Source organism: Streptomyces rhizoryzae (assembly GCF_023155275.1).
Lineage (GTDB): Bacteria > Actinomycetota > Actinomycetes > Streptomycetales > Streptomycetaceae > Streptomyces > Streptomyces rhizoryzae.
In genome coordinates, this window is the sequence record NZ_JALMUV010000008.1 from 1 (window position 1) to 56916 (window position 56916).

Below are 56916 nucleotides of genomic sequence, written 5' to 3' on the forward strand. Positions count from 1 at the left end.
CCCGGGTCGCCCGCGAGGTCGGCACCGAGGGCCGGCTCGGCGGCCGCGCCCAGGTGCACGGCGTCCTGGGCGTGTGGAAGAACCTCACCGACAACGTCAACTCGATGGCGGACAACCTCACCTCGCAGGTCCGCAACATCGCGCAGGTGGCGACGGCGGTGGCCCGCGGCGACCTGTCCAAGAAGATCGACGTGGACGCGCGCGGTGAGATCCTGGAGCTCAAGACCACCATCAACACCATGGTCGACACCCTCTCGTCGTTCGCCTCCGAGGTGACCCGGGTGGCCCGCGAGGTCGGCAGCGAGGGGCAGCTCGGCGGCCAGGCGCGGGTCGAGGGCGTCTACGGCACCTGGAAGCAGCTCACCACCAGCGTCAACGAGCTGGCGCTCAACCTCACCACCCAGGTCCGCGCGATCGCCGAGGTCACCAGCGCGGTCACCCAGGGCGACATGTCCGGCTCGATCACCGTGGCCGCCCGCGGCGAGGTCGCCGCGCTGAAGAACAACATCAACCTCATGGTGGCCAACCTCCGCGAGACCACCCGCGCCAAGGACTGGCTGGAGTCCAACCTGACCCGCATCGCCGGGCTGATGCAGGGCCACCGCGATCTGGTCGAGGTCGCCGACCTGATCCTGCGCGAGCTGACGCCGCTGGTGAACGCCCAGTTCGGCGCGTTCTTCCTGGCCGAGGCCGGCGCCCGGCCCGGCGAGGGCCTGGAGCTGATCGCCGGCTACGGCACCGACCGCCCGGACAGCCGCGACTCGCTGCCCCGGCTGCGGATGGGCACCCCCGGCTGGGGCCTGATCACCCAGGCCGCGACCGAGAAGAAGCGCATCCTCGTCGAGGCCGTCCCGGCCGACTACCTCACCATCAGCTCCGGCCTCGGCGCGGCCGCCCCGGCCAGCGTCGTCATCCTGCCGATCCTCTTCGAGGACCAGGTGCTCGGCGTGATCGAACTCGCGTCGTTCAGCCGCTTCAGCGACGTCCACCTGGCGTTCATCGACCAGTTCGTCAACACCATCGGCGTCTCCATCAACACCATCATCGCCAACTCCCGCACCGAGTCGCTGCTGTCGGAATCCCAGCGGCTGACCGCCGAGCTCCGCCAGCGCTCCGACGAGCTGCAACTGACCAACGCCGAGCTGGAGGAGAAGGCCGCCCTGCTCGCCACCTCCTCGCAGTACAAGTCCGAGTTCCTCGCGAACATGTCGCACGAGCTGCGCACCCCGCTCAACTCCCTGCTGGTGCTCTCCCGCCTCCTCGCCGACAACCCCGAGGGCCATCTCAGCCCGCAGGAGGTGGAGTTCGCGGTCACCATCCACCGGGCCGGCTCCGACCTGCTCCAGCTCATCAACGACATCCTCGACCTCTCGAAGATCGAGGCCGGCCGCATGGACGTCCACCCCAAGGCGCTGCCGCTGAAGAAGCTGCTGGACTACGTGCGGGCCACCTTCCGCCCGCTCACCGTCGACCGCGGCCTGAGCTTCGACGTCCGGGTCGGCGACGGCGTCCCCGCGGAGCTGTACTCCGACGAGCAGCGCCTCCAGCAGATCCTGCGCAACCTGCTCTCCAACGCGGTGAAATTCACCTCGGCCGGCGGTGTGGAACTCCTCGTCGAACGCGTCCCCGCCGACCGGCTCGGCCAGTTCGAGGAGGAATCCCTGCGCACCGCCGACACGGTCCTGGCCCTCTCCGTCAAGGACACCGGCATCGGCATCCCGCCGGAGAAGCTCGACGGGATCTTCGAGGCGTTCCAGCAGTCCGACGGCACCACCAACCGCAAATACGGCGGCACCGGCCTGGGCCTGTCGATCAGCCGGGACATGGCCGCGCTCCTCGGCGGCCGCATCAAGGCCGTCAGCGAGGTGGACGCCGGCTCCACCTTCACCCTCTACGTCCCCGCGCACTACACCGGGCCCGCCACCGGACCCGCCACGGCCACCGCCTCCGCGGCCGCGGCCACCGCCCCCAACGGCACGCCGGCCCCGGCCGCCCCGGCTCCCCCGGCGCCCGCCGCGCTCACCGCACCGCCCCCGCCCGCCGCCGCGCCCCCGCCCGCGCCCCCCGGCCTCTTCCCGGGCCACGAGGGCCCCGGCGGGCGGGCGACGCGCACCGGTGACGGCGGCGAGGTCGCCTGGCCGGAGGCGACCCGACTCAAGGACTGGCTCAGCGGCCGCCCCGGGCACGTCCTCGCGCACCGCCGGATCCTGATCGTCGACGACGACATCCGCAACGTCTTCGCCCTCACGCACGTCCTGGGCCGGGTCGGCATCAGCGTGAAGTACGCGGAGAACGGCCGCGAGGGCATGGAGGTCCTCGACCGGACCCCCGACATCTCGCTCGTCCTGATGGACATCATGATGCCCGAGATGGACGGTTACGAGATGATCCGGACCATCCGCCGGACCCCCCGCTTCACCGGCCTGCCGATCATCGCGCTCACCGCCAAGGCGATGCCCGGCGACCGCGAGAAGGCCATCGACAGCGGCGCCGACGACTACATCCCCAAGCCGGTGGACGTGGACCGCCTGCTCGCCGTCATCTGCGACCTGCTGGACCCGGCCCCCGGGGCCGCCGCCGACCGCCCCGGCGCCCCGCCCGCCACCACCCCCGACGAGGGAACGGAGGCGCCGCCGCCATGACCTCTCCCCCGCCCGACACCGCGCCCATCCTGATCGTCGACGACATGGAGGAGAACCTCGTCGCCCTGGAAGCCGTCCTGGGCTCCCTGACCACCAAGGTCGTCCGCGCCCGCTCCGGCGAGGAGGCGCTCAAGGCGATGCTCCGCGAGGAGTTCGCGGTGGTCCTCATCGACGTCCTGATGCCCGGGATGAACGGCTTCGAGACCGCCGCCAACATCAAGGGCCTGGACCAGACCAAGGACGTCCCGGTCATCCTCCTCACCGGCGCGTCCGTGGACCCCAACTACGCCTACCGCGGCTACACCGTCGGCGCCGCCGACTTCCTCATCAAGCCCTTCGACCCCTGGCTGCTGCGCACCAAGGTCAACGTCTTCCTCGACCTCTACCGCAAGAACCGCCAACTGGCCGCGCAGGCCGAGCAGTTGAAGCGCCTGCTGACCTCCGGGGGCCAGCCGCCCGACCACACCCCCGGCCCGTCCGCCCGCCGCCTCGCGGGCGCCCCGGACCGGCCGCGGGAACCGGCCGGCGACGAGGACCGGCTCTCCGACATCGCCGGCAGCCTCGTCCAGATCGAACTCCTCCTCCGGGACGCCCGGGACGCCTCCGCCGCCGACCTCGCCGACCGCATCGCCGCGCTGGAGGAGTCGGTGGAGCGCCTGAGGGCGGACCGGCTGGCGTGAGACCGCCGCCGCGCCCCGGCTCCCGCCGTCAGGCGGCGGCCCGGCTCAGGCCGAGCACGGCCAGCTCCGGGTCCTCCCTGAGCTTGGCCAGGGCGCGCGAGACGGCGCTCTTGACCGTGCCGACCGAGACCTCCATGACCTCGGCGGTCCGGGCCTCGCTGAGGTCCTCGTAGTACCGCAGGACGACCATCGCGCGCTGCCGGGCGGGCAGCCGCATGATCGCGCGCCACATCGCGTCGCGCAGCCCCTGGAGCTCCGCCGGGTCCGGCGCGGGCACCGGGTCCGGCTCGGGCAGCTCGTCGCAGGCGAATTCCTCGACCCGGCGCTTGCGCCACTGGGAGGTGCGGGTGTTGATCAGCGCGCGGCGGACGTAGCCGTCCAGCGCGCGGTGGTCCTCGATGCGCTCCCAGGCCACGTACGTCTTGGTGAGTGCGGTCTGGAGGAGGTCCTCGGCGTCGTTCGGGTTCGAGGACAGGGACCGCGCGGCGCGCAGCAGGACCGGCCCCCGGGCCCGTACGTAGGACGCGAACGACGGGAACGCCGCGGGCGTCGAGGCGCTTGTGCACACTGACGTGGTCATGCGCTCCACGCTAGAAGCGGCCCGGCCCGCGGGCGTCGGCCCAGGGTGCCGAAGCGGCGTCCCCCTCAAGTTGTACGGGTCCGGCCTTCCCCACCTCCTCAGGGGGGAGCGCGCGGGGCCGTCCCCTAGGGGCAGGCCCCGGCCGGCCGCTGCCCCGGCTACCCCGCCCGCCCCAGCACCACTCCCGAGGTGGGGACGCCGGTGCCCGCGGTGACGAGGACGTGGGCGGGGCCGGGGACCTGGTTGGGGCTGGTGCCGCGGAGCTGGCGGACGGCCTCGGCCAGGCCGTTCATCCCGTGCAGGTACGCCTCGCCGAGCTGGCCGCCGTGGGTGTTCAGGGGCAGCGTGCCGGCGGCGACGAGGTCGGCGGCCTCGCCGCGGCCGCAGAAGCCGAACTCCTCCAGCTGCATCAGCACGAAGGGGGTGAAGTGGTCGTAGAGGATGGCGACGTCGATGTCGGCGGGGGCCAGGCCCGAGGTGCGCCAGAGCTGGCGGGCGACCACGCCCATCTCGGGCAGGCCGGTGAGGTCGTCGCGGTAGAAGCTGGTCATCTGCTCCTGGGCGCGGCCGGCGCCCTGGGCCGCGGCGGTGATCAGCGCGGGCGGGTGCGGCAGGTCGCGGGCCCGTTCGGCGGAGGTCACCACGAGCGCCTGGGCGCCGTCGGTCTCCTGGCAGCAGTCCAGCAGCCGCAGCGGTTCGGCGATCCAGCGGGACGCGGCGTGGTCGGCGAGGGTGATCGGCTTGCCGTGGAAGTACGCGGCCGGGTTGGTGGCGGCGTACCGGCGGTCGGTGACCGCGACGTGCCCGAAGACCTCCGGGGCCAGCCCGTAGGTGTGGAGGTAGCGGCGGGCGGCCATGGCGACCCAGGAGGCGGGGGTGAGCAGGCCGAACGGGAGGTTCCAGCCGAGCGCGGTGCCCTCGGCGGACGGTTCGCGCCGCTGGACGCCGGCGCCGAAGCGGCGGCCGGAGCGCTCGTTGAAGGCGCGGTAGCAGACCACCACGTCCGCCAGGCCGGCGGTGACCGCGAGGGCCGCCTGCTGGACGGTGGCGCAGGCCGCGCCGCCGCCGTAGTGGACGCGGGAGAAGAACGTCAGCTCGCCCATCCCGGCCGCCTGGGCGACGGTGATCTCGGGGTTGGTGTCCATGGTGAAGGTGACCAGGCCGTCGGCGTCGGCGGGGGTCAGCCCGGCGTCGGCCAGCGCGGCCTGCACCGCTTCGACGGCGAGGGTGAGTTCGCTGCGGCCGGAGTCCTTGGAGAACTCGGTGGCGCCGATGCCGACGATCGCGGCCCGGCCGCCGAGGGTGTCGGCGCGGTGGCGGGTCACCGGTCCGCCGCCGGCCGCTCGGCGGGCACGGTGACGGTGACCGTTCCGGTGACGTGGTGGCCCAGGCCGTTGGTGCCGGTGATCCGCACCTCGGCGGTGTCGCCGTCGGCGGCGGTGACCGTGCCGCGCAACACCATGGTGTCGCCCGGGTAGTTGGGCGCGCCGAGCCGGATGGCGACCTTGCGCAGCACGGCGCGGGGGCCGAAGTGGTCGGTGACGTAGCGGCCGACCAGGCCGTTGGTGGTCAGGATGTTCATGAAGATGTCCGGGGAGCCCTTCTCCCGGGCCGCCTCGGCGTCGTGGTGCACGTCCTGGTAGTCGCGGGAGGCCAGGGCCCCGGCGACGATCAGGGTGCGGGTGACGGGGACGGTCAGCGGCGGGAGGTCGGTCCCCGGGGCGGGCGGGGCGGACCGCTCCCCGGGTGTCCCGGTCCCGGTCGGCCCGCCCAGGGCGGCTTCGGTGCTCATGCCTCGGGCTCCTTCGTCAGCAGTGCGCCCAGTTCCTCCAGGAGTTCGGCGCCCGCGCCCAGGTACGCGTCGAGCTGCCGCCCCCACAGGAAGTGCCGGTGCACGGGGTGGTCGAGGTCCGCGCCGAGGCCGCCGTGCAGGTGCTGGCCGGTGTGCACCACCCGCTTGCCGGCCTCGGAGGCCCACCAGGCCGCGGTCAGCGCGTGCGGGCCGGCGGCCAGGCCCGCGTCCCGGCGCCAGGCGGCCTCGTAGGCGGTGACGCGGATCGCCTCGGTGTCCATGTACGCCTCCGCCGCGCGGAGCTGGACGCCCTGGTTGGCGGCGAGCGGGCGGCCGAACTGCTCGCGGGTGGTGGTGTGCGCCACCGCGCGGGCCAGCGCGCCCGCGCAGACCCCGGCCTGGAGCCCGGCGAAGGCGGTGCGGGCGGCCCCCAGGACGTCGTCGTGGGCCGCCGGGCCGTCGCCCAGCGGCTCGGCCGGTGCGTCGTCCAGGGTCAGCCGCCCCGCCGACCAGGGGGCGGTGGTGGCCACCGGCTCGACGCCGACGCCGGGGTCGCCGGTCCGGACCAGCCACAGCCGCCGCCCGGCGTCCGGGACCAGCACCAGCGTCGCCGCGCACAGCCAGGGCACGACGGGGACGGCCCCGGTCAGCCGGGTCCGGTCGGCCGGCCGCGCGCGGCCGGTGTCCGGACCGGCGGCGGGGCGGGCGGCGACCCGGGGTGCCCCGCCCCGGGGGAACGCCCCGGTGGCCACCTCCGTGCCGTCCCGCAGCCCGGGCAGCAGCCGGGCCCGCTGCTCCGCGGTGCCGTGCGCGCGGACGGCCAGCAGCCCGTAGGCGCAGCTGGCCGCGAACGGCACCTGGGCGGTCGTCCGGCCCTGCTCCTCCAGCATCAGCACCAGGCCCAGCAGCCCGGTCTCCTCCGCCGCGCCCGGCAGTCCGGCCGCGCACAGCGCCTTCCACAGCGCGTCGTCGGTGGCCGTCCCGAGCGCGGCCAGCCGCTCCGGCGTGGCGAGGTCGCCGAAGACCTCCGCCGCCAGGGCGCGCGCGGCCCGCTGCTCCTCCGTGGGCGTGAAGTCCACCTCAGCCCTCCCCGCCCGGGAGCGCCGCGTCCGGTGCCCCGCCGGACGTCGCGCCGCCCCGGAAGACCGGGAGCACCACCTCCTCGTCGACCCGCAGGAACTCCAGCCGCACCGGCATCCCGATCCGCACCTCGTCGTACCGCACACCGGTGACGTTGCTGACCATCCGCACCCCTTCCGCCAGCTCGATCAGCCCGACCGCGTAGGGCGGGTCGAAGGCCGGGAAGGGCGGGTGGTGCAGCACCACGTACGAGTAGACGGTGCCCGCGCCGCTCGCCTCGACGGTGTCCCACCGCGTGCCGCCGCACCGGTTGCAGCCGGGCAGCCAGGGGAACCGCAGGGCGCCGCAGCCGCCGCAGCGCTGGAGGAGCAGCTTGTGCTCGGCGACGCCCGCCCAGAACCCGGCGTTGTCGCGGTTGACGACGGGCCGCGGCCGCTCCCCGCGGGGGCGCGCGGCACCGTCCCGCTCCCGGGGAGCGGGGCGGGCGGCCGGGGCGTACTTGAGGATCCGGAAGCGGTGCGTCCCGGCCGGTTCGCCGTTGGCCCGGACGTCCATCCGGGTCGTGATGAAGTGGCCGGTGCCCAGTTTGGTGGTCTTGCGCGGGGAGACCGACTCGATCACCGCGTCGAAGGTGATCGCGTCGCCGGGCCGCAGGGGCCGCAGGTACTCCTGCTCGCAGTCGGTGGCGACGACCGAGGTGTAGCCCGCGCCGTCGAGCAGCGCGAACAGCTCGTCGTGCGCGGGGCTGCGGCGCTGGTGGCCGGAGAGGCCGCCCATCGTCCACGCCTGGAGCATGGTGGGCGGGGCGACCGCGCCGGGGCCGCGGTAGGCCGGGTGGGCGTCGCCCATCGCCTCGCACCAGTGGCGGATCATCGCCGCGTTGACCGGGTCCTTGCCCACGCCCTCGGTGGCGGCCGGCCGCCCCGCGTACGCCGTGAGCGCTGCCTCGAACGCGGCGTCGCCGCCGGGGAGCCCCTCCCCGTCCCGCCCCTGCCCCGTCACCGCCGCCGCCCCTTCCGCATCCCGAGCCGCATCGTGGCCACGATCTCCCGCTGGACCTCGCTCACACCGCCCCCGAAGGTGTTGATCTGGGCGGCGCGGTTCATCCGCTCCAGCTCGCCGTCCCCGTAGGCGCCCGGGGACCCGGCCCGCAGGAGCGCGGTGTCGCCGACCACCTCCTGGCACATCCGGTAGACCTCGACCGTGCTCTCGGTACCGGCGAACTTGACCCCGCTGGCGTCCCCCGGGCTCAGCGTCCCGGCGCCGACATCGCCGACCAGCCGCCAGTTCAGCAGCCGGGTGGCGGCCAGCCGGGCGTGCGCCTCGGCCAGCCGGGACCGCACCCAGGGGCGGTCGGCCGGCCGCTGCCCGGTGGCCGGGTCCGGCGTCCGGGCGTGCGCCAGCGCGGCCTCGTAGGCGTCCTCGGCCTGCATGCCGAGGGCGGCCAGCGCGACGCGTTCGTGGTTGAGCTGGTTGGTGATCAGCGGCCAGCCGCCGTTCTCCTCGCCGACGAGGTTCCCGTAGGGGACGCGCACCCCGTCGTAGTAGGTGGCGGTCGTCCGCAGCCCGCCGACCGTCTCGATCGGCGTCCAGGAGAAGCCGGGCACGTCGGTCGGTACGAGGAGGATCGAGATGCCGCGGTGCTTGGGGGCGCCGGGGTCGGTGCGGCAGGCGAGCCAGATCCAGTCGGCCTGGTGGGCGTTGCTGGTGAAGCTCTTGCTGCCGTCGATCAGCCAGTGGTGCCCGGTGCCGGCCGCGCCGCCCGGCCCCCGCGCCGCCCCCTCTTCCGGCAGCGCCCCCGCCGCCTTCACCGCGCGGGTCCGCAGCGACGCCAGGTCGGTGCCGGCCTCCGGTTCCGTGTAGCCGATCGCGAAGACCAGTTCGCCCCGGAGGATGCGCGGCAGGAAGAAGTCCTTCTGGTGCGGGGTCCCGTACTTCATCAGGGTCGGCCCGACGGTGTTCAGGGTGACCATCGAGACCGGCGCGCCCGCCCGGTACGCCTCGTCGAAGAAGACGAACTGCTCGTCGGGGCCGCGCCCCCGGCCGCCGTACGCGGTCGGCCAGCCCAGGCCCAGCAGGCCGTCGGCGCCGATCCGGCGGAGCACCGCGCGCTGCGCCGCCGGCTCGGCGGCCGGGCCGTCGGGCATCAGCGCGCGGAAGTAGTCGCGGAGTTCGGCGCGCAGCCGCTGCTGGCGGGGGGTGGGGGCGAGGTGCACGTCGGCGGGCCTTCCTTCGGGTGACGGCCGTACGAACGAGCGAGCGGGTTCCTGACTGTCCGTCAGAAACCCGCTCGCTGTCAAGGTCCGCGCGGGGAACCCCAGAGCGGTCCACTTCCGTCCCCCGCGCGCGACCCCGCCTCACCCGCCGGTCAGCCGCCGCACGCGCGCACGGCGGACCGGCTCACCAGAGCCGGTGGAAGTCGACGTTGGCGTTGTCCTGGTCGATGACCGTGAAGCCGTGGCCGTTCACGCTGGCGGTGCTGTTCTGGTTGGACGCGCCGGGACCGTTGGCCACCTGCTGGCCGGTCGTGGAATTGCCGTGGTTGGCGTGGCCGACGCCGGTGCCCACCTGGCTGGTGGCGGCCGAGCTCGACCCGTTGCTCGCGAAGCCGCCGTTGTCGGCCTGTGCCACGCCGGTGCACAGCGCCGCTGCGAACGGCAGGGCGAGGGCGAGGGCGAGGACGCGGGCGGTACGGGTGCTTGCCATGTCGTTCCTCCTACGGAAACAGCTGCCAGCTGCTGGACTGCGGAATCGGATAAGCGGAGCGGGCCCTCCGGGCGCCGCCGGAGGAGAACCGGGCATCCGGTCCCGCTCCCGACGGCCGGCCCCGGCCGGTCCGTTGCAGCACTAACTCCATTGATTCACCGGGTAGTTGGCCGACCACCGCGGTACCTGCCTCGACGTCGCGACGACAGGATTGCCCACCGGGTCCCCGGCGAACCCGCCGTCCCGGGCCGATTCCCCCGCAAGCATGAGAAACCCCCGGTAAACCCCTACGCCCCCACTCGCGCCCCCGCGCCGCCCCGGTGATCCGCCACGGCCCGCCCGCCCCGGGGAAAGATCACCCCCGGCCCCCGCCGCACCCACCCGGCGCACAGCCGATCTTGACCCCGCGCCCACCCTCCCCCTCTTCCCTTTGTCGAACATTCGTACGAAAATGAAGCCATGGCCACGCCCCGACGCCATACCGCACCGCCCCCCGCACCCCCGGCGGCCGAGGCCCCCGGCCGGCTCCGCCCCGACCGCCGCCGCGTCCCCGCCCCGCCCGCTCCCCCGCCCCCGCTCCTCGCCCCGGCCGACGCCCACCGCACCGCGCTCGCCCACGCCCTGCGCGCCGCCGAGCACGGCTTCCCCGTCATCCCCCTGACCCGCGGCAAGCTCCCGGCCCTGCCCTCCCCGCACCACGGCGCCGCACCGCCCTGCCGCGGCGCCTGCGGCCGGCTCGGGCACGGCGTCCACGACGCCGCCACCGACCCGTTCACCGTCCGCCGGATGTTCGCCGCCGCGCCCTGGGCCACCGGCTACGGCATCGCCTGCGGCCGCGCCCCGCACCACCTCATCGGCCTCGACCTGGACGCCAAGCACGGCGCCGACGGCCGCACCGCGTTCCGCCTCCTCGCCGCGGCGCACGGCGTCCCGGTCCCGGCGACCGTCACCGTCCTGACCCCCAGCGGCGGCCGCCACCTGTGGTTCACCGGCCCGCCCGCACCGCCCGTCCCGAACTCCGCCGGGCGGCTCGCCCCCGGCATCGACGTCCGCGGCGCGGGCGGCTATCTGGTCGGCCCCGGCTCGCTGACCGCGCACGGCCGGTACGTCCTCGCCCCGGACACCCCGCGCCGCCCCGCCCCGGTCCCGCCCGCGCTGCTGGCGCTCCTGGTGCCGCCGCTCGGCACCCCGCCGCCCCGGCCCCCCGCCGCAGGCCCGCACCCCGGCTCCCGGCAGTCCGCCGCCGCCCTGGTCCGCTTCGTCCGCGCCTCCCCCCGGGGCCAGCGCAACGCCCGCCTCTTCTGGGCCGCATGCCGCGCGTACGAGTCCGGGCTCGGCGCGGAGCTCGCCGAGCGGCTGGCGGCGGCCGCCCGCCACACCGGCCTCCCGGAGGCCGAGACCCGCGCCACGCTCGCCTCGGCGGCCCGCCGCTGACCACCGGCGGGCCGCCGCACCGGCACCGCCCCGTTACGCCGCCGGCTTCCGCGCCTCGATCAGAAAGCGGGTGGTGTGCGCCACGAAAGCCCCGTCCCGCCGGATGACGCCGTCCAACTCCCGCAATTTCTCGCGGTATTGCCCGACGGTGAAACCCGGCACCATCCACACCACCTTGCGCAGGAAATAGACCACCGCCCCGATATCGAAGAACGCGGTGCGCAGCTTCTCGAAGCGCAGATCGGCGACCTCCAGCCCGGCCGCCTCCGCGGCCCGCCGCGCGTCCTCGGGGTGCCGGGCCCGCCGGACCTCCTCCGGCTGCGGCCCCAGGAAGAACTCCACCAGCTCGAACACGCTGGCCGGCCCGACCTGCTGGGAGAAGTACGTACCGCCCGGCCGCAGCACCCGCGCGATCTCCGCCCACCACACCGTCACCGGATGGCGGCTGGTGACCAGGTCGAACGCGCCGTCCGCGAACGGCAGCGGGGGTTCGTCCTCGTCCGCCACCACCACCGCGCCCAACGGGTGCAGCAGTGCGGTGGCCTTGGCGACGTTCGGCGGCCAGGACTCCGTGGCGACCATGACCGGCGGGAACGCCCCCGCGCCGGCCAGCACCTCACCGCCCCCGGTCTGGATGTCCAGCGCCGCCGACGCCCGCGCCAGCCGCTCGCCCATCAGCCGCTGATATCCCCAGGAAGGCCGCTGCTCGGTCGCCCGCCCCTCCAGCCAGGAGAAATCCCAGCCCGCCACGGAAACCTCGTCGGCCTCCGCCACCAATTCCTCGAAAGAACGCTCCATACCCCCACCCTCACCGCGGCCCGCCCCCCACGCCAGCCATTTCCCCTCAGCCCCCGCACACCCCGGCCCGCGCCTCGCCCTTCGCCTTCTCCCCCGCGCTCCTCCCGCCGCGCCCGCGGAACCGGGCCGCCGGCCGTCCGGCGCCCGCCGAGGGCCGCCCGAGCACCACCCCGCCCAGCACCAGCAGCAGCCCGCACCCCTCCCGCATGCCGAGCGCCTCCCCGGACAGCGCCGTCCCCAGCACCACCCCGGTCACCGGGTTGAGCAGCCCGACCAGCCCCACCGTCGCCGCCGGCAGCCGCCGCAGCCCCGCGAACCAGGCGGCGAACGCCACCGCCGTCGCCACCACCGCCACGTACCCGAACCCCAGCACCGCCCGCCCGTCCAGCACCGGCGGCGCGCCCTCCACCGCGACCGCGCACGGCACCAGCAGCAGCCCGCCGGCCGTCAACTGCCAGGCGGTGGCGGACAGCACGTCCACCCCGCCGCCCGGGCGCCCGCCCCCGCCGCTCCACCGCTTGGCCAGCACATAGCCGAACGAGGACATCGCCATCGCACCGGCGGAGGCCAGCACCCCGATCCCGTCCACCGCCACCGACGCGGTCAGCAGCATCAGCCCGACCCCGGCGGCGCCCACCGCCGCCCCGGCCAGATGCGCCACGCGCGGCCGCTCCCCCACCAGCGCCCACGCGAACACCGCCATGACCAGCGGCGACAGCGCCATCACCACCGACGCCAGACTCGTCGGCAGCCGCTGCGCCGCCACGTAGACCAGCGCGAAGAAGCCGCCCATGTTGAGCACGCCGAGGACCACCGACCGCCACCACCACACCCCGCGCGGCAGCTTCCGGCACACCGCCAGCAGCAGCACCCCGGCGGGCAGCGCCCGGATCGCCGCCCCGTAGAGCGGATGGCCCTCCGGCAGGAACGCGCGCGTCACGAAGTAGTTGGTCCCCCACGCCACCGGCGCCACGGCCGTCACCAGTACCCACCGCCACATACCTTCCATGGAAACCAAAATACCTTCCCGGGAAGCTATACGCTCTCCCCATGACCCCGAACCCGCCCGAAGCGCCCCGCACCCCCGACCGCGTCGCCCGCATCCAGGCGGCCTGGGCCCGCGAGCGCCCCGACCTCGACGTCACCCCGCTGGCCGTCATCGGCCGCCTGCACCGCGTCGGCGCGCTCCTCACCGACCGCCTCTGCGTCGTCTACCGCCGATACGGCCTGAGCGAGGGCGAGTTCGACGTGCTGGCCGCCCTGCGCCGGGCCGGCGAGCCCTACGAGCGGGCCCCCGGCGAACTCGCCGCGCACACCATGGTCACCACCGGCGCCATGACCAAGCGGATCGACCGGCTCGAACGCGACGGCCTGGTCACCCGCCGCCGCTCGGCCACCGACGGGCGCGGCCGGGTCGTCGCCCTGACCGAGGCCGGCCGCGCGCTCATCGACCGCGCCTTCACCGACCACATGCGCAACGAGCGCACCCTCCTCGACGCCCTCACCCCCGACCAGGCCGCCCAGATGGAAACCCTCCTCACCGCCTGGCTCGCCCACCTCGAACCCCCGCACCCCGCCCCCTGACCCGCCCTCCCCCACCCGAGTGAATCCCCCCACACCACCCACACCTCCCATACCACCCTCCCCAGAATCGAACGGGTGAGCGGTATCCTTCGGTCGTGGCTGACAAGCAGAAGACCTACGACTTCCCCCAGGACCTGCGGGAAGCGCAGCTGGAGCTGCACCGGGTCCGGTCCGCCCTCGCGGCCCTCTACCAGCGCCTCCCGTGGTCGGTCGAACCGCAGCCCGGCTGGACCCACACCAAGGAGAACGGTCACTTCCACGAGACCGAGCGCCCCGACTCCCCCGGCTGGACCGACGAGGAGAAGGCCGAGGTCGCCGCCCTCCGCGCCCGCCAACTCGACCTCGGCGCCCGCGTCGTCACCCACCCGTTCTGGTCCACCTGCGACGACGCCCCCACCGCCCGCTCCGCCCTCAAACACCTCCACGACACCCCCGACGACACGGCAGAACGCGAGGCGTTGGGCGAATAGCGAGCCGACCGCCCCCGCCGGCGGGCAGGACTGCATCCCCCTCAGCCGCCCCCGGCCACCCGGCCCGCAGGAACACCAAAGGCCCCCGACCGGTACCTCCCCGGTCAGGGGCCTTCTGGGAGCGGAGGCTGTGGGATTTGAACCCACGGTGGCGTTGCCGCCACGTCAGTTTTCAAGACTGATCCCTTAGGCCGCTCGGGCAAGCCTCCCCGCGGCACCGGGGTGCGGTGTCGCGGGGATCAGACTAGCGCGTCACTTGTCGCCCGTGCGCTGTCCCAGGGTGACCTGGGCGGTGTGCTCCTTGCCGCCGCGCTTGAAGGTGAGGGTCACCTGGTCACCGGGCTTGTGCTGCCAGATCTCGCTGATCAGCGTCGGTCCGCTGTCGATGACCGTGTCGTCGAGCTTGGTGATGGTGTCGCCGGGCTTGAGGCCCGCCTTGTCGGCCGGGCCGCCCGGGGTGACCGCGTCCGAGCCGTTGTTGCCGGTCTGGGCGATGGTCGCGCCGTCACCCGTCTCCCGCATGCCGACCTGGACCCCTATCTGCGGGTAGATCGGCTGGCCGGTCTTGATCAGATCCTGCGCCACCCGCTTGGCCTGGTCGATCGGGATCGCGAAGCCCAGGCCGATGCTGCCGGACTGCGACTCGCCGCCCATCCCGCCGCCGTTGCCGGCCGACTGGATCGCGGAGTTGATGCCGATGACGTTGCCGCCCGCGTCCAGCAGCGGGCCGCCGGAGTTGCCCGGGTTTATCGACGCGTCCGTCTGTAGCGCGCTCATGTACGAGGCGCTGCTGCCGCCGCCGTCGCTGGAGGCCACCGGCCGGTCCTTGGCGCTGATGATGCCGGTGGTGACCGTGCCGGACAGGCCGAAGGGCGCGCCGATCGCGATGGTGGCGTCGCCGACCTGGACGTTGGCGGACTTGCCGAGCGGGAGCGGGGTGAGCTTGGCGCCCGCGGCGTTCTTCAGCTTGATGACGGCGACGTCGTAGCCCTGGGCGTGCCCGATGACCTCGGCGTCGTACTTCTTGCCGTTGGAGAACGTCGCGGTGAGCCGGCCGCCATCGGCGGCGCTGGCGACCACGTGGTTGTTGGTGAGGATGTGGCCCTGGGTGTCGTAGACGAAGCCGGTGCCGGTGCCGCCGTCGCCGCTCGCGCCCTGCGCCTCGATCGTGACGACGCTGGGCAGCGCCCGCTGCGCTATCCCGGAGACCGAGGTGGGCTTGCGGTTGAGCGCCCCGGGGTCGCCGGGGGCGGAGACCGTGGTGGAGGCGTTGTCGTTGCGGCCCGCGGCCCAATAGCCGATCCCGCCGCCGACACCGCCCGCGACCAGCGCGGCGACCAGCACCGCGGCGATCAGCCCGCCGCCGCGCCGGGGCGGGGCCGGGTGCGGACCGGGCGCGGCCCAGGGGTCACCGCCGCCGGCCGGGGGAGCGCCCCAGCCGCCGGCCGGACCGTGCCCCGCCGCCGCGAACGGGGCGGCCGGCGGGGACGGCGGGAGCTCGCCGTGCGGGGCCTGCGGGGCGGGCGGGGCCGGGGGCAGCTGCTGGGTGTGCTCCGGGCCGGCCGGCGTCTCGGGGCGGGCGGCGCCCGGCTCACCGGCGCGCGGCGCGTAGTCCGGCGGCGGGGGCGCGGCCGGGGCGGGCGGGGTGTGCTGAGTGCGGTCGCCGGAGGCGGGCGCGGGGGCGCTGTCCGGCTGCGGTCCGGTCGGCGGCTCGGCCTCCGACGGAACGCCGGGTCCCTCGTTCTCGGTGCTCACAGCTCTCTCCTCAGTCAGCTCGCGTCGCGGCGGTGCCGGCCCGGAGACCGGACTCCCGGTATTCCAGCATCCGGGATCCCGCGGTACTCCAGCATCCGCGATGCCGCCGCTCCGGGCGAGTCCCGGCACGGCCCGGGGTGCGTCCCGTCCCGGTCGGCCGCCGCCCGCGCGCCGGGAGCCGGCCCCGGGCGCCCTCCGGACGATCACCGCTCAGCCTTCCCCAGCTTTCCCCATGGCCTGTCAGAGCACCGTAAGCCGAACCTGTGACCGGTGGCCCGCGGTCCGGCCGGCCGGCCGCGGACGCGTCCCGCACCCGGTGCGGGCCGGGGACGGCGGTGCCCGCTTTTCCCCGGCGTGGCGGGGCCGCCGGATGGCACGATAACGCGGTGAGCTCTCCACGCCCCGCCCAGGAAGGCCGTCCGGACCGTCCCGCCGTCGTGGCCCACCGCGGCGCCTCCGAGGACGCCCCCGAACACACCCTGGCCGCCTACCGCAAGGCGATCGAGGACGGCGCGGACGCCCTGGAGTGCGACGTCCGGCTGACCGCGGACGGGCACCTGGTCTGCGTCCACGACCGCCGGGTCAACCGCACCTCCAACGGGCGCGGCGCGGTCTCGGCCCTGGAACTGGCCGACCTCGCCGAGCTGGACTTCGGCTCCTGGAAGGACGTCCTCGCCGGGCAGGGCGTCCTGGAGGGCGTGGCGCGGGCCACCGGCCGGACCGTGGACGCGGACGAGGAGCCGGACTGGCAGCAGGAGAACGCCGACCGCACCTCCGTCCTGACCCTGGAGCGGCTGCTGGAGCTGGTCGCGGACGCGGACCGCCGGGTCGAGCTGGCCATCGAGACCAAGCACCCCACGCGCTGGGCCGGCCAGGTGGAGCAGCGGCTGGTCGAACTCCTCACCCGCTTCGGCCACACCCGGGCGGCCGGCTGCGACGGCCCGCCGCCGGTGCGCGTGATGAGCTTCTCGGCCCGCTCGCTGCACCGCGTACGGGCCGCCGCGCCGGAGATCCCCGGCGTCTACCTGATGCAGTTCCTCACCCCCCGCCACCGGGACGGCCGGCTGCCGCCCGGCGTGCGGATCGCGGGCCCGGGGGTACGGATCCTGCGCGCGCACCCGGAGTACGTCGCCAGGGCGCACCGGGCGGGCCACCAGGTCCACGTCTGGACCGTCAACGACCCGGCGGACGTGGACATGTGCCGCGAGCTGGGCGTGGACGCCATCATCACGAACCGCCCCAAAGAGGTGCGAACCCAACTCGGCCTCGACTAGAGCCACTCACGGGGCGTGCCCCGGCGCATTCGATCCGTACGCATCGGTGTCGAGTGCGTCACTGCGTGCCGATTGGCCGGTTTCCGGTCCAGTCCATTGGGGCATCCATCCCGTGGCGTGGGGCAAAGGAGGTCTCGGGGGTGGCGTTGGTGGTGGCACAAGAGGTGCCGACGTCGTCGATCATGGCCGTACCCCATGGTCCAGCGGGTGTCGGCATGGCCAGGCGGCGCATGCGGGAAGAGCTGCTGACAAGTGGAGTTCAGGACACGGTCGTCGATGACGCGGTCCTGGTCCTTTCGGAACTACTGAGCAACGCGTGTCGCCACGCGCGGCCGATCCACGGCGACGGCCTGCCGGGGGCCCCCGAGGCGTCCGTGCGGGCGGCCTGGCGCATCGACGGCGAGGGACGGCTGATCATCGCGGTCACCGACGGCGGCGGCCCGACCCGCCCGGCCCCCGCCACGCCCTCGGTCACCGCCCGCGGCGGCCGCGGTCTGGCGATCATCCGCTCGCTCGCCAAGGACTGGGGCGTCCGCGACAGCGCGCCCGGCGAGGTCACGGTCTGGGCCGCACTCTCCCTCCAGGGCGCTTTCGCTACGCGCGTGGACCTGGCCGCGGACCTCACCGCCGACCTGGTCACCGACCCGCCCGCCGGCCTGCCGCCGGTCCCCCGCAAGCCCCCGCGCGCCACCGCGGTGCGCCGCCCGCGCGGCGGCCCCGGACGGCCCCGGGGCGCGGCCGGAAGCCTGGCCCTCGCGGAGCTGGGCGAGATGTCCTAGCTGGGGGGTGTCCGCAAAGTCCCGCCTGCCCCCCGGGCGAACGACGCGACTTCACGGCCCCCCAGCTCCTGCGCCCCCGGTGGTGTACGAGCGGCCCGTACGGCGTTGTTGACGGCGCCTCGGGCCCCGGTCTCCTTTAGGCTCGCGCGGAACGCGTCCGCACCCCAGGAACGACCAGGAGACCCCGCCGCCATGGCCAAGAAGCGCCGTCCCCAGCCCCGGGCCGCAGCAGTACAGATCAAGGACGGTGAGGTGCCGGTCGTCGGCGCCCGCGAGCCGTGCCCGTGCGGTTCCGGCCGCCGGTACAAGGCATGCCACGGCCGGCAGGCGGCGCACGCCGCCACCGAGCTGGTGCGGCGCCCCTTCGAGGGGCTGCCCGGCGAGTGCGACTGGGTGGCGCTGCGCGAGCTGGTGCCCGCCGCCACCGCCCCGCTGACCCTCAAGGACGGCCTGCCCGAGGGCGTTCCGTCGGTGACCCTGGCGACCGTGCTCCCGATGGCCTGGCCCGCGCTGCGTCGGGACAACGGCGCGGTGCTGCTCGGCCTCCAGAACGACACCTCCTCCGGCGACATCAGCCGGGACCTCGCCGACACCCTCCGGCGCGCGCTGACCACCGAGCCCGGCCACCCGGTCGCCGCCGGCCGGGCGCCCGCCGACGGCCCCCGGCTCCAGGACCTGCTGGACCCGGGCGCGCCTTTTGAGCCGACCGTCCACACCGGCTTCGAGTTCTGGGTGGAGAACGCCGAGAACGCCACCGGCGAGGTCGCCGCCTCCCTGGAGCGGGCCAACGCCGCGGCCATCCCCACCGCCCGCATCCCGGGCCTTACGGGGGCGTACTGGTGCGAGGCCCCCGAGAAGAACCACCTGCGGTGGGTCACCCCGCACCCCGAGGAGCAGCTGCTCGACGCGCTCGCCCGGCTGGCCGCCGCGGGCACCGCCGGACTGGGCGACGGCACCCGCCTGGTCGGCTCGTTCCGGGCCCACGGGCTGGTCGTCCCGGTGTGGGACCTGCCGTCCTCGATGAGCGCCGACGACGTGGCCGGGCCGGCCGCCGCCTTCGAGGAGCGGCTGGCCAAGGCGCTCGCCTCGGACGCGCCGCTGACCGCCGAGGAGCGCCGGGCCCGGGGCGGGCTCACCAACCGTCAGGTCACGCTGAGCTGACCGCCGCGACAGCCCCGATCATGGACGTGACTCCTGTCACAGCGGGCCCGGGACCTTCCGGTACCTGCCGGTAAATCCGCGTCCGGAATTCCACGATCGAATTTGCGAACCGCCGATCTCTTGTTACGGTTCTAAAAGCCCGGTCGCTGGTGCATCCCCCGTCGCCAGCGACCGGGCGCTTCCATATCCCGGCGCCGCCGTCCGGCGCCGCCCCGCCGCCTCCGGCGCGGCCGGGCCCGCGAAGCCCCCAACTCCCGCCGTACGGCGCCCCGTTGCCCCTGCGCCGACGCTGCGCGGCCGCACCCGCGCAGGGCGCGGCGGACCGCCCCGCGAGCTCCCCGACGAGGCCGCGTACCCTCCCTACGGCCGCGGCCCGGCCGCTGGACCGGGCCGGGTGCCGACTCCGACGCCCCGCCGGTGGCACCGGGTGCCCGGGCGGCCGCCGCCCCCGCGCACCGGGCCGCTCACCGCCGAACGGGTGAACCGGCGCGACACGTTTCCGGCCAGCCGCGGCCGGGGCGTGCGGCGGCTCAGTACGCGAGCCGGCTGCCGCCGTCGGGCGTGGCGGTGCTCGCCCGGACGAGGGCGTCGACAATGGTGGAGACCTTCGGCAGCCAGGGCGCGGTCCGGCCGGGACCCGGCGGGCGCTCCCAGCGCACCTTGCCGGCGCCCGTCGGCGACGGCGGCAGCACGAGATAGCCGCCCTCGCCGTGGAACCGCAGCGAACTGGGCACCCAGTCCTGCTCGCTGAGCAACTCGCCCAACTCCGGGAGCCCGTACGGCGTCACCAGCAGCGACCAGCGGGTCGGGCCGGCGACCACCGGGCCGGTGCGGACGCCGAAGTGGTCCAGCGCGGCCAGCGCGCGGGACGCGGCGACGGCCGGCAGGCTCACCGCGCACGGCGCCCGCCCGCCGGTGGCCAGGACGACCGGCGCGTCCGGGCGGTTGGTCCACCACCAGCGCACCATCCGGGTGTCGGTGGTGGCCGCGAGCAGCCCGGGGTCGAAGGGGTGCGCGCCGGGCACCGCGCAGTCGGGATCGGGGCAGTTGCAGCGGCGCGGCGCCCGTTCGCCGAGGCCGAGCCGGCTGCCGGCCGGCAGCCGGCCCGCGGGCCGCAGTCCGACGCCGGGGAGGACCGGCCACTCCCACTCGGTGGCGCAGTGGAGCGCCGCACCGAGCAGCGCCGACCTCCCGCCGCGCCGGAACAGGGGCTTGCGTCGCCTTCCGAGGATCTCGCGCATGAGCGCTCGTTCCTTTCCGTTACGCCGAGGGCTGGTCCGTCGCCTTGCGTGCCGGTGCCAGGACACCGTTGGTGCATACCGTGCGCACCTGCCGTGGTGCTGCTCCGGGCCGGGCCGGGGTGGTACGTCGGCCCGGTCCTGCGGTGCGGCCGGCCTGGTGGTGCGACCCGGGGGTCGTTCGCGCTCGATCACCACACGTGGTGATCCGGTCACCGCGTGTACGAGGCAGCGCATCACGCCGTACACCGGGCGTGGAACGTGGCGGAGGGTGGCGCGCGCATGGCGCTTGCGCTTCCGGTGTGCCATCCCGCCACTCGGGAGTGCGTCGCGGTGGTCGCCGTATAGGACGCCGGTGCCCGCCGGAGAGTTCCGGTGCGACCCCAACTACCCCCGCACCTCTCCGAGTACGTACCCGCCACGGTGGAGATGACGCGCTGCTGATCGCCGCCAGGAGACCTCAAATTGACGCTCGGGGGGCTGTTTTCAGGCCAATCTACAGACCTCGCTGACACCACAAACCCCACGGGGACAGTGCTGGACATCACATCGCCGGTGCGTGTACATGTGGAGGCATTGATAGCGGAGCAGCATGACATGGGGGTTTGCGATGCTATTGAGGAACGTGAGCGGCCCGCAGTGCCGCACCACATCACTCGACTCAACGCCGCACTCCCTGCCACATCGCGGCCTGACCTGGGGCTTTGCCGGTCGCGACGTGGGTCGTCGGCCATGAGCGCCCCGCACGTACCGAAAGTGGCTGGAATCGAACCAGCACTACCCGCTCCCGCGCACACTAACGACCCTTGTGTGACGCCCGCTTCCGCCGGCCCCGCCGCCGGCACCCCTCCTGACGGCCCGTCCACCACCGGCGCTCCCCAGGACCCCGCCGCCGACCTCTCCCCCGTGGACCGTCTCGCCGCCGTGCAGGACCGGCTGGCCGGCTGGATCTCCGATCTGAGCACCCTGCACGACCTCACCGAACAGCTCGCCCGCACCCGCACCGTGGAGAACGCCCTCCGCGAACTCCTGCGGGCCGGCGCCTTCCTCGTCGGCGCCCGCCGCGGCCTGGTCGTCCTCTCCCCACAGGACGGGCTCGGCCCCGAGACCACCGTCGGACTGGGCCTGGGCCACGCCGAGATCGGCCACCTGGAGACCGTGCCGCGCCGGGCCCTGTCGTACGCGCGGATACTGGACGGCCTCCCCGAGCCCGGCGCGGGCGACGACGCCGCGGCCGAGGCCCGTACCGAGATCGCCGAACCGGACATCCCCGGGGAGAAGGACCTCGACCCGCGGCTGCGCGAGGTCGCCGCCGGGCTCGGTTACGCCGCCAGCTACGCGGTACCGCTCGCCGCCGGTCCGGTCGGCCGGATCGGTGCCGCGGTCTGGCTCTACGACGAACCGGCCGAGCCCGGCGACCGCCGGCGCCACCTCGTCGGCCTCTACCGCGCACACGCCGCCGAGCACCTGGCCGGGCTGCTGGAGCTCCACCGCAGCCGGCAGACCGCCCGGACCCTGCGGGAGGAGCTGCTGCCGAGCCGGCTGCCGCGCATCCCCGGCGTCCGGCTCGCGGTGCGGCACGCCACCGGACCGCGCGGCGGCGGCGACTGGTACGACGCGCTGCCGCTGCCGGACGGGGCGCTGGGCCTGGCCGTGGGCTCGGTCACCGGCTCCGGGCCGAGCGCGGTGGCCGCCATGGGGCGGCTGCGGGCCTCGTTGCGGGCCTATGCCGTGATGGAGGGCGAGGACCCGGTCGCGGTCCTCTCCGACCTGGAGCTGCTGATGCGGCTGACCGAGCCGGCGCGCAGCGCGACCGCGCTGTTCGCCTTCACCGAGCCGCCGCCGGGCGCGCCGGGCGGTCCGCCGTCCGATGGGGCCGCCGGTCCGGCGCCGCGCAAGATGGTGCTGGCCGGGGCCGGGCACTGCCCGCCGCTGGTGCTGGGCGATCTGCGGGCGGAGTTCGTGGAGACCTCGCTCTCCGCGCCGCTGGGCATGCTGGCCTGCTGGGAGGCGCCGAGCGTGGAGATCGAACCGGGCCCCGGTGAAACCGTCCTGCTGTACAGCGACGGGTTGCTGCACCGCACCGGTGAGCCGATGGACCGGGCCTTCGCCCGGCTGCACTCCGCGGCCGCCGCGGTCCCCCGGGCGAGCCGCCGCGATCCGGAGGCCGTGGTGGACCACATCGTGCGGACGCTGCTGCCGCAGGGCCTGGAGGACGCCGCGGCGGAGGAGGACGTGGTCCTGCTGGCGGCACACTTCGAGGCGTGAGCCGGGAAGCACTGCGGCGTGCGCCGGGAAGCACTGCGGCGTGCGCCGGGAAGCACTGCGGCGTAGCCGGGAAGCACTGCGGCGTAGCCGGGCGGCATCGCTGCGTAGCCGCCGGCCTCAGGTGGATATCCGCAGGTCACGGCGGTGGGCGGGACGGCGCGGGCGGCCGGTGCGCGCGCTGTCCGGCAGGTCACGCCTTCCGGCCCCTGGACCGTTTTCCGTACGCACTTACGATGGGATCCGGTTCAGTCTGAAAAGCCTTAAAAGGAGGCACGGTGACCGACGAGCTCACTCCGGAGACCCCGGAAGAGGAAGAGCAGCCGATCAAGCAGCGCAAGAACGGCCTGTACCCGGGCGTATCGGATGAGCTCGCCGAGAACATGAAGAGCGGCTGGGCCGACACCGAGCTGCGCGGTCTGGAGCCGGTCGAGCAGGCGCCGCACGCCGCCCGCCGCCGCGCCGCGCTCTCCGCGCGCTTCCCCGGCGAGCGCCTGGTGATCCCCGCGGGCGTCCTGAAGACCCGTTCCAACGACACCGAGTACCCCTTCCGGGCCGCGACCGAGTACGTCTACCTCACCGGTGACCAGACCGACGGCAGCGTGCTCGTGCTGGAGCCGCGCCCGGACGGCGCCGAGGGCCACGACGCGACGCTCTACCGCCTGCCGCGCTCGGACCGCGAGAACGGCGAGTTCTGGCTGAACGGCATGGGTGAGCTGTGGGTCGGCCGCCGGCACAGCCTGGAGGAGTCCGCGGCGCTGCTCGGCGTCCCCTGCGAGGACGTCCGCGAGCTGCCGGGCCTGCTCAAGGAGGCCACCGGCCCGGTCCGGGTCGTGCGCGGGCACGACGCCGCCATCGAGGAGGCGCTGCACGACAAGGTCACCGCCGAGCGGGACGAAGAGCTGCGGGTGTACCTCTCCGAGGCCCGGCTGGTGAAGGACGCGTTCGAGGTCGGCGAGTTGCAGAAGGCGGTCGACTCGACCGTGCGCGGCTTCGAGGACGTCGTGAAGGTGCTGGACAAGGCCGAGGCGACCAGCGAGCGCTACATCGAAGGAACCTTCTTCCTGCGCGCCCGGGTCGAGGGCAACGACGTCGGCTACGGCTCCATCTGCGCCGCCGGCCCGCACGCCACCACCCTGCACTGGGTCCGCAACGACGGCGCGGTGCGCTCCGGCGAGCTGCTGCTGCTGGACGCGGGCGTGGAGACCACCACCCTCTACACCGCCGACGTCACCCGCACCCTGCCGGTCAACGGCCGGTACACCGACCTCCAGCGCACGATCTACGACGCGGTGTACGAGGCCCAGGAGGCCGGGATCGCGGCGGTGAAGCCGGGCGCCGCCTACCGCGACTTCCACGACGCCGCGCAGCGGGTGCTCACCGAGAAGCTGGTGGAGTGGGGCCTGGTCGAGGGCCCGGTGGAGCGCGTCCTGGAGCTGGGCCTCCAGCGCCGCTGGACCCTGCACGGCACCGGCCACATGCTCGGCCTGGACGTCCACGACTGCGCCGCGGCCCGCACCGAGACGTACGTCAACGGCACGCTGGAGCCCGGCATGGTGCTGACCGTCGAGCCGGGTCTGTACTTCCAGGCGGACGACCTCACGGTGCCCGAGGAGTACCGCGGCATCGGCGTCCGGATCGAGGACGACATCCTGGTGACCGAGGACGGCTGCCGCAACCTCTCGGCGGCGCTGCCGCGCCGGTCGGACGAGGTCGAGGCGTGGATGGCGGGGCTGCTCGGGAAGTAGTCCGGCGACGCCGCAGCGGCGCGCCGGGACGGTGGTCAGTCCGCCCGTCCCGGCGCGCCGCCGTCTGCGGCTCCCCCGCCGGTCCCGGCCGCCCCGGTGGTGTACGCGCCGGCCTCGGCCGCGGCCAGGACGGCGGTGGCGGTGGATTCGGCGAGGCCGGGGTCCACCGGGCGGCGGGCGATCAGGATCCGGTAGGAGAAGGGCGCGCCGAGGGCGGACAGCACGGCCTTGGGGTCGGTGTCGGCGGGCAGTTCGCCGCGGGCGACGGCGCGCCGGACCAGCGCGCCGGCCAGCTCCAGCCGCTCGTCGAAGAAGTCCCGCAGCGCGGTGGCCGCCTGCGGGTCGCGGGCCGCGGCGGCGACCACCGCCTCGATCAGGCCGCGGGTCCGGGCGTCCCCGTAGAAGCGCCCTATCGCGCGGGCCAGGGCGCGCAGGTCGCCGGGGAGGGTGCCGGTGTCGGGCAGCGGCACGTCGCCGCTCAGCTCGGTCAGCAGCTCGCAGACCAGCTTGTCCGTGCTGCGCCAGCGCCGGTAGAGGGTGGCGAGGTGGACGCCGGAGCGCTGGGCGACGCGTTCCATGGTGAGGGCGGCGAACCCGTGCTCGGCCAACTCCGCGGAGAGGGCGGCGAGTACGGCGCGGCGGGTGCGGGCGGTCCGTCCTCCGGGGCGGGTCTCGCCCGGGGCCTGGTGCGCGGTCGTCACGGCGGCTCCGTCGCGGGGGTCGGGGGCGTAGCGCAGCGCGGATTGCAGTGCAGGTTCTGGCCAAGTATTGTCCAGGACAGATTAACGCGAGCAACTTCGCGTTAGTTGTGGTGCCGCGCTGGTCTCGCTGGAAAGGGGACGCCGCGGGGGAGGTCCTCCCACCCCGGGACCGCGCTGGCCACCACCTTTCAACGGCGATTTCCAGCCATCTCCCGTGTTGTCCGGCTTGCCGGATCCGGCCCGCCGGCCCTCAGTGCAGCCCGTGCTTCCGGGCCACCATCCGCTCCACCGCCGACGCCGGCAGCAACCGCCGCAGCAGGAAGACCGCGGGGGCGTTGCTGCCGACCGCGTAGTGCGCCCGGGGCCGGGCGGCCGCCACCGCCGCGAGGACCGTGGCGGCGACCTTCTCCGGCGGGATGCCGCGCGCCTCGTTGGCGTCCAGCGCGGCCGCCATCGTCCGGTAGCCGCCGGCGAACGGCGAGCCGCCGGCCAGATAGTGGGTGCGGCGGGCGCTGATCCCGGTGGCGACCGACCCCGGCTCGACGGTGCTGAGCGCCACCCCGTACGGGGCGACCTCGCGCCGGGCGGCGTCCGCGAAGCCCTTCAGGGCGGCCTTGGAGGCCACGTAGGAGGAGCGGTAGGCGAGCGGGAAGCTGGCCAGCATGGAGCCGATCATCACCACCCGGCCGTGGCCGCGCTCCCGCATGCCGGGCAGCAGCAGCTGGGTGAGCCGCACGGCGCCGAAGACGTTCAGCTGGAACAGGCGGCGGACGGCCTCCAGGGGCAGCTCCTCGAACGGGCCGCTCTGGCTCTCGCCGGCGTTGTTGACCAGCACGTCGACCGGGCCGGCGGCGGCCGCGCACGCCTCGATGGCGGCGTCGTCGGCGAGGTCGAGGGGGAGGTAGCGGACGCCGGGCAGCGGGTCGGCGACCGCTGCGGGGTCGCGGCTGGTGCCCAGGACGCGGTAGCCGCGGTCCGCCAGCGCCGCGGCGACCGCCGCGCCGATCCCGGACGAGGCGCCGGTCACCAGCGCGGTGCGCCCCCGCCCGCCGCCGCGCGCGGCCCCCGCGCCCGCGCTCACGCCAGGTCCCGGGCCAGCGCCCGGCCCGCCGCCCGGCCGGAGAAGATGCAGCCGCCCAGGAAGGTGCCCTCCAGGGCGTTGTAGCCGTGCACCCCGCCGCCGCCGAAGCCGGCCACCTCGCCGGCCGCGTACAGCCCGTCGATGACCGTGCCGTCCGGGCGGACCACCTGCGAGTCGAGCGTGGTCTCCAGTCCGCCCAGCGTCTTGCGGGTCAGCAGGTGCAGCCGGACCGCGATCAGCGGGCCGTGCGCCGGGTCGAGCAGGCGGTGCGGCCGGGCGACCCGGGTCAGCTTGTCCGGCCAGTACTCCCGGGCGTTGCGCACCGCCATCAGCTGGAGGTCCTTGGAGTACGGGTGGGCCACCGCCCGGTCCCGGGCCAGCACCTCGCGCTCGACCCGCGCGTAGTCCAGCGGGACCGAGGGCTCCAGGGCGTTCATCCCGGCGACCAGCTCGCGCAGGGTGCGCCGGACGACGAAGTCCTCACCGCGGTCCAGGAACGCCTGGACCGGGCCGGGCGCGCCCCTCTTCACCCGCGACAGCGCCAGTTTGAGGTCCTTGCCGGTGATGTCCGGGTTCTGTTCGGACCCGGAGAGCGCGAACTCCTTCTCCACGATGGAGCGGGTCAGCAGGAACCAGGTGTGGTCGTGGCCGGTGTGCGCGATGTGGCGCAGGGTGCCGAGGGTGTCGTGCCCGGGGAAGAGCGGGGCGGGCAGCCGCCGGCCGGTCGCGTCCAGCCACAGCGACGACGGGCCGGGGATGATCCGGATCGCGTGGTCGGGCCAGACCGGGTCCCAGTTCTTGATGCCCTCGGTGTAGTGCCACATCCGGTCGCGGTTGACCAGGGAGCCGCCGGCCCGTTCGGTGATCTCCAGCATCCGCCCGTCCACGTAGGCGGGCACGCCGGTGATCATCGACTTCGGGGCCGGGCCGAGCCGTTCGGCCGGCCAGTTCCGGCGGACCAGCTCGTGGTTGCCGCCGATGCCGCCGGAGGTCACCACCACGGCCTGCGCGCGGAGTTCGAACGCGCCGTCGGTCTCCCGCGGCGAGGCCACACCGCGCGGCAGGTCCGAGGGCACCAGCGTGCGGCCGCGCACCCCGGTCACCGCCCCGTCCGCCACGATGAGTTCGTCCACCCGGTGCCGGTGCCGGAACTCCACCAGCCCGCGCGCGGCCGCGGCCCGTACCGGCTCGGCGAAGACCCGCACCACCTCGGGGCCGGTGCCCCACGTCAGGTGGAAGCGCGGGACGGAGTTGCCGTGCCCGCCCGCCAGGCCCGCACCGCGCTCGGCCCAGCCGACGGTCGGGGTGAGCCGCAGCCCCAGCCCGTGCAGGTAGCTGCGCTTCTCGCCCGCGGCGAAGTCCACGTAGGCCCGCGCCCACTGCCGCGGCCAGTGGTCCTCCCGCTCGCGGTCGAAGCCCGCCGAGTCCAGCCAGTCGGACAGCGCCAGGTCGGCCGAGTCCCTGATGCCGGCCCGCCGTTGTTCGGGGCTGTTCACCAGGAACAGCCCGCCCAGCGACCAGAACGCCTGGCCGCCGAGGTTGGCCGCGCTCTCCTGGTCGACGACGATCACCCGCCGCCCGGCGCGGGCGAGTTCATAGGTGGCGACCAGGCCGGCCAGCCCGGCACCGACGACGATGACATCGGCGTCGTCACTCATGGGGAACTCCTTCGCGGTTGCGGGGTGGTCGGCGGCCCCCCGGCCGGCGGCCCGCCGGGGGCGCTCGGGGCGGGGACGGGGGCCGGGGTGCGGTACGCGTCTTCCGGGGCGGTGAGGGGGGCGGGGGTGCTGTGCACGACTCCCGGGGCGGTGGCGGGGACCGGGGTGCTGTACGCATCCAGCACCCGCGTGAAAAGCTCCGCCCGGCGCCGCCGCACCGCCTCCGCCGCCGGTTCCAGCAGGACCTGGACGGCGGTGCCGTCGTGCACGGCGACCAGCGCCTGCCCCAGCGCGGCCGGGTCGGGGACGGTCCGCCCGGCCCGCTCCAGCGCGGCCACCACGACCGGCAGCACGGTGTCCTGGACAGCCTGCTCACGCGCGGCCACGACATGGCGGAGCGAGGGATTACGCAGCGCGTGCGCGGTGAACTCCGCGGTGATCCGGTACCAGGCGTCCTCGACCGGGACCGCCGCCAGCGCGGCCTGCACCGCCTCCCGCGGCGAGGCGTCCGGCACCTCGGCCAGCGCCGCCCGCAGATCGTCCAGCATCCGCGCCGAGCGCTCCTCCCACATGGCCAGGAAGAGCTCGTCGAGCGAGACGAAGTTGGAGTAGAAGGCGCCCCGGGTGTAGCCGGCCCGCTCGCAGACCTGCTCCACGGTCGTCCGCCCGAAGCCGGTCTCGGCGAACACCTCCAGCGCGGCATCCAGCAGCCGCCGGCGGGTCCGCCCCCGCCGCGCCGTGATCCGCTTGCCCGCGCCGCCCACGCCGCCCGACCTCCCGGCCTCGCACCACGCCCCTGCCGGGGCCGCCGCCGATACACGAACGTATCCGATACGCGCGTGCATCAACAAGGGTGGGCGAGGGTGTGGGCGGCGCGGAATCCGGTCAGCCGAAGGGGTTGCCGGCGGGTACGGACCTGACGGGAGCCATCAGGGCCAGCCGCGGGTCCTCCGGCGCGCCGGGGGCGGCGTCAGGGGCGGGGGCGGAGAGCTGTTGTTGCTTTACGCCGGGGGGCAGGAAACAGGGAGTCCGAACCGAAAAGACCAGGTCGGTGGGCGGCAGGTAGCTCTCCACGGACACGAAGAAGTTGTCGCTGCCGCCCTTTGCGTCCATGAGTGCCTGTGAAGGATCCTCGCGGTAGCCGCTCAGAATCCTGTAGCCCTCGGCTTCCAACCTCTTGCGCATGGGGCGTAGCGCCTTTCCGTGTTCTTCCCCCGGAAGGTGGGCCCGCACGGAGTAGGACAGGTCGAAGCGCCCGTCGCTGGCATGTTCGTGATTCTTGCCGAAGCACTCGAAGAATTCCCTGCGCACCGTTGTGCCGTCGACCTGGAGCCCGTACTGCCTGGCCAAGGAGTCGATCAGAGTGCGGGCTGAGCGCTCGGCCTGCTCCCTGCTCTTGACGGGCAGCGGATCGTTCTTTCCGGAGTCGGTCATGCATCCTCCAGATGCGAGCAAGGTGATGAGCACAAGAACACTGATACGGCCGGAACGCGGGCGTCGCCGGGTCACCACTTCGGCCCCGTGGTGCCGGGAGGGCGGTACTGCGGAGGCACGCGATAGTCGCCTTCGCCCGGGCGCTTCCCCGCGATGATCCGCCCTTGGTTGGCGAGACTGTCACTGCCCTGGTCCCAATAGCCGCCGTGCCCGGAGGTGTCCACACCGAAGACCTTGCCGCCGAACTCCTTTTCCGCGGGGTTCTCCCCAAGGGTCTTGTCCGAGGCAACGGTGGAGACAATGTCGTCCGGCGCCCAGCCGGCCCAGACGTGGCCCGGGTCCATCTGCAAGTCCTTGGCGTGGTCAACGGTCATCCCCGGACTGCCGACCACCACAACGTCGTCGGCATCGATACCGTTGCTGTGTGCCGCCGCGTCACCCACCACCGTCGAGCCGTAGCTGTGCCCGAGCACAGTCACGTGGGCTCGCTCGCCGGTGTGCGACTCACGCAGGCCATGGGTGAAGCTCCTCAGGTCTCCGGCGGCGGCGTCGGCCCGCCCGGTCGTGGCCATGCTGCCCCCGACCTCGGGAGCGTCGTATCCGAGCCAGGAAACAACCGCCGTGCTCTCACTGCTGGTGGAGGCGGCCGCGTCCTGGAGGCGACGTACCCGCTCGATCTGCTCATCGACGTTCACCAAGTCGTTGTCGGTTCCCGGGACCTGCACGGCGACGTTGCGCGCGGTGTCGGGATTCCCTTGTGACACCACGGCCCGTCCGTCGCGGGCCCGCGTGTCAACCCCCAACACATACAGTCGCTTGTTCTCGTCACCGCCGCCATCGGACCTGTCGAGCTCGTCCCGCAGCTTGCGCAGACCCTCGTAGTTCCGCCGGTCGCGGACTCCCAGCTCGCCGTTCTCCTCCTTCATCCCGTACTCGGCGAGCTGAAGGTCCACGACCTTGCGGTTCGCCTCGTCGCGGTCGGTGCTGGGGATGCCGTCGAGCCAGCCGATCTTCTCGGGATAGGCGTCGAGGTACGCCTGCCGCTGCTGTTCGGTCAGGCCCGACCACCACCGGGCGTTCTCCTTCGGGTCCTTCTTCGAGGGGATGGCGTCCTCGTCGAGGCGGGCGAACTCGGCGGCCCTGCGGGCGCCTTCCTCGGCCTTCTCCGCGCCGTAGTCCTTGTCCAGGGTGAACGCGTCGACCTGCTGGAGGAGTTGCATGCCCTCCCAGGAGGCGGTGCCGGCCTCGTCGAGGCAGAACTGGATGTCGTTCCTATAGGCCGCCAGTTTGGCGACGCGCAGTTGGTGTTCTTCCTGCGCGTCGGCGTCCGCGTTGTCCGTGGGGCAGGGCCGCCGGTCCGACACATCGCCCTGGTCGTCGACGGCGTATCCGTCCAGTTCCGCTGTGCGCACGCACCGCCGCAGATCCTCCTGGGCCTCCCTCATCTTTGTGTGCACGCTGTCCAGGACGGTGGCGATGGAGGTGACGTCGGACTGCGCGGTCCCTAGTTGGGACTCGCTCGCTTCCATGTGCAGGAAGGCGTTGCCCGCGTCCGCACCCTGCCATTCACTGGCGTGCAGCGGCCCGGTCACCTTGTGCCGGTGCCGTCCCTGGGCCTCCTCCAGGGCCTTGGCCAGCTTCTGCCAGGACCTGACGGCAGCTTCCAGATCGGAGAAGTCCTGTTTGAGGAGGGCAGTGAAGTTCTCGGGCACCGGTCACCGAACCAGGAACGACTGGGCCGTGAGCTGTTCGTTGTACGCGTGGCCGTCGGCGGTGCGCCGCAGCCGGGACGCCGCGCTCTGGGGGTCACCGCCGCCGATGCGCTTGCTCAGCTCGTCCAGCGCGGTGCCCCAGTCGTGGGCCACCCGCTGCATGTCCGGGCCGATGGGCCAGGACTTCAGCGCCGCACCGGCCGCGTCGATGTCGCGCCTGGCCGCCGCTATGGGCCCCCGTAAATCCTCACTTATGGCATCGGCGGCACCCGCCGCCGCTCTCAGTTCCTCGGGTGAGACCGCGATACTGCCGTTGGGCATGTCCAAATTCCCCCGTGCCGATCGAATGCACCGGCGAAATGGTCACATGATCACTGTGCGGCGAGGGGCAAGGTGGCGACATAGTGCTGGCTTCCGGCCGAGAATCGCCGCCCCCTTGCACCGTTTTGCGGCGTGCACGTGGGACGCGGGGCCCGCGCGAGGAAGGGGTCCGGTCCGTACGGGACCGGCGCTCAGGAAGCCATCGGCAGCGGCGCGCCCTCGCGCCACTTGAGGATCTTGTCGAAGCTGACCACGGCGCCGCGGCGGCCGGTGCGGGTGCGGTACTGGACGTGGTCGGTGAGGGCCGCGATCAGAAAGAGCCCCCGGCCGTCCTCGGCGTAACCAGGGGGTTGCGCGGGGGCGGGGACGGGGGCCGGCGGAAGGGCGCGGTCCGCGGCGGTATGGGGAGGGGCCGCGGGGTGGAAGCCGGGACCGGAGTCGGTGACCTCGATCCGGCAGGTGTCGCCGTCGATGCAGGCGGTGACGCGGTAGTCGTCGGTGGCGTCGCCGCCGTGCTCGACGGCGTTGGCGCAGGCCTCGGAGAGGGCGACCGAGAGGTCGTAGCAGATCTCCGGGTCGACGCCGGCGGTCTCCATCGCTCCCAACAGCAGCCGCCGGGCGAGCGGCACGCTCGCGGCCTCACGCCGCAGATGGAGGGACCACCAGATGCTCATCGCTCCTGCCTCCTGGCCACGGCTCGACATATCGATACGTATTGCCGGGGCGCAAGGTCCGTAAGCATCTCCGGGACGTGATACCGCTCATTCGGCGGATGCGGAAAGTGAGCGCACAGGTGTAGGCGAGGTGCCGGGTGCGCGCCACCGCGCGCCCGGCGCGGGACCCCGGACGCCCTGGCGGGCGCCCCTTACCCCCGTCCGCACGGAGCCGGTGAAACCCTGCCGTAGGCGGCCAAGGGGGGCAGTGGGATGATGGCGGCCGCCATGACTGCCCCCTCCGTCCCCCCAGCGCGCGCGGCCGCCGACCTGCGGCTGCTCCGGGCCGCGGTGTTCACCGCGGTCTGCGTCACGCTGTCCGCCGCCGGGCACATGGCCGCCTCGTTCGCCGCGGTACCGCTGTGGACGCTGGGCCTCGCCGCGGTCGCGGTGTTCGCGGTGGCGGCCCCGCTGGCCGGGCGGGAGCGCGCGCTGCCGGGGATCGCGGCCGGGCTGGCGGTCGGCCAGCTGGTGCTGCACGCGCTGTTCGCGTGGGGCCAGCACCCGATGCCGGTGCGTCCGGCCGGGCTCTCCGACCAGGCGGCGGTGGCGCTGGCCCGGCACCTGACCTGCGGTCTGGACGGCGTACGGATGGACGGCGGGACGGCCCGGCAGCTGCTGGGCCCCGGCGGGCCGGACCTCGCCGCGGAGGCCGGGCTGACCGGCGCCGGCGGGCACCCGGCGGGCGCGGCCGGCGTCCCGGTGATGGCGCACTGCCTGGCCCCGTCGCTGCCCATGCTGCTCGGCCACCTGCTGGCCGCGCTGGGCCTGGGCTGGCTGCTGCGGCGCGGTGAGGCCGCGCTGTGGCGGCTGGTGCGGCTGTCCGCCCCGGCGGCGGGCGAGCTGGCGGCGCGGGCCCGGGTCGGCATGGTGCGCCGGTCGCTGACGCTGGTCCGGGCGCTGCTGGTGGTCCTCGGCGCGGCCGCGGAGGGCCGGCGCTTCCCGCGGGCCCGCGGGGACGAACCCGCTCCGCAGGATCCGGCGCTGCACCACAGCGTCGTCCGGCGCGGCCCGCCGCTGGGCGGCCGGCCGGCCCTCGCGGTCTGACGCCACGCGCGGCACGCTCCCACCGGACCTCCGGGGAACGGGACGAAGGCGGCGCGGGGCGGCGGTGCGCGCCCGGGCGGGCCCGGCCCTGCCGACAGCCCGTCAGCCGTTCTCCCACGCGTCTTCCCGTCCCCCAGGGGCCTCGGCGAAGCGCGGGAGTCCTCTCCTCGTGGAGTGTTTCCCCATGACCAACACGTCCGTTATGCCCGGGATTTCGAAGGGCGCCGCGGCGTCCGCGTCCCCGTCGCGCCGCCTGCTCCGCCGGCTGCCCGTCGCCGGCGGGATCGCGGCCGGCAGTGTGCTGCTGCTGGCCGGCCCGGCCTTCGCGCACGTGACCGTGCAGCCGGGCACCGCCCCCAAGGGCGGGTACGCCACCGTCGACATCAAGGTGCCCAACGAGCGCGACAACGCCTCGACGGTGAAGGTCGAGGTCTCGCTGCCGGCCGACCACCCGCTGGCCTCCGTGATGCCGCAGCCGGTGCCCGGCTGGAAGGTCGACGTCACCACGGCCAAGCTCGCCAAGCCCCTGGAGATGCACGGCCAGAAGATCACCGAGGCGCCCTCGAAGGTCACCTGGACCGCGGACGGCGACGGCATCGCGCCCGGCCAGTTCCAGCAGTTCCCGCTCTCCGTCGGCCAGCTGCCCAGCGACACCGACCAGCTGGTCCTCAAGGCCCTCCAGACGTACTCCGACAAGGAGGTCGTGCGCTGGATCGAGCCGGCCAAGCCGGGCGGGCCGGAGCCGGAGAACCCGGCGCCGGTGCTCAAGCTGACCGCGGCCCCCGCCCCGGACGGCGCCGCCAAGGGGGCCGGCGACGGCAAGGGCCTGGTCAAGGCCGGCCGCACCGAGGCCGTGGCCCCGGCCAGCGACACCACGGCGCGGGTGCTGGCCGTCGGCGGGATCGTCGTCGGCGTCGTCGGCATCGCCTTCGGGGTGCTCGCCGGCCGGCGCCGCAGCGCCTGACCGGCGCCCGCCGCCGGACGCGCCCGGACCGGCGCACCCGCTGCGCCGGTCCGGCACCCTTCCGGGGGCGTCCGGCTCCCACCACCGCTGATCCACCTCTGACCGACCCGATACGAACCGGCACCACGCCTTGAAACAACGGGACATATCCGTCATGCGTAGAAGAAAACTCCTGGTGTCCGCCCTGGGGGCGGCCGCCGCCCTCGGCCTCACCCTGACCGCCTGCGGCAGCGGCGGCGACGCCGACCAGCCCGCCGCCGAGGTCTCCGGGGGGACGGCGGCCAAGCCGATCGTCACCCTCGACACCCCGATGGAGAAGCCGGACCTGGCCCTGACCGACTCCGACGGCAAGCCCTACGACCTGCTGGAGAAGACCAAGGGCCACCCGACGCTGATCTACTTCGGCTACACCAACTGCCCCGACGTCTGCCCGACCACGATGGCGAACATCGCGGTGGCGGTGAAGCAGCTGCCCAAGGCCGAGCAGGACGACCTGCGGGTGGTCTTCGTGACCTCCGACCCCGAGCGCGACACCCCGGCCCAGCTCAAGAAGTGGCTCGGCGGCATCGACAAGGACTTCGTGGGGCTCACCGGCCCGTTCCCGACCATCCAGCGGGCCGCCCGCAGCGTGAACATCGGGATCGAGGCGCCGGTCAGGAAGAAGAACGGCGACGTGGTCTCCACCCACGGCGCGCAGGTGCTCCTCAGCTCCCCCAAGGACGACAAGGTCCACTGGATGGGGATGCAGGAGGCCACCTCCGACAACTACACGACCGCACTTCCGAAGATCATCAAGGGACAGAACCCGTGACCCGCCGCACCGCCCCCCGCACCCGCCGCACCCCCGTCAGCCGCCGGACGGCCATCGGCTCCGCGCTCGCCCTCACCGCCGGTCTCGCCCTGGCCGGCTGCGGTGGCGGCGGCGACGGCCACGGCGACGGCAAGCCCCGGCTCTCGGTCAGCGGCGCCTACATGCCGCAGCCGGTCACCCAGGACATGGCCGGCGCCTACTTCGTGGTGAAGAACACCGGCTCCACGGCCGACAAGCTGACCTCGGTCACCAGCGACCTGTCCAAGGACATCACCCTGCACAAGACCACCGGCAACAAGATGGAGCAGGTCGACTCCCTGCCGGTGCCCGCCAACGGGGAGCTGACGCTCCGCGCCGGCGGCAACCACCTGATGTTCATGGGCCTGACCCGCAAGCCCACCGCGGGCCAGAAGGTCACCGTCGAACTGCACTTCGCCACGGCCGACCCGGTCACGGTCGAGGTCCCGGTCAAGCCCGCGGACTACCGGCCCGGGAAGTGACGGTCTCCGCCGCACCGCGGACACCGTGAGAGAGGGGCCCGGCGACGGGCCCGGTGGAAGAAACGGACACCTCATGCCGACGGGAAGGGGAGCGAACACCATGGCCCTCACCGGCTTCCGGCCGCTGCGGCTGCTGGTCGTCGCGGCGGTGCTCTTCGGCGCGCTGGCCGCGGGCGCCGCGCCGGCCGCCGCGCACGCCGCGCTGACCGGCAGCGACCCCGCACAGGGTGCGGTGGTGGCGCACGCCCCCGAGCAGGTGACGCTCACCTTCTCCGAGGGCGTGGCGATGGGCGACGACTCGCTGCGCGTCCTGGACCCGCACGGCAAACGGGTGGACCGCGGCACGCTGCGCAACCTGTGCAGCGGCAGCGTCGTCAAGTACGGTGCGGGGCTGCCGCCGGGACTGCCCGACGGGACGTACACCGTCGCCTGGCAGGCCGTCTCGGCGGACAGCCACCCGGTCTCCGGCGCCTTCACCTTCTCCATCGGGGCGCCCTCCAGTACCACCGCGCCGCTGCCCCAGCAGGAGGCCGGCGGCGGCCCGGTGGGCGCGCTCTACGAGATCGCCCGCTATCTGGCGTACGCGGGCTTCGCGCTGCTGGTCGGCGGTTCGGCGTTCGTGGTGGCCTGCCGGCCGGCCGCCTCCCGGGTGCGGTCGGTGCAGCGGCTGGTGGTCCGCGGCTGGGCGGTGCTGACCGGCGCGACGGTGGCGATGCTGCTGCTGCGCACCCCGTACACCGGGTCGGGGAAGCTCGCCGACGTCCTCGACCTCGGCGGGCTCCAGCAGGTGCTGCTGACCAAACCGGGCGCCGCGCTGGTCTCCCGGCTGCTGCTGCTCGCCGCGGCGGCGCTGTTCCTGGCGGTGCTCTTCGGCGCGTACGCCCGGGCGCAGGCGCACGGGGGCGCGGGGGACGGTGCCGCGGACGCGGCCGGGGACGGCGCCGCCGGGCGGCGCAGGGACCTCGGCCTCGGGCTGGGGATCGGCGGTGCGGTGGTGGCCACCGGGCTCGCCGCGACCTGGGCGATGGCCGAACACGCCTCCACCGGCCTCCAGCCGGCCGTGGCCATGCCGGCCGACGTGCTGCACCTGCTCGCGGTCGCCGGCTGGCTCGGCGGTCTCGCGGCGCTGCTGGTCTCCCTCTATGGGGGCCCGCCGGTCGAACGGGCCGCGGTGCGCCGCTTCTCCCGGGTGGCCTTCGGGTCCGTCCTGGTCCTGGTGGCCACCGGTACGTACCAGTCCTGGCGGCAGGTCGGCTCCTGGAGTGCCCTGACCTCCACCGCCTACGGGCGGCTGCTGCTGGTCAAGGTGGGCCTGGTGGTGGTGCTGGTGGCCGTCGCCGGGCTGTCCCGGCGGTGGACGGGCAAGCTGGCGGACGCCGGTACGGAGGCGGTGAACTCCGGCACGGACGCGGCGAAGGCGGGCACGGCCGCGGCGGGCGCGGTGGAGTCGGGTGCGGCCGAGCCGGGTGCGGCCGAGCCGGGTGCGGCGGTGGCGCAGGACGCCGCCGGGGAGGGCTCGTCGGCGGCGCGGGCGGCCGTGCCCGCGGCAGGGTCCGCCGGGCCGGACGCCCCCGTGGCGGTCGCCGACCCGGACCCCTCGGCGGCCTCCCCGGACGCGCCCGCCGCCGCCCCGGACACCGCTCCGGACCCGGCCCCCGCCGACCCCGTCCGGGCCGCGCAGCTCGCCCGTCAGCGGGCCGCGCTGGCCACCGCCCGGAAGAAGCGGGTCCGGGACGCCGACCCGGTGCGGCGGGGGCTGCGCCGGTCCGTGCTGGCCGAGGCCGCGATCGCGGTGGTGCTGCTCGCGGTGGCCACCGCCCTGACCACCACCGAACCGGCCCGCACCGAGGCCGCGGTCCGGGCCGCGTCGGCCGGCCGGTCACCCGGCGCCAACCAGCCGCGCGTGCTGACCGTCCCGTTCGACACCGGCGGCCCCGGCGGCAAGGGCACCGCCCGGCTGGACCTCGACCCCGGGCACAGCGGCGGCGGCAACGAGCTGCGGGTGCGGATCGCCGACCCGTCGGGCCGGACCCGCGACGTACCCGAGGTGAAGGTGAGCTTCACCCTCGCCGCGAAGAAGCTGGGCCCGCTGCCGGTCGCCCTCCGGCACACCGGGACCGGCCACTGGAGCGCGAGCGGCGTCCAGCTCCCGGTACCGGGGCGGTGGCAGCTCTCGCTGCTCGTGCGGACCTCCGACTTCGACCAGGTGACCGAGACCAGGAACGTGACGATCAACTGATGAGCAAGCAGACCGACACCACCAAGGACACCGCCCCGGGCCCGCAGGACGGCCCGGCCCCCGGGGACGCCGCCGCGCCCACCCTGGAGGTCTCCCGCCGCCGGCTCCTGGGGACGGTCGGCGCGGCCGGCGCCGCCGGGCTGGTCCTCGGCGGGGCCGGCGGCGCGCTCGGCGCCACGGCCGCGCGGGGGGACGCCCCCGAGCCGCTGACCGCGCTGGGCTCGACCGAGGTCCCGTTCCGGGCCGCGGGCGGCAAGCACCAGGCGGGCATCACCACCCCCCTCCAGGCCCGCGGCCACCTGGCCGCCTTCGACCTGGCGCCCGGCGCCGGCCGCAAGGAGGCCGCCGCCCTGCTGCGCCGCTGGTCGCGGACGGCCCAGGAGCTGATGGCCGGGCGCGCCCCGGCCGACGACACCGCGGTGGCGCGGGACGCCGGCCCGTCCTCGCTGACCGTCACCTTCGGCCTGGGCCACAGCTTCTTCGACCGGACCGGGCTGGCCGCCCGCCGCCCGGCCCAGCTCGACCCGCTGCCGGACTTCTCCGCCGACGCCCTCGACCCCCGGCGCAGCAACGGCGACCTGTGGCTCCAGATCGGCGCCGACGACGCCCTGGTCGCCTTCCACGCGCTGCGCGCGCTCCAGAAGGAGGCCGCGGACACCGCCCGGCTGCGCTGGCAGATGAACGGCTTCAACCGCACCCCGGGCGCCACCGCGCACCCGATGACCGCCCGCAACCTCATGGGCCAGATCGACGGCACCAACAACCCCAAGCCGTCCGACCCGGACTTCGACCGGCGGATCTTCGTGGGGCCGAAGACGCCGCAGGAGTGGATGCGCGGCGGCTCGTACGCCGTGGTGCGGCGGATCCGGATGCTGCTGGACGACTGGGAGAAGCGCTCCCGCACCGAGCAGGAGCGGGTCATAGGCCGGCGCAAGGACGACGGAGCCCCGCTGACCGGCGGCACCGAGACGACCCCGATGAAGCTGGACGCCACCGGCCCCGACGGCCTCCCGGTGATCCCGGCCAACGCGCACGCCCGGATCGCCGCCCCGGAGGCCAACCAGGGCGCGGCGATGCTGCGCCGCCCGTTCTCCTTCCACGACGGCTTCCGGGACGACGGCGCCCCGGACGCCGGGCTGCTCTTCATCTGCTGGCAGGCCGATCCGCTGCGGGCCTTCACCCAGATCCAGCGGAAGCTGGACCGCGGGGACGCCCTGTCGCCGTTCCTGCGGCACGAGGCCAGCGGCCTGTACGCGGTGCCGCCGGCCCCGTCGCCCGGCGACTACGTGGCCCAGCCGCTGCTGGAGGGGTGAGCCGGCGGGCCCGGTACCGCCCTGTGGAACGCGGCCACCGGCCGCCGGGCCGCTCGGTATCGTGGCAGGGCAGGGCGGAATTCGGCGGGATGCTCCCGCAGGCACGTGAGGGAGTCCACTCCATGTCGGCCAGTCGCTATACCTACCTCGGTCCCGTGGGCACCTTCACGGAGGCGGCGCTGCGCACCCTTCCGGAGGCGGCGACCCGGGAGCTGGTGCCGATGGTGTCGGTGCCCGCCGCGCTGGACGCCGTACGGGCCGGGGAGGCCGCCGCGGCGCTGGTGCCGATCGAGAACTCCGTCGAGGGCGGGGTGACCACCACCCTCGACGAACTGGCCTCCGGCGAACCGCTGATGATCTACCGCGAGGTGCTGCTGCCGATCGCCTTCGCCCTGCTGGTCCGCCCGGGCACCGAGCTGTCCGACGTCAAGACGGTGACCGGCCACCCGGTCGCCCAGCCGCAGGTCCGCAAGTGGCTGGCGGCCCAACTCCCCGAAGCGGTCTGGGAGTCGGCGGCCTCCAACGCGGACGGTGCGCGGCTGGTGCAGGAGGGCCGCTACGACGGTGCGTTCGCCGGGGAGTTCGCGGCGGCCACGTACGGGCTCACGCCGCTGGTCACCGGCATCCACGACGCGCAGAACGCGGCCACCCGCTTCGTCCTGGTCGGCCGCCCGGCCCGGCCCGCGGCGCCCACCGGCGCGGACAAGACCTCGGTGGTGCTGTGGCTGGCCGCCGACCACCCCGGTGCGCTGCTGGAGCTGCTCCAGGAGTACGCGGTGCGTGGGGTCAACATGATGCGGATCGAGTCCCGGCCGACCGGTGAGGGCATCGGCCGCTACTGCTTCTCGGTGGACTGCGAGGGCCATGTCACCGACCGGCGGGTGGGCGAGGTCCTGATGGGCCTGAAGCGGGTCTGCCGCGATGTGCGGTTCCTCGGCTCGTACCCGCGGGCGGACGAGGTCAGTGCGAATGTCCGGCCGCAGGTGACGGATACCGCCTTCACCGAGGCGTCCGACTGGCTGGCGCGCTGCCTGGACGGGCGGGGCTGAGCGGGCCGCCCGGCGGGCGGCGGTGCCCTGCCCCTCGGGTTACGGGCTGTGACCTGCGTCTTCTGCGGGAGCCGGGGCGCGGCTCCGCGGCGCGCCGCCGGCGGCCGCCGCGGTTGTCCACAAAGTTATCCACAGGCTCGGTTCTCGACCTGTGGGTAAGTCGACATGCGAGTCGGACAGAGTCGACATATAGCCCTAGAGATCTCAGATCCGTCCACAGTTACCCACAGTGGATCACTGGGGGTGCCGTCAGCACAATTCCTCCGATCAATCCTTTAGGGCGAGGTAATCCCACACGAAAGAGTGCGTGAACGGGGTTTGGCCGGAGAATCCGGAGGCGAGCATTTCGGGCACAGAATGATCAATTCCGGCTTCCACAGAACTCACACACAGCCTGTGGACAAGAAAGCCGGAAGCTCTCCCTCCTGTGGACAACCCAGGGGAAAACCTGGGTACGGCACCGTGGACGGGCCGCCGAATCCGCGGTCCGCCGCCGCGCACGCCCTTTTCGCGGCACCGCCCGGCAATTCCGGAGGACCTCACCATCCGTTACGGTGACCGGCCGGGAAGAGCTCCGGGAGTCCGATTCCCCGACATGGAATAAACAACCCCAAAACGGGCAAATGGGCGTACCCGCGAAGAGGGCGTCGAGGCCCGGCCCCGGCCCCGGTAGCCTGGTGGGGTGATTGACCTTCGCCTGCTTCGTGAGGACCCCGACCGTGTGCGCGCCTCCCAGCGCGCCCGTGGAGAGGACGTCGCACTCGTCGACGCACTCCTCTCCGCCGACGAGCGGCGCAGGTCGTCCGGCGTCCGCTTCGACGAGCTGCGCGCCGAGCAGAAGGCGCTCGGCAAGCGCATCCCCAAGGCCGCCGGCGAGGAGAAGGCCGAGCTGCTGAAGAAGGCCGGCGAACTGGCCGCCGCGGTCAAGGCCGCCGACGCCGAGCAGGACGAGGCCAAGGAGGAGACCCAGGCCCTGCTGCTCAAGCTCGGCAACCTCGTCCACCCCGACGTCCCGGTGGGCGGCGAGGAGGACTTCACGGTCCTGGAGACGCACGGCACCGTCCGCGACTTCGCCGCCGAGGGCTTCGAGCCGAAGGACCACCTGGAGATCGGCGAGCTGCTCGGCGCGATCGACGTCGAGCGCGGCGCCAAGGTCTCCGGCTCCCGCTTCTACTACCTCACCGGCGTCGGCGCCCTGCTGGAGCTGGCGCTGGTCAACGCCGCGATCGCGCAGGCCACCGCGGCCGGCTTCACGCCGATGCTGACCCCCGCACTGGTCCGCCCGCGCGCCATGGAGGGCACCGGCTTCCTCGGCCAGGCCGCCGAGAACGTCTACTACCTGGAGCGCGACGACTACTACCTCGTCGGCACCTCCGAGGTCCCGCTCGCCGCGTACCACATGGACGAGATCGTGGACGCCGAGCAGCTGCCGCTGCGCTACGCCGGCTTCTCGCCGTGCTACCGCCGCGAGGCCGGCACCTACGGCAAGGACACCCGGGGCATCTTCCGGGTCCACCAGTTCGACAAGGTGGAGATGTTCTCCTACGTCGCGCCGGAGGACGCCGAGGCCGAGCACCGGCGGCTGCTGGAGTGGGAGAAGCAGTGGCTGACCGGCCTGGAGCTGCCGTTCCAGGTGATCGACGTCGCCACCGGCGACCTGGGCGCGTCCGCCTCCCGCAAGTTCGACTGCGAGGCGTGGATCCCCACCCAGGGCAAGTACCGCGAGCTGACCTCGGCGTCCAACTGCAACGAGTTCCAGGCCCGCCGCCTCTCGGTCCGGATGCGCGAGACCACCGACGGCAAGGCCAAGGTCCGCCCGCTGGCGACGCTCAACGGCACCCTGTGCGCCGTCCCGCGCACCATCGTGGCGATCCTGGAGAACCACCAGCGGCCGGACGGCTCGGTCCGCGTCCCCGAGGTGCTGCGCCCCTACCTGGGCGGCCGCGAGGTGCTGGAGCCCGTCGCCAAGTGACGGACTCACCGCCGGCCGGCGCGCCGCTGCCGTACAAGCTCATCGCGACCGACCTCGACGGGACGCTGCTGCGCCACGACGAGACGGTCTCCGAGCGCACCCGCCGGGCGCTCGCCGCGGCCACCGCGGCGGGCGCCGCGCACATCGTCGTCACCGGCCGCGCGGTGCCCTGGACCCGGCACATCCTCGACGCCCTGGACTACCGCGGTCTGGCCGTGTGCGGGCAGGGCGCGCAGGTCTACCACGCGGGCGAGCACCGGCTGCTGACGTCGGTGACCCTCGACCGCCAGCTGGCCGGGCTGGCGCTGTCCAAGATCGAGGCCGAGGTCGGCCCGCTGCTGCTGGCGGCGAGCCGGGACGGCCTGGCGGGCGAGGTGCTGGTCGGCCCCGGCTACCGCGTCCAGGACGGTCCGCTGCCCAGCGTCCTGATGGACGACCCCGGCCAGCTGTGGGCCGCGCCGCTCAACAAGGTCTACATCCAGCACCCGGCGCTGGACGACGACGCGCTGGCCCGGGCCGCCCGCCAGGTCGCCGGCGATCTGGTCGGTGTGATGGTCGCCGGTCCCGGCGTCGTCGAGCTGCTGCCGCTCGGCCTGACCAAGGCCACCGGACTCTCGCTGGCCGCCCGCCGCCTGGGCATCACCGCCAAGGAGACCCTGGCGTTCGGCGACATGCCCAACGACGTGCCGATGTTCGCCTGGGCCGCGCGCGGTGTGGCGATGGCCAACGCCCATGACGAGCTGAAGGCCGTCGCCGACGAGATCACCGCCTCCAACGAGGACGACGGGGTCGCCGCCGTCCTGGAGCGGCTCTACCCCTGACCGCCCGCGGGCGGCGGCCCGGTGTCCGCACCGTCGCCGTCCGCCTCCCCCTCCCCGGCGCCCGCGTCCTCCGGGCCGGGCCCACGCCCGGACGGGGTCAGCGGCCAGGCCGCGAACCCCATGGTCAGCGCTATGGCGTGGCCGAAGTCGGTGAAGGTCGCGCCGGTCACCAGCGGCACCCCGAAGAAGACCAGCAGGCCCACCAGGTAGCCGTAGCGCCAGGGCGGCGGCAGCCGGTAGGTCAGCACCCCGGCCGCGGCGGCCAGCCCGTAGGAGACGCCGATGTCCACGACATGGGTCATCGAACGCGGCAGCCGGTGGCCCTCGATGGCCAGCAGCACCAGTTCCTGGCTGGCCAGCGTCGCCGCGACGTGGGCCGCGCCGACGGTCAGCAGCCAGCGCCAACTGCCCAGCCACCGCTCGACGTTGGCGTGCACCAGCTCGAACATCACCGCGTACAGCAGGAACGAGCCCGGGTGCTCGATCCAGAAGCCGGAGATCAGCAGGGCGGGCAGCGGATGCGCGTTCAGCTCGTGGATGTTGCTGCTGGTGCGGTGCAGCAGGAACTGCTCCAGGCCCTCCGAGGCGGAGGCGATCACCAGACTGGTGATGCCGATGATCAGCAGCCAGATGTGGGTGCCGGGCGACGACCGCACCCAGGACCGCACCCCGGCGCACGCCCGGCCCAGCAGGACGCCCGGCGGCGGTGTCATCGCCGGCCCCGGGGACCGGCCGGTGCGGGCACCAGGTACGGGCCGGGGCCCTTGAGGTGCCGGATGCGGGGCGAACTCTCCATCGTCCGCACGCCCGGCAGCGCCGCGACCCGGGTCGTCAGGTAGGTGTAGAGCGCGGCGGTGTCCCGGCACAGGACGGACGCGAAGAGGTTGTGCGGCCCGGTGGTGGCACCGGCGAAGGCGACCTCCGGGTGGGCCGCCAGCGCCTCGCCGGTGGCGGCGAGTTCGGCCGGCGCGACGGACAGCCACAGCGCCACCATCACCCCGTACCCGAACTTCCGCATGTCGTAGTCGACGTCGTAGTACAGGACGCCGTCCGCCCGCAGGGCCTCCAGCCGGCGGCGGACCGTGGTCGGCGACCAGCCGGTGGCCGCGGCGAGTTCGGCCAGCGGGGCCCGGCCGTCCCGGCCGAGCACCTCGAACAGCCGCCGCTCGGCGTCGGAGAGCACGAAGGGCTCGTGGGGCCCGCCCGGACCGGCACCGGCCCGGCGGCCCGGGGATCCGGTGCCGAGCCGGGCGGTCTCCCCGGCGGTCAGCGCCCCGGACTTGCTGACCACGCTCTGCGGGCCGCCGTAGAACTCGTGCAGCAGGCAGTGCGCGGCCACCCCGACCACGCTCGGGGTGCGCGGCAGCTTCTGGAGCAGCAGCGCGTCGCTGTGCTCGCTGCTGGCCGCCCGGCAGATCGCGGCGATCTCGGTACCGCCGGACATCAGGCTGACCCAGGCGGTGTCCGGGCGGCGGGCCAGCGCCTCGGCGACCGGCAGCGCGGCGTCCGGCGTGCACTGCACCCGCACCATCCACTCCACCTCGCCCAGCGCCCGCGGCTCGGCCAGCCCCAGCACCCGGAACGCGCCGGAGCCGCGGTGCCGGGTGTAGCGCCGGGCGACGGTCTGGTCGGAGACGCCGAGCACCTCGGCGATCCGGCTGAACGGTGCCCGGCCGTCGGTCTGGAGGGCGTGGATGATCCGGCGGTCGAGGTCGTCGAAGAGGGCGGGGGCGCCGGCGGGTCCGTCGGTTTTCACCGTTGGAGGCTAACCCGTGTCGGATTCCGCCGCCGGGAGCGCCGTGGCTGGGGAAGCGGATGCCGCCTCCCGGAAGGTGGGCCGACGAACACCCCCACCCCTCACCCGACGGAGGAAATGATCATGTGGTACGCACCCGGGAACGGGCGCGGCAAATGGTGGCCCCTGGTCGCCATCACCCTCGGCAACTTCATGCTGCTGGTCGATGTGACCATCGTGAACACCGCGCTGCCCAGGATGGCCGACAGCCTGGGGGCCTCCTTCACCTCCCTCCAGTGGGTGATGGACAGCTACGCGCTGGCGCTGGCCGCGCTGCTGATGGTCGCCGGTTCGGCAGCCGACCTCTTCGGCCGCCGCCGGCTCTACGTCGCCGGGCTGGCGCTCTTCGCGCTCGCCTCGCTGGCCTGCGGGCTGGCCCCCGGCGCGGACGTACTGGTCGCGGCGCGGGCCGTCCAGGGCATCGGGGCGGCGGCCATGTTCGCCACCAACACCCCGCTGCTGATGGCCGCCTACCAGGGCCGCGACCGCGGTGTGGCGTTCGGCGTCTGGGGCGGCACCAGCGGTGCCGCGGCCGCCGTCGGCCCGGTCCTCGGCGGGGTGCTCACCGAGTGGGCCGACTGGCGGGCGATCTTCCTGGTCAACCTGCCACTGACGGCCGTCGCGGTCCGGCTGACCCTGCGCCACCTCGGCGAGTCGTACGGCGACCGCGGGGCGCGGATCGACTGGCCGGGCGCCGCCTGCTTCACGGTGTGCGCGGGCGCGCTGACGTACGGGCTGATGCGCGGCGGCGACCACGGCTGGACCGGGACCGGGACGCTGGCCACGCTGGCCGTCGCGGTCCTCGCCCTCCTGGTCTTCGTCGCGGTGGAACGGCGCACCGCCCGCCCGCTGCTCGACCTGCGGCTGCTGCGCCGGCCCTCGTTCGCGGTCCTGATGGCGGCGGCGCTGCTGATGCAGGCGGCGGCCTTCCCGTACCTGACGTTCGTGGGCCTGTGGGCGCAGAACGTGCTCGGGATGTCGCCGATCGGGGCCGGTCTGGCGGCGACCCCGCTGGCGCTGATGTCGCTGCTGGTCGGCGTGTTCGGCGGCCGGCTGCTCCAGCGGATGCGGCCGCAGCTCCCGCTGGGCGTCGGGCTGCTGCTGATCGGCGCGGGCGGGCTGCTGCACGTCGCGCTGCTGCGCACCGGCGCGGACTGGCCCGCCCTGGTGCCCGGCCTGGCGGTCAGCGGCCTCGGGGTCGGCGCGGCCATGCCGGTCCTGGTGTCGGCGGCCCTGGGCGCCGCGCCCCCGGAGCGCGCCGGGATGGCGAGCGGCGCGGTGAACACCTTCCGCCAGCTGGGCTTCGCCTTCGGCATCGCCGTCCTGGGCACGGTCTTCGGCGACGCCCTGCGGCACGCCGGCACCGGCCGGGCCGCCGTCGCCGCCGGTTACCTCGACGGCCTGCGCGACATCGCCCTGGTCTCCGGAGTGGTCGCGCTCGCCACCGCCCTGCCGGTCCTGGCGGTGGTCCGCGGCGGCCGGGGCCCGGGCGGTGGCCGGCCGGGCGGTGGCCAGGGGGCGGACGCCGCCCGGGGGGCCGAAGGGTCCCGGGGGGCGGGGGAGCCTGTGCGGGAGGCAGCGGTGTGATGAGTGGGCTTGGTGCGCCGGGTGCGCCGGGTGCGCCGGGGGTGCCTGGTGCGCCGGGTGTGCTGGGCGCGGGGGCCTGCCCGCGGGCGGGAGGGCCTGTCTGCGGGGGCGTCCGGGGGGGCCGGGGTGGTTGAACGGCCCTGAGGGCCGGGCCGGTTGGGCCAGGCCGGTTGGGCCGGGCCGGTTGGGCCGGGTCGGCACCCGGAACCGTACGGCCGTCCACGGTTCCGGGTTGCCGCCCTGGGCCCTGTGACGATCGTCCCGGGGCGGCACCCCCAAGTCAATCCTCGGGTTTCCTTCCAAACCCCTTAGCAGCGGCTTGGGTTGTCCTGACCGCGCGGACTAGCGTGGCGGGGTGACCCTCGACGATCTCCGCGCCTTCGTGGCCGTGTGCGAGGCGGGCAGCCTCAGCGCCGTCGCCCGCGACCTGGGCTGCACCCAGTCCGCCGTCAGCCAGCGCGTCAAGCGCCTCGAACGGGAGGCGGGCCTCGGCCTGTTGGAGCGCCTCCCGCGCGGGGTGGCACCGACCCCCGCCGGCCGGATCCTGCACCGCGCCGCCGCCGACGGCCTCGGCGGCCTGGACCTGGCGCTGCGCCGGCTGGCCGACATGCGCGCGGGCGACGGCGGCACGGTCCGCGTCACCACCGGTGCCACCACCGTCCGGCACTTCATGTCCGACGCGGTGGTGGCCTTCCGGGGGCGGCACCCGCGGGTCAACCTGGAATTCCACACCGAGAGTTCGAGCCGCCGCTGCTTCGAGGCGGTCGCCGACGGCGACTCCGAGCTGGCCTGGATCACCATCGGCCCGCCCGTACGGGGCATCGAGCAACACCCGGTGATCGGCCTGCCGTGGGTGCTCGCGGTCCGCGCCGACGATCCGCTGGCCGCCCGCGACCGTGTCGAACCGGACGAACTCGCCGCCCTCCGCCTCATCCGGCTGCCGGAGAACTCCACCTCCCGCATGCGCCTGGACGGCCACCTCGGCCACCGGGACGGCCACCTCGGCGACCGGGACGGCGGCCCGGCACTCGGGGCGGAGGGGTTCGCCGGGGTGCCGGGGCCGGAGGAGGCGGCCCCGACACCCCGGGAGGCCCAGCCCGGGCCCAGGGGGGCGGTGCCCGGGCCCAGGGAGGCGGTGCCGGGGCCCAGTGCCACCAGCGTCGCCGACTGGGACACCGCGCTGCTCCTCGCCGAACTCGGCGTCGGCCCCGCCGTCCTCCCCCGGCTCCCCGGCCACCGGGCCACGGCCGCGCATCCGGGCCTGCGGCTGGTGCCGATCCCGGCGCTGCCGCCCCTGACGACCGGCTGGGCGGTGCGGCAGTGGGCGGCGCTCAGCCCGGCGGCGGTGGAGTTCGCGGAAACCGTGAACCGGTGGCTGACCGGCGGGCAGGAGGATCCGGCCGGGGCGGCGCCGGGTGGGGCCGGGGCGGTGGCACCGGGTGGGGCCGGGGTCGTCAGGCCCGAGCGACCGGTTCCTGGATCTCGGTGACCCATTCCTCCTTGTCCTCCGGACACTCCAGATACAGCTCGCGGGCGTACCCGGCCGAGCGGTAGCCGTTGTCGTCGATCCACCGCGCGAGGTGCTGCTCGGTCGGCAGGATCCGGCTCATCGGGCCCCTATGGACGACCGTGGCGGCGAGGCCCAGCCCGGGGAGCGTCACGACGTCGAAGCCGGGGGAGGGGGCGGCGCTGGGGCCGGCGGCGGCCTTCCCCAGCGCCTCCTGGGTGACCACGATCCCGGCGTGCACCACGACCGCCTCCCCCGCCGGCCGCCCCTCGGTCCCGGCGCCCTCCCCCGCCCCCTCCGGGGCGTCCTCGTAGTACGCCAGCCCGGGCCCCGCCGGGGCCACCCTGGCTGCCCTCAGCCGGCGCCCGAGTTCCTCGTAGAGCGGGGTGATCACCGGCCCGATGTCCTCGGGGGCGTAACTCGCGGCGATCCCGCTCAGTTCGGCCAGCAGGACCGGTTCCGTGCTCTTGAGCACCACATCGTCGGCGGACATCCATCCCTCGCTCTCGATCGTCCGGAGCCTCGCCTCGACCTCGGCCAGCCGCGCGTCGGCCGCGGCCCGCGCGGTCGCCAGCTCCGCCCGCCGCAGCCGCAGCATCCCGCGCAGCTCCGCCGCGTCCACCTGCTCGTCGAGGATCGCCGCCACCTGCTGGAGGCTGAATCCGAGGTCCTTGAGCGCGATGACGCGGTTGAGCCGCGAGAGCTGGGCCGCCGCGTAGAAGCGGTAGCCGGTGACAGGGTCGGTACGGGCCGGCCGCAGCAGCCCGATCGCGTCGTAGTGACGCAGCATCCGGGCCGAGACACGGCCGTACCGGGCGAAATCTCCGATGCTGAACATGACGCCTTCCAGTGGAGCGGTTTCCACAGTGTCAAGGTCAAGGTGAAGGTGAAGGTGAAGGGCGGAACGGGGGCGGAGGCGGGGCCGGGGTCGGGGGTCGGGAACGGTAACGGGGCGGGGCAAGATCAAGGGCTAGGTCGGGGAGAAGTCAAGGGTCCCGCCGGGCCACGCCCCGCGCGCCCCCGGCACCGCCGAGCCCCCAGTTGCCCGGGCCCGGCCCGCAGCCCGTGTCGGCCCCGCCGTCTGGTCCGGTCCCGCCACCTGGGCCGGACCCGCGGCCTGGGCCGGACCCGTAACCCGAACCGGGCCCGCACCCCAGGCCGGGCCCGTAACCCGAGCGGAACGCGCCACTCAGCGGCGTGCCCCGGCCAGGGGCGGCAGCATCGCGTCAAGTCCGGTCCGCAAACCGTCAATGAAGCGTCATGGCGCGGCGGGACGCCCCCCGCGCCGGGCATAGCGTCTGTGCCGAGCCCCGGCGTACGCGTGCCCACCGGTACGCGTGGACCACCGGTCCGGGGCCGCCGTCCCGTCGAGGAGCAACGCCGTGTCCCACCCTCTCCACGCGGAAGACCCCGAGCCTGCCGATCGTGTCCCGGCCGGGCCTCTGTTCGTACCCGTCCGGCCGGGACCCGCGGGCTGTACGGCCCGCCTGTTCCGCACCCCGCTCGGCGGCCGTACGGCCGTCGGCTTCACCTCGCCGCAGCGGCTGGCCGAGGCCCTCGGCGGCGGCCAGCCGTGGGTGCGGCTCTCCGAGCCGGCCCTGCGCGCCCTGGCCGAACCGGTCGGCGCGACCACCGTCACCGTCGACCCGCGGTGCGCCCCGGCCCCCGGCCCCACCGCCCGCGAACGCCGCCTGATCCCCGAGGCGGTCCGGGAACGCCACCCGGCCCCGGTCGCCGTCCCCAAGACGGCGCGGGAACACCGAACGGCTGCCGGCGCGGGCCGCGAACGCCGAGCGGTCGCAGAGTCGGGCCGGGAGCCGCGGACCGTCGCAGAGGCGGGCCGGGAGCCGCGGACCGTCGCAGAGGCGGTGCGCGAGGCCCGGCTCACCGCCTACGCCGCCCGCGAGGCCCGCAGCACCGCCACCGCGGCCCGCGAGGCCCAGGCCGCCGCCGGTACGGGCACGGCCCGGACCACCTCCGGTACGGGCGCGGCCCGGACGCTTCCCGAGGCTCCCCGCCTCCCTCACGTCCCCCGCGCACCACGTGTCCCGCACATCCCCCGTAGAACACACCTACGGGCCGTCTGAGGAAGGGGCACGCCACCGATGAGCCACCCCACTCTGCCCCGGACCGTCCGCAACGAGGCACCGGCCCCCGCCCCGCCCAGCGGATCACCGCCCAGCGGGTCACCGGTCGGCGGGTCACCCCGCGGCGGGTCACCGGCTGGCAGGTCGCGACCGGGGCCGGCCGCAGGGGCCACCGGGTCGCCGTCCAGCGCGGCGCCCGCTGGGGCCCCGCCCGCCGAAGGAGCCACCGGGCGCCCCGCCACCGCGACCGCCCCGGGGAGCCCCACCCCGCCGACCGCCACCCTCCCCCCGTCCCGCTCCGCGCCCCCGGCCGCCACTCCCTCCCCGCCCGCCTCCCCCGTCCCGAGCCCGGTGCCGGATCCGGACCCGCTCGCCATCTGGCCCGCGTCCGCCGTCGCGCTCCCCGACGGCGACCTCGCCCTCGGCGGCGTCCCGCTCACCGAGCTGGCCGACCACTTCGGCACCCCCGCCTACGTCCTGGACGAGGACGAGGTGCGCCAACGCTGCCGCGCCTACCTGCGGGCCTTCCCCGGGGCGGACGTCTACTACGCGGCCAAGGCGTTCCTGTGCCGCGCGATGGCGCACTGGGTGGCGGAAGAGGGCCTGGGCCTGGACGTCTGCTCCGCGGGCGAACTCGAACTCGCCGTCACCACCGGCTTCCCGCCGGACCGGATCGTGCTGCACGGCAACGCCAAGAGCCCGGCCGACCTCCAGGCCGCACTCCGGCTCGGCGTCGGCCGGATCGTCATCGACAGCACCTCCGAGATCACCCGGCTCGCCGCCGCGGTCCCGGCGGGCAGTCGGCAGAAGGTGCTGGTCCGGGTCGTCCCCGGGATCGCCGCGGGCGGCCACGCCAAGATCCGGACCGGGACCGACGACCAGAAGTTCGGGCTGTCGCTCGCCGACGGTTCGGCCCAGCACGCCATCGCCCGCGTCCTCGGCCAGCCGCGCCTCGAACTCGTCGGCCTGCACTGCCACTTGGGCTCCCAGATCACTGCCGCCAAGCCCTACCTGTCGGCGGTGCGGCGGCTGGTCGGCTTACTGGCCCGGATCCGCGAGCAGCACGGCATCACCCTGCCCGAACTGGACCTCGGCGGCGGCCACGGCGTCGCGTACCGGCCGGGCGAGCCCGCGCTCGACCTCCCCGCACTCGCCGCCAAGGTCCGCGCCGAACTGGCCCGCGGCTGCGCGGCGGCCGGGCTTCCGGTGCCGCGGCTGGCCGTCGAGCCGGGCCGCGCCATCGCCGGGCCGGCGGGCGTGGCCGTCTACCGGGTGCTGTCGGTCAAACGGACCGGCGCGCACACCTTCGTGGCGGTGGACGGCGGGATGAGCGACAACCCGCGGCCCGCGCTGTACGGGGTGCGGTACGCACCGCGGCTGGTCGGGCGCCGCCCGGCGGCCGCCCCGGAACGGGTCACGGTCGTCGGCCGGCACTGCGAGGCGGGCGACATCCTCGCCTCCGACGTCCCGCTGCCCGGCGACATCCGCCCCGGGGACCTGCTCGCGGTGCCGGTGGCCGGGGCGTACCACCTGTCGATGGCCTCCGGCTACAACCTCGTCGGCCGCCCGCCGGTCGTCGCGGTCACCTCGGGCCACGCCCGCCTCCTCGTCCGCCGCGAGTCCCTCGCCGATATCCAGGAGCGCGACATCGGCCTGTGAGCGCGCGGCCCGTGAGCGTGCGGCTTGTGAACGTGCGGCTTGTGAACGTGCGAACGTGCGAGCCTGTGAGCCCGCACAGGCCCTCCTCCGGCTCGGCCGCCAGCCCGTGCCCCTGCCCCTCTGCCCCTCTGCCCCTCTGCCCCTACGGCGAGCCTTGCGGCTGGCTCCCCAAGGCTCCCCGAGGGCGGGGCAGGGGCCCTTCGCCGCGACGGTTCGCCATCGATAGATGCCCCACGAAACAATTACTTGTAGGATGACCGGGCAACCTGCCCCAGGCGCGCGCCGCAAGCACGAGGCACGCGAGGCACGCGAGGCAGGACCGGCGAGCCGCGAGCCACAGGCGCACGGCGCGCGCTGGCCTGGCCCGACGAGGCCCAGCGCACCCAGCCCCGAGCCCCACCCCGCCCCACCACCCAGAAACGGACACCGAACGCCCCATGGCACTCCAGGCAGCCGGACGGCAGTCCCTCGTCGACACCGTCGTCGAAACCCTCCGCGCCCAACTGGCCACCGGCGCCTGGCAGGTCGGCACCCGCATCCCCCCCGAGCACGCGCTGGCCGAACAGCTCCAGGTCGGCCGCAACACCGTCCGCGAGGCGGTCCGCGTCCTCGTCCACGCCGGCATGCTGCGCTCCCGCCAGGGCGAAGGCACCTTCGTCGTCTCCACCGCGGACCCGGCCGAGGTGATGCGCGGCATCCAGCGCGCCGGTATCCGCGACGTCCTCGAACTGCGCATCGCCCTGGAGGCCGAGGCCGCCCGGCTGGCCGCACTCCGCCACGAACCCGCCGATCTGGAACGGATGCGGGCGGCCCTGGACGCCCAGGCCGAACTGGAGGACACCGAGGGCCGCCCGCACACCGGGAGCCTGGAGCTCTACGCCGATCACGACATCGCCTTCCACAAGGCCGTCGTCGACGCCGCGCACAACACCGCGCTGACGGCCACCTATGGCTGGTTCAGCAGCTCCGTACGCGAAGCCCTGGTCAGCGCCCTCGACGACCAGGCGATGCCGAAGATCGTGCACGGCGACCACCGGGCCGTCCTGGACGCGATCGCGCACGGCGACCCGGACGCCGCCGAACGCGCCACCCGCGCCCTCCTGGAGAAGCCCAAACGCGCCGTGGAAGCCCTCCTCGCCGCCGACTGACCCGGCCTCTCCCCTCCTGACTCCCCACCCCCTTCCCCTCTTCTCCCCCTCCCTTCTCCCGCTCTCCCTTCCCCCGCGCACGATTGGCTAGGTACGCACGCATGTCAGGGCCCCACCCGTCCTCCCCGGCCGACCTCATCGACGCCGAGGAGGACCTGATCCCGGCCCCGCCGGTCGCCGCCGCCCGGCGCCGGCTGCGGGCCCACCCCGCCCTCCTCCTCACCGGCATCGTCCTCGCCGCGGTGAACATGCGGGCGGCCCTCGCCGGCGTCTCGCCGCTGCTCAACGAGATGGCCCACCACTTCCACCTCGCCGCCACCGCAAGCAGCCTGGTGACCACCATCCCGCTCGTCTTCATGGGCCTCGGCTCGCTCATCGCGCCGCGACTGGCGCGCCGCTGGGGCACCGAGGCGGCGCTGTGCGGCGCCCTGATCGCGCTCTGCGGCGGCATCGTGCTGCGGATCGCGCCGCCGGTCGGCGCGCTGTTCGCCGGCTGCGCGGTGGTGGGCGGGTCCATAGCCCTGCTCAACGTGCTGATGCCCGGCCTGATCAAGCGGGACTTCCCGGACCGGGCGGCGGCGATGACCGCGCTGTACTCGACCGCGATGATCCTGGGCGCCACCGTCTCGGCCGCCTCCGCCGTGCCCCTGGAGAACGCACTGGGCAGCTGGCAGGGCTCCCTGGTCTCCTGGGCGCTGCTGGCCGCCGTCGCCGCCCTGGTCTGGCTCCCCCAGGCGGTGATCGCCCGCCGGGGCACCCGCCACGGCGCGGCCGCGGCCGCCCCCGCCCACACCGCCGCGCACGGCCCCCGGCTGAGCCGCTCCCCGCTCGCCTGGCAGGTCACCCTCTTCATGGGCTCCCAGTCGCTGATCGCCTACGTGATCATCGCCTGGATGCCGACGATCTTCACCGACCACGGCATGGGCAAGAGCGAGGCCGGGCTGGTCTTCGCCTTCAGCACCCTGGTGCAGATGGTGGGCTCGTTCGTCGTGCCGACGCTCGCCGGCCGGATGCGCCGCCAGCGGCTGCTGGGCGTGGCGGTCTCCGCCCTGATGGCCTGCGGCGTCACCGGGCTGCTGGTCGCGCCGGTGGCCGGGGCCTGGCTGTGGGCCGCGATCCTCGGGGTCGGCCAGGGCGGTGCCCTCGGGCTGGCGCTGACGATGATGGTGCTGCGGTCCGGCGACGCCCACACCGCCGCCCGGCTCTCCGGGATGTCCCAGACCGGTGGCTACCTCCTCGCCGCCGTCGGCCCGCTGGCCCTCGGCGCCGTCCACCAGGCCACCGCCGGCTGGACCGTCCCGCTCGTCCTCCTGCTCGCCGTCTGCGCCGCCCTGGCCCTCCTCGCCCTGGGCGCGGGCCGCAACCGCCGCATCGGAGACTGAGCAACCACCCCGGCCGGCCCGCCGGAGCACCTGCCGACAGACGTCCGTCGCCGGCCGCCCGCCGGCCGGCGGGCCGGGAGCCCGACGGAGCCGGACCGGGCGGCCAGGGGCCGGACCGGGCGGCCAGGGGCCGTCCGCCGACGCCTGGCGACGAGCGGCCAGCGGCCAGCAGCAAGCAGCAAGAAACGGTTGCTGGTCCCCCGGGACGGGAGCCCGGCCCCACCGGGATCGTCACCGTCCCGGGCCACCCCCTCTCCCCCCGCCCCAACGGCCCAGCCGCCCCCTACCAATGGCCCAAGCCCCAAGGCGGCGGCCGCTCGGGGCCGCTCCGGGGCGCGCCGCGGTCGGGGAGCGCCGCTACGGGGCCCGCCGGGTGCACCGCCGCCCGCGCCACCGGCCATGATCAGGCGGGGCCCGGCGTGCCGGGAGGGCGCCGGGTCACAGACTGCTGGCCTACGGTGCCCCCATGAGCGATGTGCAGCACACCGGCCACCGCCCCGGCCCGCGGGTCCCCCGCGCGGGCCTGTTCCTCCTGGTCGCCGTCCTGGGTGTCGTCGTCCTCCTCGCCGTGCTGCTCGTACCGCGGCTGCTGAGCGAGCGGGCGTACGGGCAGCTCTCGGTGCCCGAGGGCCGGCGTGCCGCCCAGATCTACGCGGACGCCGACCGGACCCTGCACGTACCGGCGGGGACCACCGCCGAGGCCGCCCGCACCGCGCACCTCGACCTGCCCGCCGAGGCGAAGGGCAACCCGGAGGGCTACCTCTTCCCGGCCACCTATCCGCTCCGCAAGGACACCACCCCGGCCTCGCTCCTGACCTACATGGTCAAGACCGGCCGCCAGCGGCTCGCCGCCGACGGCATCACCGACTACCGCACCGTGGTGATCGCCAGCATCGTGCAGGCCGAGGCGGACCGGCCGGCCGACATGGGCAAGGTCGCCCGGGTCATCGACAACCGGCTCGCCCGGAACATGCCGCTCCAGATGGACTCGACCATCAACTACGCCCTCGGCCGCAGCACGCTCCGCACCACCCACGCCGACACCCGCACCGACAGCCCCTACAACACCTACCGGTTCGAGGGGCTGCCGCCGACCCCGATCGACAACCCCGGGGCCCAGGCGCTGAAGGCGGCGGCCGCACCGACGCCGGGCAACTGGCTGTACTTCGTCACCGTCAAACCGGGCGACACCCGCTTCACCGCCGACTACCAGGAGCAGCTGCGCAACGTGCGGGAGTTCAACGGCGCGCAGGAGAACCGCGCCGCCGCCGGCCCCACCGGCTGACCGCGGCCGCGCGGCATCCGCCGTCCTACTCCTCGCCCGCCAGCGTGAGCGCCTTCAGCCGGCGCGCCGCGTACCAGGTCGCCACCGTGGTGACGGCCACCAGCAGGCAGACCGCGAGCGGCAGCTGCACCGCGGAGTTCAGGGCCCCCTCGGAACCGACCTTCTCGCCCACCGCCAGCGCCCACTGCTGGACGCTCAGGGTCCGCGCCCCGGGGACGACGTTCCCCACGAACGCCTCCCAGACCAGGGCGTAGACCAGGCCGAAGACGACGGCGTGCCGGGTGAGGGTGCCGAGCAGCAGGAAGAGCGCGCTGTAGGCGACCGAGGCGACGGCCGCCGCCACCGCGTACGCCACGGCTATCTGCTGGCTGTTGCCGTTGAGGACGAAGCCGGCCACCAGGACCGGTATCGCCGAGAAGACGGCGGTCACCCCGATCGCGACCAGCAGCTTGGTGAAGATGATCGTCGAGCGGCGGACCGGCTTGGCCAGGAGGTAGACCACCGAGCCGTCGTCGATCTCCGGACCGATCGCGCCCGTCCCCGCGATCACACCGATCAGCGGGACCATCGTGCCCAGCGCGAAGCCGCGCAGGATGCCGTCGGCCGTGCCGTCGTCCGCACCGGTCAGCGCCCGGACGATCACCGCGATGGCGACCAGGAGGGCGGGCAGCGCGACGAGGATCAGCGCGCGGCGCCGGCCGAGCAGCGCCCGGTAGGTGAGCCGGGCGACGGTCGGGTGGAAGAGCGCGGCCTTGGGCGCGGCGGCGGGCGCCGGCGGGGCCACGGGTGAGGTCGTGGACATACTGCCTCAGGGCTCCTTTCTGGCCTCAGGCCGCTACGAGGTAGGAGAAGACGGATTCCAGCGACTCGTCCGAGGGCGAGACGGTCAGCAGGCGGATGCCGTGGTCGCGGGCGACCCGCGGCAGGAGTTCGGTGAACCGCCCGAAATCGACGGCCTGGACGTGCAGCGCGCCCTCGGTGACGTCCACCTCGATACCGGACGTCGAGGGGTCGGCTATCAGCGCCCCGGCCAGCGCCCGGTCGTTGTCGGACCGGACCAGATAGCGGTGCGGGCGGTCGGTCATCAGCCGGCGGATCTTGCGGAAGTCACCGGAGGCCGCGTGCCGGCCGGCCACCACCACTTCGATGTGCGAGGCCAGTTGCTCGACCTCTTCGAGGATGTGCGAGGAGAACAGGACCGTGCGGCCCTCGTCCCCCATCTGCCGCAGCAGCTCCATCAGCTGCATCCGCTGCCGCGGGTCCATGCCGTTGAACGGCTCGTCGAGCAGCAGCACCGAGGGGTCGTGGACCAGTGCGGAGGCCATCTTCACCCGCTGCCGCATGCCCTTGCTGTACGTCGAGATCTTGCGGTCCTGGGCGTACTCCATCTCGACCGTCGCCAGCGCCCGGGCCGCCGCGGCCCGCCCGAGACCGTGCAACTCGGCGTTGGCCTGGACGAATTCGCGGCCGGTGAGGAAGTCGTACATCGCCTCGCGCTCCGGGACGATGCCGATGTGGCGGTAGCTGGCGGCATTGCGCCAGATCGTCGTCCCGTCGAGGGTGACGGTGCCGTTGGAGGGGGCGAGGAAGCCGCCCATCATGTTGATCAGGGTGGACTTCCCGGCACCGTTCGGGCCGAGCAGGCCGGTGACGCCGGGGGCGATGGTCATGGTGACGTCGTTGACGGCGACGACATTGCCGAACCAGCGCGAGACGTGGTCGATGTGAAGAGTGCTCATGGGCGCGGCCCACTCCTTGAGCGGTGGTGGTCGGGCGACGGCGACGGGAGGGAGCGGTACGAAGCGCTCCCGGCCGGGGTGGTGGTGGACGACGGGCGGGCGGTCACATTCCGGCCTTCCGGTAGCGGCGCATCAGCAGGCCGTAGCAGCCGGCGATGACGAGCAGCGCGACGAGGAGGTAGACCGCCCCCTCGGCGGCCGACGGCGTCAGGCCGTTGGGGAACGAGCTGGTGCCGCCCAGGAACGTGGACTGCACTCCGTCGACGAGGGTGATCGGCGAGAACAACCCCAGCCAGCCGACGGCGGCTTCGCTGCCCTGGAGCGTGGCTATGCCCTGGATCGCGCTGACCGCGCCGTACGGGATGGTGAGGGCGGCGATCACCGCGGCGACCCCGAAGCCGCGGC

Annotated in this window: 52 protein-coding genes and 1 tRNA gene (1 of these 53 only partly in view); 26 read left to right on the plus strand and 27 right to left on the minus strand. The window is 74.6% G+C overall.

The annotated features are described in order from the left end of the window. On the plus strand, window positions 1-2642 hold a 2642-nt coding region (locus MUU72_RS09140; protein WP_248012661.1), incomplete at its 5' end, for a hybrid sensor histidine kinase/response regulator. Then, the gene (locus tag MUU72_RS09145) at window positions 2639-3322 is read left to right on the plus strand and encodes a response regulator (RefSeq protein WP_248012662.1); all 684 of its coding nucleotides are present in this window, start codon (window positions 2639-2641) and stop codon (window positions 3320-3322) included. The genes MUU72_RS09140 and MUU72_RS09145, both read left to right, overlap by 4 nt. A gap of 28 nt (window positions 3323-3350) precedes the next feature. Here MUU72_RS09145 and MUU72_RS09150 read toward each other — a convergent pair whose 3' ends face one another. From MUU72_RS09150 to MUU72_RS09180, 7 genes are all read right to left on the minus strand, one after another. Next, window positions 3351-3902 (minus strand): SigE family RNA polymerase sigma factor, encoded by a 552-nt coding sequence (locus MUU72_RS09150; RefSeq protein WP_248012663.1) that lies wholly within the window; start codon window positions 3900-3902, stop codon window positions 3351-3353. A gap of 158 nt (window positions 3903-4060) precedes the next feature. Then, the gene (locus tag MUU72_RS09155) at window positions 4061-5227 is read right to left on the minus strand and encodes a lipid-transfer protein (RefSeq protein ID WP_248012664.1); all 1167 of its coding nucleotides are present in this window, start codon (window positions 5225-5227) and stop codon (window positions 4061-4063) included. Next, window positions 5224-5694: a MaoC family dehydratase gene (locus MUU72_RS09160; RefSeq protein WP_248012665.1), complete on the minus strand. Its 471-nt coding sequence runs from the start codon at window positions 5692-5694 to the stop codon at window positions 5224-5226. The genes MUU72_RS09155 and MUU72_RS09160 overlap by 4 nt, the downstream gene beginning before the upstream one ends. Continuing rightward, window positions 5691-6773, minus strand: coding sequence for an acyl-CoA dehydrogenase family protein (locus tag MUU72_RS09165; protein WP_248012666.1), 1083 nt, complete (start codon window positions 6771-6773; stop codon window positions 5691-5693). The genes MUU72_RS09160 and MUU72_RS09165 overlap by 4 nt, the downstream gene beginning before the upstream one ends. Before the next feature lies 1 nt (window position 6774). After that, window positions 6775-7776 carry a bifunctional MaoC family dehydratase N-terminal/OB-fold nucleic acid binding domain-containing protein gene (locus MUU72_RS09170; protein ID WP_372503046.1) on the minus strand — a complete coding sequence of 334 codons (1002 nt, stop codon included), beginning with the start codon at window positions 7774-7776 and terminating at the stop codon, window positions 6775-6777. Further along, a complete protein-coding gene (locus MUU72_RS09175) occupies window positions 7773-8990 on the minus strand; it encodes an acyl-CoA dehydrogenase family protein (RefSeq protein ID WP_248012667.1) in 1218 nt (405 codons plus the stop codon). The genes MUU72_RS09170 and MUU72_RS09175 overlap by 4 nt, the downstream gene beginning before the upstream one ends. Before the next feature lie 184 nt (window positions 8991-9174). Beyond that, window positions 9175-9480, minus strand: coding sequence for a hypothetical protein (locus MUU72_RS09180; protein WP_248012668.1), 306 nt, complete (start codon window positions 9478-9480; stop codon window positions 9175-9177). Between the two features lie 459 nt (window positions 9481-9939). On the opposite strand from MUU72_RS09180, the gene MUU72_RS09185 reads away from it, so the two are divergent. Then, complete coding sequence (locus MUU72_RS09185) at window positions 9940-10914, plus strand: bifunctional DNA primase/polymerase (RefSeq protein ID WP_248012669.1); 975 nt, start codon at window positions 9940-9942, stop codon at window positions 10912-10914. Window positions 10915-10947: 33 nt separating this feature from the next. Here MUU72_RS09185 and MUU72_RS09190 read toward each other — a convergent pair whose 3' ends face one another. Further along, complete coding sequence (locus tag MUU72_RS09190; RefSeq protein ID WP_248012670.1) at window positions 10948-11712, minus strand: class I SAM-dependent methyltransferase; 765 nt, start codon at window positions 11710-11712, stop codon at window positions 10948-10950. 46 nt (window positions 11713-11758) lie between these two features. Next, window positions 11759-12721: a DMT family transporter gene (locus tag MUU72_RS09195; protein WP_248012671.1), complete on the minus strand. Its 963-nt coding sequence runs from the start codon at window positions 12719-12721 to the stop codon at window positions 11759-11761. Window positions 12722-12762: 41 nt separating this feature from the next. On the opposite strand from MUU72_RS09195, the gene MUU72_RS09200 reads away from it, so the two are divergent. Both MUU72_RS09200 and MUU72_RS09205 read left to right on the plus strand, forming a co-directional pair. Then, window positions 12763-13296 carry a MarR family winged helix-turn-helix transcriptional regulator gene (locus MUU72_RS09200; RefSeq protein ID WP_248012672.1) on the plus strand — a complete coding sequence of 178 codons (534 nt, stop codon included), beginning with the start codon at window positions 12763-12765 and terminating at the stop codon, window positions 13294-13296. 95 nt (window positions 13297-13391) lie between these two features. After that, the gene (locus MUU72_RS09205; protein WP_248012673.1) at window positions 13392-13766 is read left to right on the plus strand and encodes a DUF8825 domain-containing protein; all 375 of its coding nucleotides are present in this window, start codon (window positions 13392-13394) and stop codon (window positions 13764-13766) included. A gap of 122 nt (window positions 13767-13888) precedes the next feature. Here MUU72_RS09205 and MUU72_RS09210 read toward each other — a convergent pair. Continuing rightward, window positions 13889-13975, minus strand: a tRNA-Ser gene (locus MUU72_RS09210). 43 nt (window positions 13976-14018) lie between these two features. Next, the gene (locus MUU72_RS09215; protein ID WP_248012674.1) at window positions 14019-15521 is read right to left on the minus strand and encodes a S1C family serine protease; all 1503 of its coding nucleotides are present in this window, start codon (window positions 15519-15521) and stop codon (window positions 14019-14021) included. A 386-nt stretch (window positions 15522-15907) separates the two neighbouring features. On the opposite strand from MUU72_RS09215, the gene MUU72_RS09220 reads away from it, so the two are divergent. Continuing rightward, a complete protein-coding gene (locus MUU72_RS09220; protein WP_248012675.1) occupies window positions 15908-16795 on the plus strand; it encodes a glycerophosphodiester phosphodiesterase in 888 nt (295 codons plus the stop codon). A 58-nt stretch (window positions 16796-16853) separates the two neighbouring features. Here MUU72_RS09220 and MUU72_RS35240 read toward each other — a convergent pair whose 3' ends face one another. Beyond that, a complete protein-coding gene (locus tag MUU72_RS35240) occupies window positions 16854-16979 on the minus strand; it encodes a hypothetical protein (RefSeq protein WP_282503903.1) in 126 nt (41 codons plus the stop codon). Here MUU72_RS35240 and MUU72_RS09225 point away from each other — a divergent pair. Next, window positions 16978-17574, plus strand: coding sequence for an ATP-binding protein (locus MUU72_RS09225; protein WP_505016664.1), 597 nt, complete (start codon window positions 16978-16980; stop codon window positions 17572-17574). The two genes, MUU72_RS35240 and MUU72_RS09225, sit on opposite strands and share 2 nt — an antisense overlap. 192 nt (window positions 17575-17766) lie before the next feature. Beyond that, window positions 17767-18735, plus strand: a complete 969-nt coding sequence (locus MUU72_RS09230) for a DUF5926 family protein (RefSeq protein WP_248012676.1) — start codon at window positions 17767-17769, stop codon at window positions 18733-18735. Window positions 18736-19265: 530 nt separating this feature from the next. On the opposite strand, the gene MUU72_RS09235 is transcribed toward MUU72_RS09230, so the two are convergent. Beyond that, window positions 19266-19976, minus strand: coding sequence for a bifunctional DNA primase/polymerase (locus MUU72_RS09235; RefSeq protein ID WP_248012677.1), 711 nt, complete (start codon window positions 19974-19976; stop codon window positions 19266-19268). Between the two features lie 729 nt (window positions 19977-20705). On the opposite strand from MUU72_RS09235, the gene MUU72_RS09240 reads away from it, so the two are divergent. Further along, window positions 20706-22241: a PP2C family protein-serine/threonine phosphatase gene (locus tag MUU72_RS09240; RefSeq protein ID WP_248012678.1), complete on the plus strand. Its 1536-nt coding sequence runs from the start codon at window positions 20706-20708 to the stop codon at window positions 22239-22241. A gap of 275 nt (window positions 22242-22516) precedes the next feature. Beyond that, window positions 22517-23986 (plus strand): aminopeptidase P family protein, encoded by a 1470-nt coding sequence (locus MUU72_RS09245; protein WP_248012679.1) that lies wholly within the window; start codon window positions 22517-22519, stop codon window positions 23984-23986. 35 nt (window positions 23987-24021) lie between these two features. Here MUU72_RS09245 and MUU72_RS09250 read toward each other — a convergent pair whose 3' ends face one another. The 8 genes from MUU72_RS09250 to MUU72_RS09285 form a co-directional block, all read right to left on the minus strand. After that, window positions 24022-24687, minus strand: a complete 666-nt coding sequence (locus MUU72_RS09250) for a TetR/AcrR family transcriptional regulator (RefSeq protein WP_248012680.1) — start codon at window positions 24685-24687, stop codon at window positions 24022-24024. Window positions 24688-24937: 250 nt separating this feature from the next. Beyond that, the gene (locus MUU72_RS09255) at window positions 24938-25768 is read right to left on the minus strand and encodes an SDR family NAD(P)-dependent oxidoreductase (protein ID WP_248012681.1); all 831 of its coding nucleotides are present in this window, start codon (window positions 25766-25768) and stop codon (window positions 24938-24940) included. After that, window positions 25765-27426: an FAD-binding dehydrogenase gene (locus MUU72_RS09260; RefSeq protein ID WP_248012682.1), complete on the minus strand. Its 1662-nt coding sequence runs from the start codon at window positions 27424-27426 to the stop codon at window positions 25765-25767. Before MUU72_RS09260 ends, MUU72_RS09255 begins: the two co-directional genes overlap by 4 nt. Further along, window positions 27423-28190 carry a TetR/AcrR family transcriptional regulator gene (locus tag MUU72_RS09265; RefSeq protein ID WP_248012683.1) on the minus strand — a complete coding sequence of 256 codons (768 nt, stop codon included), beginning with the start codon at window positions 28188-28190 and terminating at the stop codon, window positions 27423-27425. Before MUU72_RS09265 ends, MUU72_RS09260 begins: the two co-directional genes overlap by 4 nt. A gap of 121 nt (window positions 28191-28311) precedes the next feature. Continuing rightward, entirely contained in the window at window positions 28312-28860 is a 549-nt protein-coding gene (locus MUU72_RS09270; RefSeq protein ID WP_248012684.1) for a hypothetical protein, read from the minus strand. Between the two features lie 71 nt (window positions 28861-28931). Then, window positions 28932-30572 carry an alpha/beta hydrolase gene (locus MUU72_RS09275; RefSeq protein ID WP_248012685.1) on the minus strand — a complete coding sequence of 547 codons (1641 nt, stop codon included), beginning with the start codon at window positions 30570-30572 and terminating at the stop codon, window positions 28932-28934. Between the two features lie 3 nt (window positions 30573-30575). Next, window positions 30576-30893: a hypothetical protein gene (locus MUU72_RS09280; protein ID WP_248012686.1), complete on the minus strand. Its 318-nt coding sequence runs from the start codon at window positions 30891-30893 to the stop codon at window positions 30576-30578. A 191-nt stretch (window positions 30894-31084) separates the two neighbouring features. Further along, complete coding sequence (locus MUU72_RS09285; protein WP_248012687.1) at window positions 31085-31567, minus strand: ATP-binding protein; 483 nt, start codon at window positions 31565-31567, stop codon at window positions 31085-31087. Between the two features lie 267 nt (window positions 31568-31834). On the opposite strand from MUU72_RS09285, the gene MUU72_RS09290 reads away from it, so the two are divergent. The 9 genes from MUU72_RS09290 to MUU72_RS09330 all read left to right on the plus strand — a co-directional run bounded on the left by MUU72_RS09290 (window position 31835) and on the right by MUU72_RS09330 (window position 42322). Continuing rightward, window positions 31835-32653: a hypothetical protein gene (locus tag MUU72_RS09290; RefSeq protein WP_248012688.1), complete on the plus strand. Its 819-nt coding sequence runs from the start codon at window positions 31835-31837 to the stop codon at window positions 32651-32653. Window positions 32654-32837: 184 nt separating this feature from the next. After that, window positions 32838-33617, plus strand: coding sequence for a YcnI family copper-binding membrane protein (locus tag MUU72_RS09295; protein WP_372503048.1), 780 nt, complete (start codon window positions 32838-32840; stop codon window positions 33615-33617). A 154-nt stretch (window positions 33618-33771) separates the two neighbouring features. After that, a complete protein-coding gene (locus MUU72_RS09300; RefSeq protein WP_248012689.1) occupies window positions 33772-34428 on the plus strand; it encodes an SCO family protein in 657 nt (218 codons plus the stop codon). After that, window positions 34425-34928, plus strand: coding sequence for a copper chaperone PCu(A)C (locus tag MUU72_RS09305; RefSeq protein ID WP_248012690.1), 504 nt, complete (start codon window positions 34425-34427; stop codon window positions 34926-34928). The genes MUU72_RS09300 and MUU72_RS09305 overlap by 4 nt, the downstream gene beginning before the upstream one ends. A 100-nt stretch (window positions 34929-35028) precedes the next feature. Beyond that, window positions 35029-37167, plus strand: coding sequence for a copper resistance CopC/CopD family protein (locus tag MUU72_RS09310; protein WP_248012814.1), 2139 nt, complete (start codon window positions 35029-35031; stop codon window positions 37165-37167). Next, window positions 37167-38480 carry an iron uptake transporter deferrochelatase/peroxidase subunit gene (gene efeB / locus MUU72_RS09315; RefSeq protein ID WP_248012691.1) on the plus strand — a complete coding sequence of 438 codons (1314 nt, stop codon included), beginning with the start codon at window positions 37167-37169 and terminating at the stop codon, window positions 38478-38480. The genes MUU72_RS09310 and efeB overlap by 1 nt, the downstream gene beginning before the upstream one ends. A 122-nt stretch (window positions 38481-38602) precedes the next feature. Then, entirely contained in the window at window positions 38603-39529 is a 927-nt protein-coding gene (pheA, locus tag MUU72_RS09320; RefSeq protein WP_248012692.1) for a prephenate dehydratase, read from the plus strand. Between the two features lie 682 nt (window positions 39530-40211). Beyond that, the gene (gene serS, locus MUU72_RS09325) at window positions 40212-41501 is read left to right on the plus strand and encodes a serine--tRNA ligase (protein WP_248012693.1); all 1290 of its coding nucleotides are present in this window, start codon (window positions 40212-40214) and stop codon (window positions 41499-41501) included. Continuing rightward, a complete protein-coding gene (locus tag MUU72_RS09330; protein ID WP_248012694.1) occupies window positions 41498-42322 on the plus strand; it encodes an HAD family hydrolase in 825 nt (274 codons plus the stop codon). The genes serS and MUU72_RS09330 overlap by 4 nt, the downstream gene beginning before the upstream one ends. Here MUU72_RS09330 and MUU72_RS09335 read toward each other — a convergent pair. After that, a complete protein-coding gene (locus MUU72_RS09335) occupies window positions 42313-43035 on the minus strand; it encodes a rhomboid-like protein (RefSeq protein ID WP_248012695.1) in 723 nt (240 codons plus the stop codon). The genes MUU72_RS09330 and MUU72_RS09335 overlap by 10 nt on opposite strands. Then, on the minus strand, window positions 43032-44078 hold the full coding sequence (locus MUU72_RS09340; protein WP_248012696.1) for an Lrp/AsnC family transcriptional regulator: 1047 nt from the start codon (window positions 44076-44078) through the stop codon (window positions 43032-43034). Before MUU72_RS09340 ends, MUU72_RS09335 begins: the two co-directional genes overlap by 4 nt. A gap of 117 nt (window positions 44079-44195) precedes the next feature. Here MUU72_RS09340 and MUU72_RS09345 point away from each other — a divergent pair, with 117 nt between their 5' ends. Further along, window positions 44196-45704 carry an MFS transporter gene (locus MUU72_RS09345; protein ID WP_372503049.1) on the plus strand — a complete coding sequence of 503 codons (1509 nt, stop codon included), beginning with the start codon at window positions 44196-44198 and terminating at the stop codon, window positions 45702-45704. A 355-nt stretch (window positions 45705-46059) separates the two neighbouring features. Further along, the gene (locus MUU72_RS09350) at window positions 46060-47193 is read left to right on the plus strand and encodes a LysR family transcriptional regulator (protein ID WP_248012698.1); all 1134 of its coding nucleotides are present in this window, start codon (window positions 46060-46062) and stop codon (window positions 47191-47193) included. On the opposite strand, the gene MUU72_RS09355 is transcribed toward MUU72_RS09350, so the two are convergent. Next, a complete protein-coding gene (locus MUU72_RS09355) occupies window positions 47159-48049 on the minus strand; it encodes a MerR family transcriptional regulator (RefSeq protein ID WP_248012699.1) in 891 nt (296 codons plus the stop codon). The two genes, MUU72_RS09350 and MUU72_RS09355, sit on opposite strands and share 35 nt — an antisense overlap. Window positions 48050-48593: 544 nt before the next feature. On the opposite strand from MUU72_RS09355, the gene MUU72_RS35860 reads away from it, so the two are divergent. From MUU72_RS35860 to mltG, 5 genes are all read left to right on the plus strand, one after another. Then, the gene (locus MUU72_RS35860) at window positions 48594-49298 is read left to right on the plus strand and encodes an SAV_915 family protein (protein ID WP_372503050.1); all 705 of its coding nucleotides are present in this window, start codon (window positions 48594-48596) and stop codon (window positions 49296-49298) included. A gap of 351 nt (window positions 49299-49649) precedes the next feature. Beyond that, window positions 49650-50957 carry a diaminopimelate decarboxylase gene (gene lysA, locus MUU72_RS09365; RefSeq protein ID WP_248012700.1) on the plus strand — a complete coding sequence of 436 codons (1308 nt, stop codon included), beginning with the start codon at window positions 49650-49652 and terminating at the stop codon, window positions 50955-50957. Between the two features lie 437 nt (window positions 50958-51394). Continuing rightward, window positions 51395-52105, plus strand: a complete 711-nt coding sequence (locus MUU72_RS09370; protein ID WP_248012701.1) for a FadR/GntR family transcriptional regulator — start codon at window positions 51395-51397, stop codon at window positions 52103-52105. 101 nt (window positions 52106-52206) lie between these two features. Next, window positions 52207-53487: a CynX/NimT family MFS transporter gene (locus tag MUU72_RS09375; RefSeq protein WP_248012702.1), complete on the plus strand. Its 1281-nt coding sequence runs from the start codon at window positions 52207-52209 to the stop codon at window positions 53485-53487. A 466-nt stretch (window positions 53488-53953) separates the two neighbouring features. Continuing rightward, entirely contained in the window at window positions 53954-54772 is an 819-nt protein-coding gene (gene mltG, locus MUU72_RS09380; RefSeq protein ID WP_248012703.1) for an endolytic transglycosylase MltG, read from the plus strand. A gap of 25 nt (window positions 54773-54797) precedes the next feature. Here mltG and MUU72_RS09385 read toward each other — a convergent pair whose 3' ends face one another. The 3 genes from MUU72_RS09385 to MUU72_RS09395 all read right to left on the minus strand — a co-directional run. Next, window positions 54798-55574 carry an ABC transporter permease gene (locus MUU72_RS09385; protein WP_248012704.1) on the minus strand — a complete coding sequence of 259 codons (777 nt, stop codon included), beginning with the start codon at window positions 55572-55574 and terminating at the stop codon, window positions 54798-54800. A gap of 25 nt (window positions 55575-55599) precedes the next feature. Beyond that, the gene (locus MUU72_RS09390) at window positions 55600-56511 is read right to left on the minus strand and encodes an ABC transporter ATP-binding protein (protein ID WP_248012705.1); all 912 of its coding nucleotides are present in this window, start codon (window positions 56509-56511) and stop codon (window positions 55600-55602) included. A 103-nt stretch (window positions 56512-56614) separates the two neighbouring features. Further along, window positions 56615-56916, minus strand: partial view of an ABC transporter permease subunit gene (locus MUU72_RS09395; RefSeq protein ID WP_248012706.1) — the end only. Its footprint extends 592 nt past the window's final position; 302 of the gene's 894 nt are visible here — the last part of the coding sequence; the start codon falls outside the window, past its right edge — the gene reads right to left on this strand; it ends in the stop codon at window positions 56615-56617.

Bases quoted from the DNA above. Each gene is read 5' to 3' on its own strand.
- MUU72_RS09145 (WP_248012662.1), top strand. From the start codon at position 2,639: ATGACCTCTCCCCCGCCCGACACCGCGCCCATCCTGATCGTCGACGAC.
- MUU72_RS09150 (WP_248012663.1), bottom strand. From the start codon at position 3,902: ATGACCACGTCAGTGTGCACAAGCGCCTCGACGCCCGCGGCGTTCCCG.
- MUU72_RS09160 (WP_248012665.1), bottom strand. From the start codon at position 5,694: ATGAGCACCGAAGCCGCCCTGGGCGGGCCGACCGGGACCGGGACACCC.
- MUU72_RS09180 (WP_248012668.1), bottom strand. From the start codon at position 9,480: ATGGCAAGCACCCGTACCGCCCGCGTCCTCGCCCTCGCCCTCGCCCTG.
- MUU72_RS09185 (WP_248012669.1), top strand. From the start codon at position 9,940: ATGGCCACGCCCCGACGCCATACCGCACCGCCCCCCGCACCCCCGGCG.
- MUU72_RS09190 (WP_248012670.1), bottom strand. From the start codon at position 11,712: ATGGAGCGTTCTTTCGAGGAATTGGTGGCGGAGGCCGACGAGGTTTCC.
- MUU72_RS09195 (WP_248012671.1), bottom strand. From the start codon at position 12,721: ATGGAAGGTATGTGGCGGTGGGTACTGGTGACGGCCGTGGCGCCGGTG.
- MUU72_RS09200 (WP_248012672.1), top strand. From the start codon at position 12,763: ATGACCCCGAACCCGCCCGAAGCGCCCCGCACCCCCGACCGCGTCGCC.
- MUU72_RS09225 (WP_505016664.1), top strand. From the start codon at position 16,978: ATGGCCGTACCCCATGGTCCAGCGGGTGTCGGCATGGCCAGGCGGCGC.
- MUU72_RS35240 (WP_282503903.1), bottom strand. From the start codon at position 16,979: ATGATCGACGACGTCGGCACCTCTTGTGCCACCACCAACGCCACCCCC.
- MUU72_RS09230 (WP_248012676.1), top strand. From the start codon at position 17,767: ATGGCCAAGAAGCGCCGTCCCCAGCCCCGGGCCGCAGCAGTACAGATC.
- MUU72_RS09235 (WP_248012677.1), bottom strand. From the start codon at position 19,976: ATGCGCGAGATCCTCGGAAGGCGACGCAAGCCCCTGTTCCGGCGCGGC.
- MUU72_RS09240 (WP_248012678.1), top strand. From the start codon at position 20,706: ATGAGCGCCCCGCACGTACCGAAAGTGGCTGGAATCGAACCAGCACTA.
- MUU72_RS09260 (WP_248012682.1), bottom strand. From the start codon at position 27,426: ATGAGTGACGACGCCGATGTCATCGTCGTCGGTGCCGGGCTGGCCGGC.
- MUU72_RS09270 (WP_248012684.1), bottom strand. From the start codon at position 28,860: ATGACCGACTCCGGAAAGAACGATCCGCTGCCCGTCAAGAGCAGGGAG.
- MUU72_RS09280 (WP_248012686.1), bottom strand. From the start codon at position 30,893: ATGCCCAACGGCAGTATCGCGGTCTCACCCGAGGAACTGAGAGCGGCG.
- MUU72_RS09285 (WP_248012687.1), bottom strand. From the start codon at position 31,567: ATGAGCATCTGGTGGTCCCTCCATCTGCGGCGTGAGGCCGCGAGCGTG.
- MUU72_RS09290 (WP_248012688.1), top strand. From the start codon at position 31,835: ATGACTGCCCCCTCCGTCCCCCCAGCGCGCGCGGCCGCCGACCTGCGG.
- MUU72_RS09295 (WP_372503048.1), top strand. From the start codon at position 32,838: ATGACCAACACGTCCGTTATGCCCGGGATTTCGAAGGGCGCCGCGGCG.
- MUU72_RS09300 (WP_248012689.1), top strand. From the start codon at position 33,772: ATGCGTAGAAGAAAACTCCTGGTGTCCGCCCTGGGGGCGGCCGCCGCC.
- MUU72_RS09310 (WP_248012814.1), top strand. From the start codon at position 35,029: ATGGCCCTCACCGGCTTCCGGCCGCTGCGGCTGCTGGTCGTCGCGGCG.
- efeB (WP_248012691.1), top strand. From the start codon at position 37,167: ATGAGCAAGCAGACCGACACCACCAAGGACACCGCCCCGGGCCCGCAG.
- pheA (WP_248012692.1), top strand. From the start codon at position 38,603: ATGTCGGCCAGTCGCTATACCTACCTCGGTCCCGTGGGCACCTTCACG.
- MUU72_RS09335 (WP_248012695.1), bottom strand. From the start codon at position 43,035: ATGACACCGCCGCCGGGCGTCCTGCTGGGCCGGGCGTGCGCCGGGGTG.
- MUU72_RS09345 (WP_372503049.1), top strand. From the start codon at position 44,196: ATGATCATGTGGTACGCACCCGGGAACGGGCGCGGCAAATGGTGGCCC.
- MUU72_RS09355 (WP_248012699.1), bottom strand. From the start codon at position 48,049: ATGTTCAGCATCGGAGATTTCGCCCGGTACGGCCGTGTCTCGGCCCGG.
- MUU72_RS09370 (WP_248012701.1), top strand. From the start codon at position 51,395: ATGGCACTCCAGGCAGCCGGACGGCAGTCCCTCGTCGACACCGTCGTC.
- MUU72_RS09375 (WP_248012702.1), top strand. From the start codon at position 52,207: ATGTCAGGGCCCCACCCGTCCTCCCCGGCCGACCTCATCGACGCCGAG.
- mltG (WP_248012703.1), top strand. From the start codon at position 53,954: ATGAGCGATGTGCAGCACACCGGCCACCGCCCCGGCCCGCGGGTCCCC.
- MUU72_RS09385 (WP_248012704.1), bottom strand. From the start codon at position 55,574: ATGTCCACGACCTCACCCGTGGCCCCGCCGGCGCCCGCCGCCGCGCCC.
- MUU72_RS09390 (WP_248012705.1), bottom strand. From the start codon at position 56,511: ATGAGCACTCTTCACATCGACCACGTCTCGCGCTGGTTCGGCAATGTC.